The 57671-nt window shown below is 62.1% G+C and carries 39 protein-coding genes and 1 tRNA gene (1 of these 40 running past the window's edge); 15 read left to right on the top strand and 25 right to left on the bottom strand.

Annotated features, from left to right (window positions below):
• A protein-coding gene (dnaX, locus tag KIH75_RS00200; protein ID WP_219054930.1) for a DNA polymerase III subunit gamma/tau crosses the window boundary here: on the bottom strand, nt 1-1433 show its 5' portion. 1408 nt of this gene lie to the left of the window's left edge; only the first 1433 of its 2841 coding nucleotides appear in the window; the start codon lies at nt 1431-1433; its stop codon lies off the left edge, out of view.
• Nucleotides 1434-1644: 211 nt separating this feature from the next.
• Between dnaX and KIH75_RS00195 the strand changes: the two genes are divergently transcribed.
• Nucleotides 1645-2250 carry a TetR/AcrR family transcriptional regulator gene (locus tag KIH75_RS00195; RefSeq protein ID WP_236027930.1) on the top strand — a complete coding sequence of 202 codons (606 nt, stop codon included), beginning with the start codon at nt 1645-1647 and terminating at the stop codon, nt 2248-2250.
• 150 nt (nt 2251-2400) lie between these two features.
• Here the strand turns inward: KIH75_RS00195 and KIH75_RS00190 are convergent, their stop codons facing one another.
• The 4 genes from KIH75_RS00190 to KIH75_RS00175 form a co-directional block, all read right to left on the bottom strand.
• Nucleotides 2401-3546 carry a diacylglycerol/lipid kinase family protein gene (locus KIH75_RS00190; RefSeq protein WP_219054929.1) on the bottom strand — a complete coding sequence of 382 codons (1146 nt, stop codon included), beginning with the start codon at nt 3544-3546 and terminating at the stop codon, nt 2401-2403.
• Between the two features lie 32 nt (nt 3547-3578).
• Nucleotides 3579-4019: an Rv3654c family TadE-like protein gene (locus tag KIH75_RS00185; RefSeq protein ID WP_274608072.1), complete on the bottom strand. Its 441-nt coding sequence runs from the start codon at nt 4017-4019 to the stop codon at nt 3579-3581.
• A gap of 110 nt (nt 4020-4129) precedes the next feature.
• The gene (locus KIH75_RS00180) at nt 4130-4444 is read right to left on the bottom strand and encodes a TadE family type IV pilus minor pilin (RefSeq protein ID WP_338024249.1); all 315 of its coding nucleotides are present in this window, start codon (nt 4442-4444) and stop codon (nt 4130-4132) included.
• 103 nt (nt 4445-4547) lie between these two features.
• Nucleotides 4548-4832, bottom strand: coding sequence for a DUF4244 domain-containing protein (locus KIH75_RS00175; protein WP_219054926.1), 285 nt, complete (start codon nt 4830-4832; stop codon nt 4548-4550).
• A 787-nt stretch (nt 4833-5619) separates the two neighbouring features.
• Here KIH75_RS00175 and KIH75_RS00170 point away from each other — a divergent pair.
• The 7 genes from KIH75_RS00170 (at nt 5620) to KIH75_RS00140 (ending at nt 15209) form a co-directional block, all read left to right on the top strand.
• Entirely contained in the window at nt 5620-6645 is a 1026-nt protein-coding gene (locus KIH75_RS00170) for a CpaE/TadZ family protein (RefSeq protein ID WP_219054925.1), read from the top strand.
• Entirely contained in the window at nt 6632-7747 is a 1116-nt protein-coding gene (locus KIH75_RS00165; RefSeq protein WP_219054924.1) for a TadA family conjugal transfer-associated ATPase, read from the top strand. The genes KIH75_RS00170 and KIH75_RS00165 overlap by 14 nt, the downstream gene beginning before the upstream one ends.
• Nucleotides 7748-7862: 115 nt before the next feature.
• Complete coding sequence (locus tag KIH75_RS10175; RefSeq protein ID WP_219054923.1) at nt 7863-9116, top strand: hypothetical protein; 1254 nt, start codon at nt 7863-7865, stop codon at nt 9114-9116.
• 272 nt (nt 9117-9388) lie between these two features.
• Nucleotides 9389-11626: an RNA degradosome polyphosphate kinase gene (locus KIH75_RS00155; RefSeq protein WP_219054922.1), complete on the top strand. Its 2238-nt coding sequence runs from the start codon at nt 9389-9391 to the stop codon at nt 11624-11626.
• Nucleotides 11627-11776: 150 nt separating this feature from the next.
• Nucleotides 11777-12814 carry an NUDIX hydrolase gene (locus tag KIH75_RS00150; RefSeq protein WP_219054921.1) on the top strand — a complete coding sequence of 346 codons (1038 nt, stop codon included), beginning with the start codon at nt 11777-11779 and terminating at the stop codon, nt 12812-12814.
• A complete protein-coding gene (locus KIH75_RS00145; RefSeq protein WP_219054920.1) occupies nt 12804-13604 on the top strand; it encodes a hypothetical protein in 801 nt (266 codons plus the stop codon). The genes KIH75_RS00150 and KIH75_RS00145 overlap by 11 nt, the downstream gene beginning before the upstream one ends.
• A 183-nt stretch (nt 13605-13787) precedes the next feature.
• The gene (locus KIH75_RS00140; protein ID WP_219054919.1) at nt 13788-15209 is read left to right on the top strand and encodes an ATP-binding protein; all 1422 of its coding nucleotides are present in this window, start codon (nt 13788-13790) and stop codon (nt 15207-15209) included.
• A 264-nt stretch (nt 15210-15473) separates the two neighbouring features.
• Here KIH75_RS00140 and KIH75_RS00135 read toward each other — a convergent pair whose 3' ends face one another.
• The 10 genes from KIH75_RS00135 to ftsY all read right to left on the bottom strand — a co-directional run bounded on the left by KIH75_RS00135 (nt 15474) and on the right by ftsY (nt 33494).
• Nucleotides 15474-22028, bottom strand: coding sequence for a Spy0128 family protein (locus tag KIH75_RS00135; RefSeq protein ID WP_236027929.1), 6555 nt, complete (start codon nt 22026-22028; stop codon nt 15474-15476).
• A 272-nt stretch (nt 22029-22300) separates the two neighbouring features.
• Nucleotides 22301-23980 (bottom strand): ABC1 kinase family protein, encoded by a 1680-nt coding sequence (locus KIH75_RS00130; protein WP_338024253.1) that lies wholly within the window; start codon nt 23978-23980, stop codon nt 22301-22303.
• Between the two features lie 32 nt (nt 23981-24012).
• Nucleotides 24013-24255 carry a phasin family protein gene (locus KIH75_RS00125; RefSeq protein WP_219054917.1) on the bottom strand — a complete coding sequence of 81 codons (243 nt, stop codon included), beginning with the start codon at nt 24253-24255 and terminating at the stop codon, nt 24013-24015.
• 114 nt (nt 24256-24369) lie between these two features.
• On the bottom strand, nt 24370-25119 hold the full coding sequence (locus KIH75_RS00120; RefSeq protein ID WP_219054916.1) for a type 1 glutamine amidotransferase: 750 nt from the start codon (nt 25117-25119) through the stop codon (nt 24370-24372).
• Nucleotides 25116-26513 (bottom strand): Mur ligase family protein, encoded by a 1398-nt coding sequence (locus KIH75_RS00115; RefSeq protein WP_219054915.1) that lies wholly within the window; start codon nt 26511-26513, stop codon nt 25116-25118. Before KIH75_RS00115 ends, KIH75_RS00120 begins: the two co-directional genes overlap by 4 nt.
• A 4-nt stretch (nt 26514-26517) precedes the next feature.
• Complete coding sequence (dnaB, locus tag KIH75_RS00110; RefSeq protein ID WP_236027928.1) at nt 26518-27972, bottom strand: replicative DNA helicase; 1455 nt, start codon at nt 27970-27972, stop codon at nt 26518-26520.
• Nucleotides 27973-28329: 357 nt separating this feature from the next.
• Nucleotides 28330-30156 (bottom strand): [protein-PII] uridylyltransferase family protein, encoded by a 1827-nt coding sequence (locus KIH75_RS00105; protein ID WP_219054914.1) that lies wholly within the window; start codon nt 30154-30156, stop codon nt 28330-28332.
• A 179-nt stretch (nt 30157-30335) separates the two neighbouring features.
• The gene (locus KIH75_RS00100) at nt 30336-30674 is read right to left on the bottom strand and encodes a P-II family nitrogen regulator (protein ID WP_219054913.1); all 339 of its coding nucleotides are present in this window, start codon (nt 30672-30674) and stop codon (nt 30336-30338) included.
• Between the two features lies 1 nt (nt 30675).
• Nucleotides 30676-31962 (bottom strand): ammonium transporter, encoded by a 1287-nt coding sequence (locus tag KIH75_RS00095; RefSeq protein WP_219054912.1) that lies wholly within the window; start codon nt 31960-31962, stop codon nt 30676-30678.
• 215 nt (nt 31963-32177) lie between these two features.
• The gene (gene ftsY / locus KIH75_RS00090; protein WP_219054911.1) at nt 32178-33494 is read right to left on the bottom strand and encodes a signal recognition particle-docking protein FtsY; all 1317 of its coding nucleotides are present in this window, start codon (nt 33492-33494) and stop codon (nt 32178-32180) included.
• A 136-nt stretch (nt 33495-33630) separates the two neighbouring features.
• Here ftsY and KIH75_RS00085 point away from each other — a divergent pair, with 136 nt between their 5' ends.
• Both KIH75_RS00085 and KIH75_RS00080 read left to right on the top strand, forming a co-directional pair.
• Nucleotides 33631-34425, top strand: coding sequence for a TetR/AcrR family transcriptional regulator (locus KIH75_RS00085; protein WP_219054972.1), 795 nt, complete (start codon nt 33631-33633; stop codon nt 34423-34425).
• Nucleotides 34426-34462: 37 nt separating this feature from the next.
• Nucleotides 34463-35497 carry a glycosyltransferase family 2 protein gene (locus KIH75_RS00080; protein ID WP_219054910.1) on the top strand — a complete coding sequence of 345 codons (1035 nt, stop codon included), beginning with the start codon at nt 34463-34465 and terminating at the stop codon, nt 35495-35497.
• Nucleotides 35498-35886: 389 nt separating this feature from the next.
• Here the strand turns inward: KIH75_RS00080 and KIH75_RS00075 are convergent, their stop codons facing one another.
• From KIH75_RS00075 to KIH75_RS00065, 3 genes are all read right to left on the bottom strand, one after another.
• The gene (locus KIH75_RS00075) at nt 35887-36513 is read right to left on the bottom strand and encodes a response regulator transcription factor (protein ID WP_219054909.1); all 627 of its coding nucleotides are present in this window, start codon (nt 36511-36513) and stop codon (nt 35887-35889) included.
• A gap of 15 nt (nt 36514-36528) precedes the next feature.
• Nucleotides 36529-37833 (bottom strand): sensor histidine kinase, encoded by a 1305-nt coding sequence (locus tag KIH75_RS00070; RefSeq protein WP_219054908.1) that lies wholly within the window; start codon nt 37831-37833, stop codon nt 36529-36531.
• A gap of 533 nt (nt 37834-38366) precedes the next feature.
• Nucleotides 38367-39863, bottom strand: coding sequence for a C69 family dipeptidase (locus KIH75_RS00065; protein WP_219054907.1), 1497 nt, complete (start codon nt 39861-39863; stop codon nt 38367-38369).
• 226 nt (nt 39864-40089) lie between these two features.
• Between KIH75_RS00065 and KIH75_RS00060 the strand changes: the two genes are divergently transcribed.
• Both KIH75_RS00060 and KIH75_RS00055 read left to right on the top strand, forming a co-directional pair.
• Nucleotides 40090-40162, top strand: a tRNA-Lys gene (locus KIH75_RS00060).
• 858 nt (nt 40163-41020) lie between these two features.
• Nucleotides 41021-42211, top strand: a complete 1191-nt coding sequence (locus tag KIH75_RS00055) for a pyridoxal phosphate-dependent aminotransferase (protein WP_219054906.1) — start codon at nt 41021-41023, stop codon at nt 42209-42211.
• A 228-nt stretch (nt 42212-42439) separates the two neighbouring features.
• On the opposite strand, the gene KIH75_RS00050 is transcribed toward KIH75_RS00055, so the two are convergent.
• Nucleotides 42440-43675: a putative ABC transporter permease gene (locus tag KIH75_RS00050; RefSeq protein WP_219054905.1), complete on the bottom strand. Its 1236-nt coding sequence runs from the start codon at nt 43673-43675 to the stop codon at nt 42440-42442.
• A gap of 234 nt (nt 43676-43909) precedes the next feature.
• Here KIH75_RS00050 and KIH75_RS00045 point away from each other — a divergent pair, with 234 nt between their 5' ends.
• The 3 genes from KIH75_RS00045 (at nt 43910) to KIH75_RS00035 (ending at nt 49353) form a co-directional block, all read left to right on the top strand.
• Complete coding sequence (locus KIH75_RS00045) at nt 43910-46447, top strand: YhgE/Pip domain-containing protein (protein ID WP_219054904.1); 2538 nt, start codon at nt 43910-43912, stop codon at nt 46445-46447.
• Nucleotides 46444-48630, top strand: a complete 2187-nt coding sequence (locus KIH75_RS00040; protein WP_219054903.1) for a YhgE/Pip domain-containing protein — start codon at nt 46444-46446, stop codon at nt 48628-48630. The genes KIH75_RS00045 and KIH75_RS00040 overlap by 4 nt, the downstream gene beginning before the upstream one ends.
• A gap of 90 nt (nt 48631-48720) precedes the next feature.
• On the top strand, nt 48721-49353 hold the full coding sequence (locus KIH75_RS00035; RefSeq protein ID WP_219054902.1) for a TetR/AcrR family transcriptional regulator: 633 nt from the start codon (nt 48721-48723) through the stop codon (nt 49351-49353).
• A 423-nt stretch (nt 49354-49776) separates the two neighbouring features.
• Here the strand turns inward: KIH75_RS00035 and KIH75_RS00030 are convergent, their stop codons facing one another.
• The 6 genes from KIH75_RS00030 to KIH75_RS00005 form a co-directional block, all read right to left on the bottom strand.
• Complete coding sequence (locus KIH75_RS00030; RefSeq protein WP_219054901.1) at nt 49777-51426, bottom strand: DUF6020 family protein; 1650 nt, start codon at nt 51424-51426, stop codon at nt 49777-49779.
• Nucleotides 51427-51678: 252 nt separating this feature from the next.
• Complete coding sequence (locus KIH75_RS00025) at nt 51679-52224, bottom strand: FMN-binding protein (protein ID WP_219054900.1); 546 nt, start codon at nt 52222-52224, stop codon at nt 51679-51681.
• A 69-nt stretch (nt 52225-52293) separates the two neighbouring features.
• Entirely contained in the window at nt 52294-53094 is an 801-nt protein-coding gene (locus KIH75_RS00020) for an ABC transporter ATP-binding protein (protein WP_219054899.1), read from the bottom strand.
• A 141-nt stretch (nt 53095-53235) separates the two neighbouring features.
• Complete coding sequence (locus tag KIH75_RS00015; RefSeq protein ID WP_219054971.1) at nt 53236-54474, bottom strand: ABC transporter permease; 1239 nt, start codon at nt 54472-54474, stop codon at nt 53236-53238.
• 67 nt (nt 54475-54541) lie between these two features.
• Nucleotides 54542-55873 carry an ABC transporter permease gene (locus KIH75_RS00010; RefSeq protein WP_219054898.1) on the bottom strand — a complete coding sequence of 444 codons (1332 nt, stop codon included), beginning with the start codon at nt 55871-55873 and terminating at the stop codon, nt 54542-54544.
• Between the two features lie 13 nt (nt 55874-55886).
• The gene (locus KIH75_RS00005) at nt 55887-57158 is read right to left on the bottom strand and encodes a DUF2318 domain-containing protein (RefSeq protein WP_219054897.1); all 1272 of its coding nucleotides are present in this window, start codon (nt 57156-57158) and stop codon (nt 55887-55889) included.
• Nucleotides 57159-57671 lie beyond the last annotated feature (513 nt).

The raw sequence follows: 57671 nt of genomic DNA, 5'->3' as shown, positions 1-57671 counted from the left end.
TTCGCCGTATTCGAAGTGACTGCGAAACCGGATGCGTCGAGCTGCGGTGATGCGGGCTTTGCCTGGGCGGCGTTCGCGCTCGAAGCTTGTTCCTGACCGTTCCCCTGACTGTTCCCTTGGTTGTGTTCCTGGTTGCGCGAGGCACCGGCGAAACCGCCGTGCGCGGACGCGGAAGAGGACGTTTTCATGTTGCGCGATGCGCCGGCGAAGCCGGAATGCCCTCCTGCGGGAGTGGCATGTTGCGCGGCGCCGGAGGCACCTGCGGAGGCACCTGCCGGCTGCGCGACGGTAGGCGCACCGGCGGAGGCTGCATGACCGACCCAGCCGTTCTCGCGCTCGGCGAGCAGACGCGCGGCCAGCAGTTCCAGCCTCATACGCGGCGAAATGGCACCCGTCATATTGGCCAACGTGGAGTTCATCGTATCGGCCATCACCGTGAGGGCGTTCAGGCCGAGCGCTTCGGCCTGACGGCGCAGTTCGGAAAGATCCTCGCCTTCGGCGGAATCGGACAGCACGCTTTCCGCACGATCGCCCGCCAAGGTGAGCACCATGAGGTCACGCACACGGGCCAGCAGGTCTTCAACGAAGCGACGCGGGTCGAAACCGCCCACCACGACCTTCTGCACCACGTCGTACAACGCTTCGCCGTTGCCGTCGATCACCGCGTCGATGCCCTGACCGATCAGCGCCTCGGGCGTGAAACCGAGCAGCGCCACGGAAGCGTCATGCGTGATGACGCCGTCGACGGATCCGATCATCAGCTGATCGAGCACGGACAGGGTGTCGCGCATGGAACCGCCGCCCGCGCGCATGGCCAGCCTGAGCACGCCGGGTTCGGGCTTGATGTGCTCCTTCTCGCAGATCTGTTCGAGATACGGTCCCATAACCTCCTGCGGCACGAGACGGAACGGGTAATGGTGGGTACGCGAGCGAATGGTGCCGATCACCTTGTCGGGTTCGGTGGTGGCGAAGATGAACATCACATGTTCCGGCGGTTCCTCGACGATTTTCAGCAGCGCGTTGAAGCCCTGCGGGGTGACCATATGCGCCTCGTCGAGGATGAAGATCTTGTAGCGGTCGCGGGCCGGGGCGAATCCGGCGCGTTCGCGCAGTTCTCGCGCATCGTCCACGCCGTTGTGCGAGGCCGCGTCGATTTCGACCACGTCGATGGAACCGGGGCCGCCGGTCGCGAGATCCTTGCAGGATTCGCATTCGCCGCACGGGTGTGAGGTCGGGCCCTTCGCGCAGTTGACGCAGCGGGCGAGGATTCGCGCGGAGCTGGTCTTGCCGCATCCACGCGGCCCGGAGAACAGGTAGGCATGCGTCAGCTTGCCTTCGTCCAACGCCCGCATCAGCGGCACGGTGACCTGCTCCTGTCCAATAACGCCTTCGAACGTATCCGGGCGATAACGACGATAAAGAGCCAACGCCATATTTCTCAACACCTTCCGGTACTAGCCAGCGCGCATCGCGTGCGCACCGCCACCTTACTGCATTCCCGTCCCGGCACCTTCATGCCCCGGCGAAGCATGCGAACCTCACGCATACCCACCTTACTGATTTCCGCACATCGACACCATCGGCACGGCGGCACGGCGGCACGACCCAGCACCGCCACCGGCGGTATCCCGTACACTGGAACCTATGAGTTCCGGCAAAACCCCGATGCCCAATGGGAAGGGCGACGTGCGACGTGCGACCATCGTGCGCGCGGCGCGTGACATCTGCGCGGAGAAGGGTTTCTCCAAGGTCACCGTCAGCGACATCGCGAACCGGGCGCACATGACGCGATCCTTGTTCTACCACTACTTTGCCGATAAGGACGAAGTGGCCGATGCCGTTCTCGACGATGTGGTCGGGAGCATCCTCTCCCAGATGGAAGAGTGGAACGACAGCCGTGAGGATGGCGATATCGACGGAGCGTTGAACGATTTCGTCGCGCTCACCCGCAGACTCATTGTGGACGAAAGCCCATTCTCGGACCGTCTTGTTCAGGACGGCAACGCCGCACTGTACATCCGGTTCCTCGACCGGGTCACCGATCGTATCGCCGACCTGCTGCAACAGACTACGGCGCGTGATTTCGAGGAACGCCACGATATGCCGATCGTCTGCGTGCACGAAACGTTCGTCATGCTGGTTTCCGGGGTGATTTCGCTTATCCGCTCGCATCCCGACGTGTCCAATGCCACGATCAAACGGCTTATCGCGCAGACCTTGCATCTGAACGACTACGTGCGTTTCGACTGAGCCTGGTTCGTCGTGCCCGGCGTTCTGCCCGGATCATCCGGCTCGGCTCACCTAGCTTGGCTCATCCGACTCGGTTCACCTGACTCGGTTCGCTGTGCCTGCGCAGTATCCTCGCGCCCGCGTCACGCGGAGTTTCCTGCGTTACCGGCGCTACCGCAGGAAGCGCCCGGTAGTCGGGTCGCGTCCGTCACGCTCGATGGCACGTAACAGCTGTTCCTCGCCGCGCTCCCGACGATGCCAGTCGACGACGGCCGGCGGCACCAGCACCCGCAGGGCATGGCCGACCGCTTCGACATGCACCGGCAACCGTCCCATGCATTCGCCGTCCGCCATCAGCACGGGCGGCTCGTCACCTTCCTCCGCACGGGTGATGCTGACGCTTCGCACACGCCGCCAAGCCAGAAAATCACAGGCCAGCACCTTGCCGTCGTAGGCGTGACGCAAGGCCTTCGCGATTTCCCGCAGGTTCGGCACACGTTCCATCCACACCATGTCGAGCAGACCGTCCCCGAACGACGAGTACGGGGACAGTTCGATGCCGCCGCCGATATGCCTGGAATTGGCCACGGTGAGCAGCGGGGTCACGATGTCGCGCTCCTCGACGTCGCCATGCTCGTCGGTGATCACGACGTGGTACCCGTAGCGTTTCATATGCATCAGTTCCGTCAGTACGGCGACGAAGTAGCGGAACGACCCGCCGGGGAGGTTCGAATGGTTGGCACGATCGTTGATGCTCGCGTCGATGCCGCAGGACAGCATGCCGGCGAAACGACGATCGATCTTCTCGGGTTCACTCTGCGCGGCTTCGCCCGTCACAGCGCCTTCCGACGCGGCACCGTCCAACGTTGCGTCTTCCAACGTTGCGTCTCCCAACGTTGCGACATGGCCCATATCGATGTCCATATGCGAACCGCAGACGATGGCTCCGACAATGCCTTCCACCGCGGTTTCGATACGGTTCACCGGCAATTCGAGCCCGCGGGCGAAATCATTGCCCGAGCCGACGCCCACGATGCCCAGCGGAACGCCACTGCCCGCGACGGCGTTGACGCCGAGGCTGACCATGCCGTCGCCGCCGACCACGATCAGGTAATCGTAGGTTCCCTTCGCGCCTTCCAGATTGCCAAGCGATTCCTCAAGGGTGCCACCGGTCAGGTCCACCACTTCGAACCCATGCACCTCGCCTCGGGAGACGAGCAGGTCCATCACCCGCTTGTCCACCTTCGCGCCCTTGCCGTTGTTCGATACGGGATTGCCAATCACCGCGACGACCGCATGATTCCTGTGCTCATTCATATCCACACGATACGCATACCCGGTTGAGACAGTCAATGGCATGCCGTGGGCCCCGCACGCGCGGAAACGGTGATGCGTGGCATGACCGGCAGGCCCGTGCCTACCGCGACGTTGACGAGCACATCGCCCGCGTATTCGCCTTCCGTATGGCAGGAAATCAGGCTTGCACCGTTGGCGTTCGCCACGGCTACCGCAACATCGCACGGTTCCTCCCGCGCGTTCCGCCAGGCGATCGCCGCGGAAAGCGCGGCAAGGTCGGCGGTCGATCTTGCCTGGGCGTGGCGGATGACGCCGTGCCCGGCTCCGGCCGCAACCGTCAGCAGCGCTGAAGCCATCAGGATCAGCGCCGCCCCGGCCACGGTCCCGGAGCCGTTCTCCGCACCTTGCAATCCAACGCGCGGTATCCGGGCGAAATCAAGGAAACACTTAGGGAAACCTTGCCGGGGCCTTCGTTGCGAGCAGCCGTGAAACATACCGTGAAACAGCCGGCGGAAGTGTCGATGCACCAACCGGACCAACCGCATTAAGCACGTTGACCGCAACAGCCCCCATGAGCGCAATGGGCGCAGCAGATCATGCACTCTCATGACAGCACTCCCACGGCTTTACCTTCGACCACGGTCGGCAGCACCCCTTGGGGGTCGGGAATCACCGGACAGCGGGCGACGACCGTCACCCGCCGCTCCGCCATGCTGACGTCCACCGAAACGCCCTTCCCCACCACCGCGCGCGCCGCGGATGCGGGGTCCGTCTCGTCGCCGCTCGCGATGGCTGCGCGCACCGCAGCCGATGCGGCATCCTGGCAACCGATGGACACCCCGACCAACCGAACCAACGACAGCAGCAGCAACGCCACCACCATCACGGCCGGCAGCACGGTGGCGAATTCGGCGGTCACCGCGCCACGTTCGCAACGGCATGCCAGCCGAGCCAGCGAAACCAAGCCGCCAGCCTTGCCTGGCGGGCGGCGAGCGCGGCATATTATGGGCGTCCCAATCATCTCAGCCTCCCATGCTCAACGCCTGTTTGACGATGTCCAGCAGCATTTTCCGCACGGTTTCCGATTTCATGATGGCGACCAGCAGCGCCGCGAAACCGGTGGCCGCAACCAGGACGACCGCGTATTCGGCCGTCGCCGCTCCTTCCTCGGCTTCGATGCCGCGTGTGCGCAGTCTGGCATCCAGCAGGCAGAGGTTCCCGTACGCTTCCTCATACACCCGCACTGCCCGTTCTCGTATTCCGACGAGCCTTCGCCCGCCCGTATCAAGGGGATTCACCGTATGCATGATCCGCTCCTTCCGTGGAGTATGTCGTGGATGTGGTTTTCGCCGGCTACATTGCCGGTCATCCCACTGTGGCGGCGGCCACGGGCATGTTCAAGCCGGAACGACCTTTGTGGTCGGAACCCCCCGTTGTCACCATATCCCCACATGCCATCCATGATTCGCCATGATCCGCCGTGATCCACCCAAGCCGACCGCCGATCCGGTTTGCAGGCGGAAGATGATGAAAACGCCGATTCCCGTACCGGAAGATTGGGCAACATCGGCTCCCCAATTCCTGGAACAACGGGAAATGGGCATGAAAAAAGGGAACCCGCCGAAGCGGGTTCCCTTCCAAGTCCAACTCAGAGCAGAATCTCTGCACAACATCATCGTTGCAACGGTAAGTCTTTCCAATGCCCGTCCAACGTACCAGTCCTTATGACCATTACTTCTTTGTGGGCTCTGCTCTGTTCTGTTGTTCTTGTACCTCATAATTTAGACGCGGCAAGGCGATGATGCAACCCGCGTGACCGGCATGTTCGCTTTCTTGCTCAAATGGTTCGAACACAGTGATGGAACACGCATGGTTGAGCGGGATTGTGCGCTTCCCTCGGCCCATCTGTTCCTTTGTGTGCGCTTCACGGGGTATTGACGGCGTGTCGGCCTGAAGAAAATGAACGCAACGCAACATGACCGCGGACGCCCGGCATGGCGGGCAACACGCCGTGGTACGGACCGTTACGGGGGGTTCCGACCACATCGCCCGTCCACGTTGCGCACGACGCCGGAACCGGTTTTCAATCGGGTCATGACTATGACATCACTGAACACCTCGCCATCGAACATGGCGCGCATGCAAACGGCGCCCAGCAGGAACCGGCTGCCCGTTCCCCCACCGGCCGCCGGTATGCCCGCGCCGGCCAATCACCCGGTGGTGCGCCCGCAAACCTTCGCGCACACCGCATACGCCTCACGTATGCCTTCCGAAGGCCCCGGCAGAGCCCTCGCCGTGCCCAGTTACCCGAATCTGGCGGTATTCAGCTCTCCCAGCGGCGGTATCGGATTAAGCACGCTCACCGCATTAAGCGCGCTCAGCCTCAGCGAACAAGGCATCGGATGCGCACTGCTGGACGCCGACATACCGAACGGCGGACTGGGCATCCTGCTCGGCATAGAGCACGAGCCCGGGCTAAGCCTGCAGGATATCGACGCCCCTTTGGGGCAGATCGACGGCAAGGCGCTTAACCGCGAACTGCCGCACTGGGAGGATATCAACGTGCTCGCCTGCACGTCATGGCGCGGATCACCGCCGGAATGGTGGGAGTTGCAGGCCGCCATACGGGCCTTGTGCGAAGCGAACCGCATGGTACTCGCCGACATCGGCGATGGAGGCGCCTGGGAGAACGTGCCGGAACTGCTGATGGCACGGCAGATCGTGGCCGTCGAACAGACGGTGCTCGGATTGGCCAGAGCCAAAGCGCATCTGGCGAGACTTCGCCACATGCAACGGGAACGCGCGGGAAACGGCAAGCCACCGAACGAACCGATCATCATCCTCGTGGAACCGCGCGGCGTACCGAAACGTCTGGCCGCATCAACGATCGCCACAACCGAAGCGATCGCCTACCTCGGCGACGACGTGCTCGGACCGCTGCGCAACGCTCCCCGACTCTGCGCCGACATCCTGGACGGGCTCGGCATCGCCGCCGTACCGAAAAGCAACCGCGCCGCCATACAGGCGCTGACCGGTCAGCTGCTGGACGAACGGGAACCGGAAAACGTACCCGCACGCGCCCGGCGCAACGGAAAGGAACGTCATCATGGTCTGCCTTGAACTCGGCCCTCTTGAAAACGTCGCCGCCGACCCCACCATCACCGACATGACGATCACCTGCGACGGGCGCGTATGGGTGGATCGCGGCAACGGGATGGAGGAACATCACCCCCACTTCCCTTTGCGGTCGCCGAGCGTCGTCCGCGAATACGCCGTACGCCTCTGCGCCCAACTCGGCCGTAGACTCGACGACGCACGCCCCATCGCCGACGCGTCGGACGAACGGGGCGTGCGCGTGCACGCCGTCATCGCACCGCTCGTCCCGCAAGGAGCCTCGGTGTCAATCCGCTTCCCCTCACGCTCCGCACCCACCCTCGACGGACTGTGCCGCACGGGCATGTTCCCCGAACCCTGGATCGGCCTGCTGCACGGTCTGGTACGCAACCGTGCCACCATACTCATCACCGGCGGCACCGGCAGCGGCAAAACCACACTGATGAAAGCGCTCCTGAACGAGGTCGATGCCCGCGAGCGCATCGTCACCGTGGAGGAGGTGCGCGAGCTTGACGGCATCGCGCCGCCCAACCATGTGGCGCTCGCCACCAGGGAGGCGAACGTGGAGGGTGCCGGAGCGGTCGGTTTGCCGGATCTGGTCAAGGCGACGCTGCGTATGCGCCCGGACAGGATCGTGTTGGGCGAGTGCCGTGGCGAGGAGATCGCCGACCTGCTGCGTGCTTACAATTCCGGGCATCGTGGCGGTATGACGACCCTGCATGCCGATGGCGTGGAGCGTATTCCGGCCCGTCTCGTCTCGTTGGGTATGCTTGCCGGTCTGAATCCGGGCGCAGTCGCCATGCTGACCGAGGGCGCGTTCGACGTGGTGATGCATCTCGACCGTTCCGGAGGGCGACGGCATATCGCGCAGCTGGGTCTGCTGCGTGGACCGGGCGGCAATACTTCGGGAAATGGCCCTCCAATCGGCCCCGGCAATGCAAACGGCTTAAGCGGTATTGCTTCGGGCGGTATTCCCGCAAATGGCATTTCCGGTGTCACGCTGGCCGTTTGGGACGGCTATGGGAGGCCGTTCCTCTCACCGCATTGGCAAGGGTTCGTCGAACGTTGGGCAGCGCCGGGGAATACCGGCAACGCCGGAAACCCATGAACAGCGGAAACACCACGAGCACCGGAACATCGTGGCGCGAATGACGGAGCTGCAACAGACGGAACCACAACGTACGGAACCACAACATACGGAACCACAACGGAAAGGAGCCATCATGCCCGCCCTGTACACCCCGCATATCGCATCGATCATCGCAGTGATATGCGCGATAATGGCATGCCTTCTGCCGCGAGCGCTGCTGGCGCGGATCGAACGCGCCCGGCCATCGCGCATCCCTTCCGCTGCGGCCAATGGAAGCACGCGCACCGCCACGGGCATCGCTTCGGTCATCGCCGCGATCATCGCCCGGACGGCAAGCGGCGGAAGCATCCGTGACGCGTTCCGCGAACAGTACGGCATGGATTTCGCCACACCGGCGATCACACCCGCACGCGCGGCTGCGACCTTGCGTCGCCATGCCGCCGTGGATGAGACCGAGGAGGATATCGTTCGCATTGCGGGGCAGCTGGCATCGGCATGCCGGTTGAGCGAGCGTCTCGGATGCGGCGCTTCACGATGTCTGCAAACCGTGGCCGACTCGTACCGGCGCGAACGCAGGGCACGCGATCTTCGCAAGGAGGCGTTCGCCGCACCCAAGGCGACCATCGCCCTGCTGAGCGCCCTGCCGGTGGCGACGGTGGGACTTGGGGAGTTCATGGGAGCGCACCCTTTGGCGTTCCTGTTCGGCTCCGCGAAAGGAGCCGTCTGCCTGTTCATCGGACTGGCCTGGTATGCGATCGGCATGTTGTGGATACGGCAGCTGTTCGCGCGATTCGCCGCCCACGGTCAGACAGGGCCGCCGTTGCCGTTGCTGCTGGGAATGATCGCGACCGCGCTTTCGCAGGGTGCACCGATACCGATGGCGCTCGATGCCGTGGGTCAGGCCGTGGATGGGCGGCTTGCGATCGTGCTGCGCGAGGCTGGAACCGCGCTGTTGCGACGGTCGACGTGGCGTGAGGCGTGGGTGGGGGCGTGCGGTGCCGTCGATGGGAACGATGACGAGGCCTGCGGCGACGAGGCGATTGGCTGTGCTGGCGATGATGACGGTAAAAACGATAACGGCAGAATCGGCAAAATCAGCAGAATCGACAAGAACTGCGGCAAGAACGTCGAGCGCGGCGACGTCGACGATCTCGAACGCCACGCCATGCTGATCGCCGACTGCCTGGAGGATGCGTGGATTCATGGCTCATCGCCCATGGAACGGTTGAGGCTCGCGGCGGAGGAATGCGAAAGCGCCGAACGCAGCGCCATCGAACAGGCCGCCGCCCGCCTCGCCGTCCAGCTGCTCGCTCCGACCGGACTGTGCTTCCTGCCGTCGTTCATCCTCATCGGCATCATCCCCGCCATCGCATCATTCGCCGCATAAGCACCACATGGCGCACGCCCCGGACGCGATCATGGGGACACCGCCGAAGGCCCCTGCGGAACAACCCGCAGAAATCCCGTAAAGGAGTCCGCCAGCGCCCCGTCCGCCCGCATCGACTTCACATCCGTCACCGCATCATCCAGTCATACCGACCACGCCAACGCCGTTAGACACTCCGCGTCTAGCCGTTGGATATCGAAAATGTAAACCCCTTTTGAATTTTGTGGGACCAAACTGGACGTATAGCCCTTGGAAAGCCTACGATGAAACACATGGCACAGATTTTTGACGCACCCTCAAAGGCGATTCTGCGTAGTCAAATTGCAGAGCACATCGCCGAAACGAACAAAAACGACAGACGAGAGACTCTGGAAGGCGAGGCACCGCTGCCTCCCGACCGTTTCTTCGACCGCGAATTGAGCTGGCTGAAGTTCAACAAGCGAGTCCTGGAGCTTGCCGAGGACGAGGATCAGCCGCTGCTGGAACGCACGAATTTCGCAGCGATCTTCGCCAACAACCTCGATGAGTTCTTCATGGTTCGCGTGGCAGGCCTCAAGCGCCGCATCGATTCCGGCATCGCGGTCCCCTCCGCCTCCGGCCTGAGCCCCCGCCAGCAGCTGCGCGCGATCAGCGATCAGGCGCACGCCCTGCAGGACGAGCACGCGCACTATGTGATCAACCACATCCTGCCCGCGCTTGCCAAAGAGCATGTGGTGCTGCTGAGCTGGGACAAGCTCACCACCGAAGAGCAGGAGCGTCTCTCCCGCTACTACCGCCAGCAGGTGTTCCCCGTACTCACCCCGCTCGCGGTCGACCCCGCCCACCCGTTCCCTTACATTTCCGGCGGTTCGCTGAACCTCGCCGTCCTGGTGGAGAACCCGACCAGCGGCAAGTCCCACTTCGCCCGTGTGAAGATTCCGGACAACCTGAACCGTCTGGTCCCCGTGGACGACATGACCGACGAGGAATCCAGCGAGGAGCGTTACGGCTTCATCACCATGGAGAACCTCATCATCGCCCATCTCGAATCGCTGTTCCCGGGCATGATCATCAAGGAGGCCCGTTCCTTCCGCGTCACCCGTAACGAGGACATCGACGTCGAAGAGGACGATGCCGAGAACCTGCTCAACGCCATGGAGAAGGAGCTGCTGCGTCGTCGTTTCGGACCGCCGATCCGCCTGGAGATCTCCGACGAGACCAGCCCGTTCCTCTCCCAGCTGCTCGCCGATCAGCTGCGCGTGAGCGTCGACGAAGTCTACCGTCTGCCGGCTCCGCTGGATATGACCGTACTGTTCGAACTCGGCGGCATCGACCGCCCCGATCTGAAGAACCGCCCGTTCATCCCCACCACGAACCGTCAGATCGCCGAAGTCGAATCCAGCCGTGCGCAGGACATTTTCGCCGCCATCCGCGAGCGCGACATCCTGCTGCACCACCCGTACGATTCCTTCTCCACCTCCGTGCAGGCGTTCCTGTCGCAGGCCGCCGCCGATCCGAAGGTGCTGGCCATCAAGCAGACGCTGTACCGTACCAGCTCCAATTCGCCGATCATCGACGCCCTGATCGATGCCGCCCATGCCGGCAAGCAGGTGCTGGCGCTGGTGGAAATCAAGGCTCGTTTCGACGAGGACGCCAACATCAACTGGGCTCGCAAGCTCGAACGCGCCGGCGTGCACGTGGTGTACGGCATCGTCGGTCTGAAGACGCACTGCAAGCTCATCGAAGTGGTCCGTCAGGAGCAGGACGGCCTGCGCCGCTACTGCCATGTGGGAACCGGCAACTACAATCCGAAGACCGCACGCCTGTACACCGATCTCGGCCTGCTGACCTGCGATCCGGTCGTCGGCCAGGATATGACCCGCCTATTCAACCAGCTGAGCGGCTACGCGCCGAAGTCCAGCTTCCACCGTCTGCTGGTCGCGCCGCGTACCATCCGCACCGGCCTGATCCAGCGCATCCGCCGCGAGGAGGATGCCGCACGCGCCGGCAAGGAAGCGTGGATCAAGATCAAGGTCAATTCGGTGGTGGATGAGAAGACCATCGACGCCCTGTACCGTGCAAGCCAGGCGGGAGTGAAAATCGACATCGTCGAACGTGGCATCTGCTCGCTCAAGCCGGAGGTTCCGGGATTGAGCGACAATATCCGCGTCCGTTCGATCCTCGGCCGTTTCCTCGAGCACAGCCGCATCTACGCGTTCTGCAACGCCGACGGCCCGCAGATCGGCGAAGGCCCGCTGTCCGGCCCGGAAGTGTGGATTGGTTCCGCCGATCTGATGCACCGCAACCTCGACCGTCGTGTGGAGGCACTGGTCCGCATCACCGCGCCGGAACAGATCAACGAGCTCATCAAGTACATCGACATGCAGATGGCCGATTCGACGATCAGCTGGCATATGCAGGCCGACGGCTCGTACGTGCATCATTCCAAGGATGAGGAAGGACGCCCGTTGATCGACAGCCAGGAGTACCTGATCAAGCAGCATCTGCGCCGCCCGGCCACCCATAACTGACCGGCAGCCGCTGCAATGGTTGTGAAACAGCGCCATGCGTAGGGAAGAGCCCGGGAGACCGGGCTCTTCCCTTGTTACCGAACAGCTGAATCGGACGGCGCTGACGCAGGCCATTCCCGAATCATGGAATCATGAACAGAAGGCAAGATCATGAGACGAATTGTTGAGGCCGCCGGCGGCATCGTATACCGCAGACGCGCAGGCGAAAACGGCGAACCCGGCGAAATCGAGGTGTGCCTGGTGCACCGCCCCAAGTACGACGACTGGAGTTGGCCGAAAGGCAAGCTCGACGCCAACGAATCGCACAGGCATGCCGCAGTGCGCGAGATCGGCGAGGAAACCGGCATGCCGGTGGTGCTCGGACCATATTTGGACGATGTCGCATACCCGTTGAGCGACGAGGGCAAGAAGCACCGCAAGTCGAACAGTTCCGCGTCCGTGCTCAAGCATGTGATGTTCTGGATGGCCACGCCGATCAGCGTGGAGGAGGATCGCGACCGTGCGGCGGCGCTCGGCCCCGTGCATCGCGCCGACGTGGGCGAAATCAATTCGGTGCTGTGGCTCACCCCCTCCGAGGCCCGCAAGAAGCTCACCCATTCCACCGATAAGGATCTGCTCGCGGTGTTCATGAACCGCATCGCCGAAGGTGCCGACCGGGCCGTACCGTTCCTGGTGGTCCGCCATGGCAAGGCCGAAGCCCGCAAGGCGTGGAGGGGCGAGGAGGCGCACCGCCCGATTACGCCGCACGGCGCCGCCTGCGCGTTCGCGCTCAGCTACGAGCTGGCCTGCTTCAATCCCAAGCGTCTCACCTCATCGCCGTGGACGCGCTGCCTGGAAACCATGGACATGTTCTCCTGGCAGACGAAGCAGAAGATCATCCATCTGCCCCAGCTCACCGAGGATGCGTTCGCCGAAAACCCCAAGGCTGCTTGGGATTGCTTCTACGGTGAAATGCTGAACGCCGCCCGCACTGGCACGCCGACCGCCATCTGCATGCACCGCCCGGTCATCGGCGGCATGTTCGATCATATGCGCGGCCTGTGCGCCTCGCGCTCGCTCGCCAAACGGCTTATCGCCAAATCCCCCTACATGCCCACTGGCACGGCATTGGCCGTATTCGCCGTCCCGAACCGCGACGGCACCCTCACCATCATCGATCTGCAAAAGGTGGTACCGCTTGTCTACTAGACCTGCAAACCCTAGCTCCTCGAATTCCTCCGCGGCCGCAGCGGCCGCACGCGCCTCGCGTTACGGCGCGAACGGCGTAGGATTCGCATCCCTGCGCACATCCGGCACAAGCTTCTCCCCCACGCAGCTCGGTGCGTTGCGCCCGGCCCGTCCGGCGCAGTTGAGTCCCGCCGTGGCGGAGAACATCGCCGGCGGCATGGATCCGCAGGATATCAGCGAAATCAGTCACCTGTCCGCAGCAGCCCTGCTCGACCGTGTGCGCCACAGCGAAGACCCCGAAGTGGTGCGTCGCGTGCTCACGCTGGTGGAAACCGTCGGCGTCGACGAGATCGCCGAACTGTGGAGCAAGGCCGAACCGGATTCACTGCCCGGCATCCTGTGGCGACTGTATCTGCTACGCACGTGGATGCGCACGCACCGCGACGGTATCGCACGCCTGTGGCGCGTGGGCGAACCCGTCGCGACCAGCGCTTCCGCCATCGCCGGCGTAGATCAGGCACCGACCGAGGATGCCATCGCACGCACCGCGGATTCGATTCTGTCCGGCGCGTTCACCGGTGACTTCGCCATGGCGTTGGATCGTGCCGCCGCGTTCGTCGAAGTGGTGGTGCTCGGCTTGCGTATCGAATCGAAGTATATGACGGCCAAGGCCGCGCAAATGCACCCGGAATCGGAGAAGCAGATCCGCACGAAGGCGGCCCGTCTGCTGCACACCGCGGGCAATCTGAGCGTGACGGCGAAGGACTTCCAGCATGGCGCCGCGCTGTGGCGCTGCGGCAAGCTCGAATAGCGTACGCACCGCGTAATCCGTTCATCGCGGCTCATCACAACCCATCACAACCCGTCACCGCTCATCGCACCGTAACCGCCGGAAGGCCGCTTCGCATCCAATTTGGCTACCTAAGATACTCTTCGGTAAGATACTCATGAGTATCTTACCGAAGAGTATCTTATTAATAGGGAGGCTCGGGGCATGTTCGTAGGCAGGACCCGTGAACTGCAATCGTTGGAACGCATGTGGAAACGCGATTCGTTCCAGATGATGGTGATGCTGGGACGCCGCCGCGTGGGCAAGACCACACTGATCGACGAATTCGCCGAGGGCAAACGCACACTGTATTTCACGGCGCGCCAGCAGACCTCGGCGAACAACCTCCGCGATTTCTGCCGCACCATGTACGCCTTCTTCGGTTTGCCCGATTCCATGCCGACGCTCGCTTCTTGGCAAGACGCGCTGGACTTCCTCGCCGATCGCGCGGCGCAGGAGCCAAAACGGTTCCTCTTCGTATTCGACGAATTCCCCTACGCCGCCATGAGCGAACGTTCACTCCCTTCCTCGCTGCAGATCGTCATCGATCACAGGCTCAAGAACCTCAACCTCATGATCATTCTGTGCGGCAGCAATGAGGGATTCATGGAAAGCGAGGTTCTGGGGTATAAAAGCCCGTTATATGGGCGCCGTACCGGCCAGATGCGCCTCGCCCCCTTCGATGCCTTCGACGCCCGCGCCATGCTCGGCCAGGTGCCGGCCGAGGACGCGATCCGCTATTACGCCACCTTCGGCGGAACCCCGTACTATCTCGCGCAGATCAGGCCGGAACTCGGCTACGAACGCAATGTCATCGACCTGATGTTCAACACCAGCGGCCTGCTCTATGAGGAGCCCGCCATGCTCATGCGCCAAGAGCTGCGGGATCCTGCCACCTACAACTCGGTCATGGACGCGGTGGGGCAAGGCGAAACCAAGCAGAATGCCATAGCGGACAAGGCAGGCATCGCCCCTTCGTCCATCGGCAAATACCTCGCGGTACTCACCGATCTCGGATTAGTGGAACGTCAGATTCCTTTCGGTGCGGACCCCGCACGCTCGCGCAAGGGTCTGTGGAAGATACGCGATCCGTTCTTCGCCTTCTGGTACCGCTTCGTCAGCCCCAATCTGCTTTCCATAGAGAACGGCGACGGGGAACTCGTAGCCAAGGCGACGGTGTTCGGCCCCGCGCTGGACACTTACGTGGGGCAGCGTTTCGAAGACGTCTGCCTGCAGTGGCTGCATCGCACCAATTCAAAAGCCGAACTCCCCTTCCTGGCCACCAATTTCGGCCACTGGTGGGGCGCCGACCCGGCGGCCAAAGCTCAGGCCGATATCGATGTCATCGCTGCTGATCCGAAAGCGGGGCGCATCCTTTTGGGCGAGTGCAAATGGCGCAATGATGTGAATGTGGCCGAAACCATCGCCACGCTGCATGGCAGGGCGAAGCTCATTCCCGGCTATGAGGAGCACCGGTTCGCCTTGTTCCTCAAAACCGACGAGCTGGCACGCACCGCCCGGGAACGCGGCGAATCCGACCTCATGGTCAAGTCGGCGAACGACCTGTTCCGCGAGCAATACGCGTGACTGCGAAGGACTTCCAGCATGGTGCCGCGCTGTGGCGCTGCGGCAAGCTCGAATAGCGTATACTGTTATCTGCGTCGGGCCGTGCTTAAGCCCCGGGCTCCATTTTTTGCCGCTGCGAGCGGCCTTTGCGCCGACAGGCGCTTTCATGGTTCGGCGCATTACACGTCAAACGGCGGTTCACTCCACATGGAAGGAACCGCCGTTTTGTTTCCGCAAGCCGAGCCGGGCAAGCCGAACCCGCAAGCCGAACCGGGCAAACCGCCTCTACTTTCGGCTTCTGCCCACCTCATACCCGCGCCGACGCGCAGCCTCGGCGTAATGCCGGTACGCGCCGTAGGAGATCAGCGACACCGCCGCCAATGCCAATCCGCCCAGCAGTATGCCGCGCATGGTCGTTCCGCCGGTGAACGGCAGTTCCTGCACGGCCACCCTGTTGACGAACGCCGCACCGTCGAAGGTCTTATACCCCGGCGTGCTGGCACGCACCGACAGCACGCCCTTCTCCTGGTCTTCGGTCACCACGAATCGCACGTACCGCACGCGCGAATCGTAGATGATGTCCGCGATGTCGACGGTCTTCTCCCTCACCTCGTACACGTAGGTGCCGGTTTTCGAGAAGGTGAACGATCCGAACGTCACCACGCCGTAGATGCCGTCCACCAACGTCGATCCGCCGCGCACCGAAACCTCATCCGAGGATGGGACGGGCAGCACCGCGAGCGTCGTGGCGTTCGCGGTGCAGCCGATCGTGCCGCCGTCGATGGTGAAGTTCAGCGTGTTCGCGGAAGTCTCCGTACTGTAGTTGCACCTCCTGGCCGTGAACGTGAACGTCGTGCTTGCATTCCACTGCCGCCCGATGAGCTGCTTGTACAGCGGCGACGAAGCCTTGATGGAGGCCGGGGACAGCACTTCGTAGGTGTTGGCGAAGCCGAACACCCAACCCGTCAGTCGGTCGGTTTTCGTTTCGCCGTCGACGACGCCCGCGGTCGCGGTCGGACTGCCTTGGGTGTAGTCGCGGAACTTCGCGTCATTGCCATCCTTCTTCAACGCCTTCGTCACGGTGTACATGGTGCCGTCACCGTTGTCATACACAGTGACTTCGGCCATGTACTGCGTCTGTTTGAACCAGACGTTGTCGATGCGCACATCGCCCTTATTATCACCGCTGGGGATGGGATTGTCGGACACATCGTCGGGCGTCGTATTCGTCGAACCGTCGATGGTGTGCCGCGGCAGCTCCTTGATGATGAACCGGTATGTTTTGCCTGCGTCGGTCTGGTTGAACACCAGACCATGTTCGGTGCCGTCCGTATCGATGGAACCGGCGAGCTTGCCGACCATGAGATCGGTCGCCTTGCCTTGGTTCTCGGGGCCTTGGCCCTTCGATTCCGTGGCATTGGTGGTGGCCGCATTGCTGAATTCACGGTCCTTGACGAGACTGCCGCCCGAAATACGCTGTTTCGATTCGTCATCGGCGCCTTCGATGGTGAAGGTGAATTCGCCGGCGCGAAGATTGCGTGTGGTGCCTGCGTTCTTGTTCAACAGCATTTTCTGCACGTCGAAACCGGTGTATGCCAGACGCGCCTGATAACCGTTGGTGAACGCCGCCGCATCGGTGGCGTTCCGGTCGCTCTCCGTGGTCGCCCGCGCATTGTCGTACACCGTGGTGACCTGCAGTTCGCCGCAATGCTTGCCGTTCGCATCCAAATCGCTGACCGTGAAGGTGACGGTGGCCCGATGCGTGTCGTAGTCGATGTAGCCCAGATCGCCTTTGGTTTCCGCGATGGTGAACGTATACGTTCCGGCACGGTTGAATCGCAATGTGTCGAAGGCCTTCGTGATCGACGTGCCGGCCGCCGAACCGGTGGTGCCGTCCGTGACCTTCGCCTCCATCGACTTGCCGTCCGCCAGGCAGCCCTCAGCAGTGTCCGTGCAGTCCACGTCGCCGTCCGCAATGGCCTGACGGGTCGCATCATCCGCGGCCGACAGCGTGAAATCGAACGAGAACCTGGACCAGTCGTGGCCGGTCAGCGTCTTGCGCACCTGCGGCTGTGCCGTCACCGAATCCGCCGTATACGAGTTCGTGAAGTTCAACGGCGTGCCGTTATCGGAAGCCGTCACCTTGGTCAGGGTCGCCGTCGGCAACTCGGACAAATCGGCGCAATCGGCCTTGTAATACGTCACGTCGGCGTCCACTACCGTCGTGCCCGTCGTAGCGCCCGCTGTAGCGCCCGTATCGGTTCGCGTGCTCACCGTCACCGCGGCCACGTACACGGTGGAATCGTACTTCACCGGATCGTTGTCGCCCTGACTGGAACTGTCGGCGGCCGTATGCCGTTTCTCGGAAATCGCATAGAAATACGTTTTGTTCGCATTCCCTGCCTCGAAGGCGATGCTCGGGAACGTACCGGCGTAGTTCGCGTCGAATGCGGCGTCCACCGAAGTCAGCGACGTACCGCCGCTCTGCTGGGGCATCGGCGCACAGGACGTGGATGCGGCATCCGAACCGCATGTCACGCTGCCGGTTGCAGCGAGCACACCCGCCATACTCACTGTATCGCCCAACGTCACATTGGCCGTCTGCGCACTCGCCACGGGCTTGAGCGTGGAGGCGAACATGCCAGCCTGGTAGGCGTAGCCGTTCTCCGTGTAGGTTTTATGCGTTTTGAAGCTCACGTACCGCGGATCGGTGCTGAACGTGTTCGTGAATTCCGCAGGATTGCCCTTCGCGTCCACGGCGGTGCCATTCGCGGCGAAACCGGCGTCGTTGCGCGTCTGTTTGACGCTGACCCCGGTGACCACAAGCTTGCCGTCCTGCACTGCGACGGTCACGGCGACCTCGTAGACCGCATTGGAATAGCTGAAATACTGCTGGTACAGGCTCTTGTCCGCGGCGGTCGGCGTGTATTCGGTGAGCCGGTAGGTGTAGGTTCCCGGCTTGCTGTAGGTGATCGTGCCGAAGGTCATGTCACGGCTGGCAGCCGTACCCGTCACGCTCTGCCCGGTGGTCGAGTTCAGCACCTTGTCCATGACGGCGTCGCCGGTCGCGCTATCCGTGCCGGTCGAGCAGACCGCAGTATCGGTGATGCCGTCGCAGCCGGGCATGGGCGCATCGTTGTCGCTTTCCAGATGGAAGCGGAACGCAAAATCGTCGTTCCATGCGGTGCCGCTCACGGTTTTGCGCACGGTGATGAAGTCGCTGGCCTGCAGGTCGGTCGTCATGCCGCCGTACTGGTTGGAGAACACCGCTTTTTGGGTGCCGCCGGCGCGTGTGATCGTGCCGGTGTCGCCGGTCGCGCCGATCTGTTTGAATCCTTCGGGCACGGGCGCATCTCTGGCATCGGTCGGCTCGCTGACCGCATAGGAGACGCCGTCCGTGATGTTGGCGATGCTCAACGTCTCATTGTTCCGCAACGTGATGGTCGCAGTGGTCGCGCAGCGTTCCTCGTCGGTAGCAGTGGATTCGCTGGTGACTGTGGCGGTGCACAGCTTGAGTTCGCCTTGCGCACCGGTGCCGCTGGCCGCGATGCCGTCAAGCTTCATGACCACGCTTCTCGTCGTACCGTCGCTTCCACCGGTGATGGAACCGTGATAGTAGAAGGTTGTGCCGTCCTGCTTCAAGGCGTTCTCATCGGCACCCTTCAGCACGACCTTGAAGGGGAACTGCTGGTCGTCGAGCGCGGACACGGTTTTGCCGTCCACAGTTTTTGTCGGCCCTTCGTACCCTTCCGCGACGCTCGCCTTCTTGGTGATCGTGAGGCTGGGCTTGCGCTTGTCGGTCACGCGCACGATGGTCGCGCCGGTGAACAGGTGCGCCAAATCGGAATCCTTGAGCGAGAATTTCACGCCCATACCGCCCAGATCGTCGTCAAGGTTCTGTTTCACGCCGAGCCATGTCCAACCGGTGGTGTTGGCGAAACCGTTGTCGGTCATGTTGCTTTCGTCGGCCAGCCAGTAGCCGCCGACGCTCTTGCCTTCCTTATCCTGCTTGAGCTTCCAGGTGACCTTGACGGATTTGCTGGTGGTCTCCCACTTGCGATCGGTCACGCACTGCTCGGTTTCGCAGCGTTTCTGCGTCACGATGAGATCCGACAGCGTGCGGTTGACGTCACGGTTCGAGGCGAACTGGTACAGCGACTGGTTCAGCGTGCCGACGTGCGTCACCGTGGATATGCCGTCATCCTCCGTGCCCGCGTCGGCGTAGATGCCGTCGTCGGTGATGAGCACTTTGGCCAGCGTGCCGTTGGTCTCGTAGCCGGCCGGGGCTTTCATCTCCTTGATGTAGTACGTGCCGTTGTCGAACGTCACACCGTTGGCTTTCATGCCGAACATGCACGAACCGTCCATGGGGAACGGGTAGTCCGTGTCCTTCGTCGTGCAGGTCTGCATGGGTTCCGCGTCCGATTTGAGCGTCACGGTACCGTCCTGCGCCTTGTCCGTCTGACTTTCCGCGTAGATGCCGAAGGTCGCGCCTTCAACGGGATTGCCGTCCTCGTCGACTTTCTGCACGATCGGCGCGTTGCGCACGTCGGTGACGGCGATCTGCACACCGTGCTGGCGGATGAACTGGTCGCCGTATTTCGAACCGGCCACCGAGGCGAGACGCACGGTGTTATCGCCGTTCATGTCTTCCGTGCGGTCCGCGGTCGTGTAATACACGGCCACGGTGTGCAGCGCGTTGTACCGTTCATCCGGTTTCACCATGTTGTAGTACGTGAAGATGTCGCCGGGCAGGTTGTCGATCGAAGCGGAGTATTTGCCCTCCGAATTCTTGGTGAAGAAGTGGAAGTAGCTGGTAGTGCCGGCCGCATCCGATTTGGCGAGGTCGGCCACCTGGCTGAGGGTATCCACGCTCTCCTTGGAGAGTTCCCAACCTTTGAGCGCGCTGCCGGACACCGCATACCATGAGTCGGTCGCGGGAGTGCCGTTTTCCGTCTTGTCGCGTTGCAGGATGACCGCGAAGGCGCGACCGCCCTTGTCGAGGTCGATCGGCGTCTCGTCCTGGTATCTGGTCGCCTTGTAGACCGTGCTGCCGCTGTTCACCGTCAGGGTTTCGCGCGGCACCGACCATGCGCCGCTATCCCATTTGCCTTGCTCCTCGTTGCACAGCAGCAGGCCGTTGCCCGTGGCGCCTTCCTGGTAGCGCAATCGCACGTCGGCGGAGACACGGTACCCTGGTGGGGCGCTGACTTCCTTGAGTACGTAATGCGTCACGCCGTCGCCGTCGCGGGCGAGCGAGGAAAAGTTGAGCGGGGTGTCCGTGTCGAGGTCCTTGAACACGTACGAACCGTTCTCGTCGGTCACACCTTCGCTCAGCAGATCGCTGTCGGTGTAACTGTAGTCGCTTTTGGCCGCGTACAGCCTGAATCTGGCTCCGGGCACGCGATTGCCCTGCTGATCCACTTTCACCAGGTTGTTGTCGGGAAGCGTGGCGAGGTTGAATTTGAGTTTCAGGTTCGAGTTGCCGCCGCCGCGTTCCAGGTAGAAGAAGTCCAGGGTGTGCGAGGTGCCGTCTGCGAAGGTGTCACCGGAGAATTCGAATTTCTGGTATTCCTCGGAATCCTCGCCGTAGGCGTCGGCGAAGGCCTGCCTGATGGTCGTGGTGGTCGAGTCGAATACGTAGTCCTTGTACTGTTCAAGGATCCACGAAGGGTAGTTGGCGCCGTTCGACACCGTGACCTTGCCGGATTGGAAGTCGATGCTCAACTGCAGTCGGTCGTGCAGGCCACTGACGTCGCCCACGAGCACGCCGTCGATGAACACCCACACATCGTCGTCGCCGGAGAAATCGAAGGTCATTGGCTCGTCGTTCACCGTGCCGCCGTTCGGCTGGATGAAGTAGGCCTGCGAATGCATGCCGAAATAGTGGTTGAGGCTGCTGACGCCGTCCGAAAGCGTGGATCGCGAATTCACCTTCGAGCTGAGCGTGCCGCTGGTGGTGTTGACTCTGAACACCTGATCGGCGGTGTTGAAGGGGAAGAACTGGCCGCTCTGCTGGTCATGTCCGCCGCTTGTCGTCGTCACCGCAGAGGTGTCGTACAACGTGATCTTGTTGGTCGCGGTGTTGAGCGAGGCGAAGTTCTTCTGGGAATCGTAGACGTAGTAGCCGTTTTCCAGCTGCAGCAGACCGTTGACGTCCCGGTATGCCTTCTTGTAGTCCGCGGATTCGGTGTTTCTCGGGTCGAACAGGTAGGCCAGGGATTCGTCGCCTTTGGTGGTGGGTGTCCCGCCGTTGCTGCGCCATTTGCCGGACTTATTGTTTTTGGCGAGCGTCGGGTATCCGTCCGTCAGTGTCCGGTTGACGATGCCGAGCGTCTTGGTCCAATCGGGATAGTCGCTCTTCCAGTATGTCTTCCAGGAATCGCTCCACGGGCCGCCGTAATTGACTTTGTATGTCTCTTTGCTTGTGTTGGATATGGTTCTGACGTAGGTCGGATCGCCGGTCCATTTGTTGATGTAGCTGCCGTCGCTGTCGCCGAAACCGTTGTAGGTGAATTTGAGCGGATGATCCTTATTGATGCCGGCGTTCTCCTGATCGGAGACGTCGGTGTTGTCGTTGGCGTTCTGCGTGGTTATCCAATAATCGAACAAATCGGTGGACACCGACGACGGATTGACATCGTTTGCAACGATGTGTTGCACGTACGGATCGGAGGTGCCGCTATCCGCGGCGTTCGCGGAGGTCGCCGGTGTAATCAGGGAGCACATCATCGTCGCCAATGCGACAATGACGGCGATCGGGCGTGCGCCCGCCTTACCTACCGTGCCGGTTCCCTTCGCGTGACGATGGTTCCGAACCGGACGCCAGGGGAACATCATGATCCTTTCGACATGCTGCAACGTTCCATCAGACACGGGAATACGCGACGACCCATTTCTCGGAATGGAAATTGACGGGCCGTCGAATCGACAACAGCAGAATAGCACAAGGGAAAACATCCCCCGAACCATGCCATCGTTCTCACGCCGAACATGCGGCAAACCAAGTCATATCAAGGCCTGCCGCGCCCTTCCGCACACCCCCGCGCGACACCGCAATCAGCCGCGAGCGAACAAGGCGATGGCGAAGCCGGGACGGCGTGCCGCCGAAGCTAGCGTTTCTTCTTGCGCCCCTTGATGAGAATGTCGAGCACGATCCAGCAACCCAACGTGAATGCCACGATGTACCCCATGAAACCGACGATCGGAATGCCGAATACCACCGGTTTGATACCCGCGTAGTACACGATGGACGAGCCGATGAACAAGCCGACCACGATAAGCGCCATCGTCAGCCTGTTCACCATATCCGACAGCTGCTGGAACGGCTCCTCCGAGCCGACGAGTTCCATGTTCACCCTCAACTGGCCGCGGGTGAGCATGCGCGTGGCGTGCTTCACCTCGGTCAGCGCCGCCATCGCGTCGTGCAACGCCTGCCGGCTTTCGATGGCCAACGATTTCGCCTCGTTCTTCACCATCGCCTCGGGGCTTTGCGAGGAGGCGATATGCGCGGAGATGATCTGGATCATATTGACGTTGGGGATGAACTCGTCAAGCAACCCTTCCAGCGTGACCAGCGCACGACCGACCGTGGTGATGCTGCTGGGGATCTCGATGCCGTGGCGCGTCGCAAGCTGGGTGAGCGATGCGAGGAACGCCGCGATGTCCAATTCCGCCAAGTCGACCGTGCCGAACTCCTGCACGACCATATCGAGGTCGGCAAGCAGCGACGGGTAATCCTCGCCCTCCGGGCTGGCGACGGCGAAACGCAGCAGACTGTCCGCCAAGGCGGGCGAATCCTGCTTGGCGACGGCGAAGATCATATCCCTGAGCACGTTGCGGGTGCGCTGATCCAAACGCCCGGTCATGCCAAGGTCGATGAGCACGATCTGCCCGCCGCGCACGATGATGTTGCCCGGATGCGGATCCGCGTGGAAGAAGCCCTCATCCAGGATCTGCGTGGCATAGTTGTCGACCAGCTTGGTGCCGATCTCCTTGAGGTCGTACCCGGCGGCGATCAGCTGGCCGGGGTGTGAGACGGAAATGCCGTCGACGTAATCCATCACGACCACATGCTCGGTGCACAGCTCCGGGTAAGGGGCCGGGCAATCCATGTACTTGTAGGGCTTCGAGAATTTCTTGAACGCGGCGAGATTACGCGCCTCGACCAGCGAATCGGTTTCCGCCTCGAAGGTGTCCCACAGCTCCTCGACCACACCCTTGAAATCGATGATCTGCGTGTCGGGGAACAGCTTCGCCGCCACCTTGGCCAGCGAGCGCATGATCGACACGTCCTGCGCCATGGTTTCGCGCACGCCGGGGCGCTGCACTTTGACTGCCACATCCTCGCCGGTGATGAGCGTGGCGCGGTGCACCTGGGCCAGCGACGCCGAACCCAACGGCTTGGGGTCGATGCGCGAGAAGATCTCCTCGATGGGTCTGCCGTATTCCCGCGACAGCGTATCGACCACGGTCTGGTAGGGCATGGGGTCGGCGTCGGCGCGCAGTTTGGACAGTTCGTCGCAGAATGATTGCGGCAGCATTTCGGAACGCATCGACAGGATCTGGCCTACTTTCACGAACGTGGGGCCGAGCGCTTCGAACATGAGGCGCATTTTGACCGGTGTCAGGCCGTGGAAGATGTCGAACTGCTTGGCGATGCGGACGATTTCCTTCAGCCGCTTCGCCTTGCCGCGCCGCGTGAGATGGTAGCGCTCGGAGAAGCTGTCTCGGCGCAAACCGAACAGCGAGAAGGTTTCCCCTTCCCGCTGCACGGCTCGCTCAAGATCCACCGTGGAATCGGTGGGCTGGGATGCGGAATCGCTCACTCGGACTTCTCGTCCTCGTCCTTGGTCGCCGCTTCGGCGGTGGCCTTCGCGTCGTCGACGGCTTCGGTCACCTTGCGCTTGAGCTCGGTGTTCAACGCCTTGCCCTGCTCGACGGTGAGCTCGCCCTTCTTGACGAGTTCGTCCACGATTTCGCTGCTCTTCTCGTACGTGGTGGCCAGGGCGCCGATGCCCGCCAGCACGATCTTGCGCAGGCCGTCGCCCAGATTGAGATCAGCCATGATGCCCTCCTTGTATCGCTTATCGCAGGATGCGGCGGGGTACCGCATCGCTATTCCCTAGACTACCGCACGAGTCGCGCGGAAGCTCTGAACAAACGCCGGGCGCTGTCAGGGTCAGCGCGGCCTGGAGGCGGCGACCTCGCGGGCTTTCGCGCAGTATTCGTCGAGCCGCGCGAGTTCGGCGCGCCCTTCCTCCGACTGTTCCGACAGGTCGAAGGAGCCGTAACGGCGTTCCACTGCGGTGCGGATGAGGAAGTCGCTGATCGCCGGGTTCTTCGGCAGCAGCGAGCCGTGCATGTACGTGCCGATCACGTTGCGCACGCGCGCGCCTTCGGTGCCGTCCTCGCCGTTGTTGCCCAGGCCTTCGCCGACCTTGCCCAACGGTTTCACGCCTTCGCGCAGGAAGGTCTGGCCGGAATGGTTCTCGTAGCCGATGATGTCGCCGAAATCCTCGGAATGTTCGACCAGGTTGCCGATGCGTCGCACGTCGCTGCCCACGGTGTATGCGCCGATTGCGCCGATGCCGTCGAGTTTCGTGCCGTCCACGGTTTCGAAATATTCGCCGAACAGCTGGTACAGGCCGCAGATCATGAGCATCGGCACGCCGTCGTCGACGAGCCCGCGCAGCAGGTCGGCGCGTTCGAACAGGTCGTCGATGATCTTCTTCTGACCGGTGTCCTGACCGCCGCCGCCGAGGATCATGTCGACCTGTTCGGGCCATTCGTCGCCCTGGTTGATGCAATGCACGCGCGGCTCGTAGCCGTACAGGCCGAGCCTTCGCGTGATGGTGAGCACGTTGCCCGTGTCGCCGTAGATGTTCATGTCCTTCGGATAGAGGGACACGACGTCGATTCGTTTGCTCATCTGCCCACCCCCGCATCGGAGACTTCGGTGATTCGTCCGAGCACGGCACGCGCCTTGAGCATGGCGGTGTACGTGCAGTACATGTGCTTCGGTTTGCCGGGGTTCGCGGTCACGAATGCGGTGACGGCCTGGTCGAAATCGGTATCGACCTTCCCCACCGGCACGCCTTCATAGCCCAAACGCAGCGCCATATCCCACGCACGCACGCCGGACACGGTGGCGACGCCGGTTTCGCGCAGCGACGTGAAGTCCACGTCCCACAGCCAGCTCATGTCGCGCCCGTCGGCGTATTCGTCGTTGATGGCGATCATGGTGTCGCAGCCTTGCGGCGCGAAGGAGGCGAGCGAAAGACGGAAGCCCATCGGGTTCTTGACCAGCAGCAGTTCCACCGGGGAGCCGTTGACGTCGATCACCTCGCCGCGGCCGAACGCCGGGGTCACTTCGGATACCGCCTTGATGAGCGAATCCGCATCGCTGCGCATCTTCGATTCCGGCACATCGGCGGCCACCGCGCGCACGAGGGACAGCGCCGCCGCGGCGTTGTACAGGTTGTACACGCCTTCCAATTTGACGTCCGTATCGTGGTTGCGCCCGTCCATAAGGAAGGTGGCGGCGTGGTCGCGCACCTCCACGAGGGTCACGTCGGCGCAGTGTTCGGCGGTTGGCGCCGCCGCGGACGCGGCCGTCGCAGCCGTGCCGGACGCAGTCGCAGCCGTACCGTTCACGCCGTTTTCGGCGTTCCCGGCCCCGCCGTTGCGCACGGCCTCCACGGCCGCCGCGTTCATCTCGTCGTCGGTCGGGAAATAATGCTTGAGCGCCGCCGCCAGGCCGAAATAGCGCACGGACGTGCCATGCGGCACCTTCTCCGCGAGCGCGGCGATGCGCGGATCCTCGCGGTTGAGCACCACGGTTCCGGTGGTGGCTTCGGCCACATGCCCGAGCAGTCTGGCGGTGTTGTCGATTTCGCCGAAACGGTCGAGCTGGTCACGCATCACGTTGAGCAGCAGACTGTACTTGGGGCGCACCTGCTTGACGAAATGGACCGCGTAGGCCTCGTCGAGTTCCAATACCGCGATGTCGGCGTCGAGTTTGCCGGTGAGGCTGACTTCGGTGAGCAGCGCGGAAACCACGCCGCGCGTGAAGTTCGACCCGGTGGGGTTGGTGAAGACGCGCAATCCCAGATCGCTCAGCATGGAGGCGACCATGCGCGTGGTGGTGGTCTTGCCGTTCGTGCCGGAGACCAGCACCACACCGTACGGCAGTTGCGCGAGCGTGCGGGCGAGGAATCCGGGGTCGATGCGTTCGACCACCTTGCCCGGCAGCGCACTGCCGCCGTGTCGTGTCAGACGTGCGAGATGGCGCACGCCTCGTCCTATGGCTACCGTTGCGAACATCGCATCACACTCCCTGCGCGTAATCCTGCGGCATGTCCTTGAACTTCGAAGTCGCACCGAGGAATGCCAGGTGGAAGGTTTCGGTCGGACCGTTACGGTGCTTGGCCATGATGATGTCGGCCTCGCCCGGGCGGTCCTCCTTATCGTAGAAGTCGGGCCTGTGCACCAGGAACACCACGTCGGCGTCCTGTTCGATCGAGCCGGATTCACGCAGATCGGACAGCTGCGGTTTCTTGTCGTTGCGCATTTCCGGGCCACGGTTCAGCTGGCTCAGCGCCACAACCGGCACTTCAAGCTCCTTGGCGAGCAGCTTGAGCGCACGGGAGAAGTCGGAGACCTCCTGCTGGCGGCTTTCCACCTGCTTGCCGGACGACATGAGCTGCAGGTAGTCGATCACGACGAGTTTGAGGTCGTTGGTCTGCTTGAGTCGGCGGCATTTCGCGCGGATTTCCATCAGCGACATGTTCGGCGAATCGTCGATGAACAGCGGGGCGTCGTCGAGTTTCGACCAGAAGTTGTTGAGCGTGGCCCAACGGTCGGAGGTGATCTCGTCGGCGCGGCGCAATGCGCCCAGGGGGATGTCGGTTTCGGCGGAGATGATGCGCTGCGCGAGTTCCACCTTGCTCATTTCCAAGCTGAACACGATGGTGGTCATGTGGTGGTGGAGCGCGGCGGAACGGGCGAAATCGATGCCGAGCGTGGACTTGCCCATGGCGGGTCGGCCGGCGACGACGACCATCTGGCCGGGCTGCAGGCCTTGGGTGAGGTCGTCGATGTCACGGAATCCGGTCGGCACGCCCTTGTTGACCAGGCCCTGCTGCAGCTGGTCGATCTGGTCGAGCGCGTCGTGCACCACCGGTCCGATGGCCGTATAGTCCTGGCGCACCTTGCCCACGGACATTTCGTAGACCTCGGATTGCGCGAGATTGACGACGTCTTCGGCCTGCGAGCCTTCGGCGGAGTAGCCGAGCTGCGCGATCTTGGTGCCCGCGGCGATCACGTTGCGCAGAATGGCGCGCTGGTGCACGATTTCGGCGTAGTACGTGGCGTTGGCCGCGGTGGGCACGGAGGCGACGAGCGAATGCAGGTAGTCGACGCCGCCGACCTTGTCGAGGTCGCCGTGCTTGAGCAGTTCGTTGGCGACGAGCACGGCATCCACCGGCTGCGACGCGGAGAACAGGTTGATGATGGACTCGTAGATGGTCTGGTGCTTGGGCTGGTAGAAGTCGGTGACCTCGATCATCTGGCTGACTTCGCCGATGGCGTCCTTGCTCATCAGCATGCCGCCGAGCACGGCCATCTCCGCATCGTCGTCATGCGGGGGCACGCGGTCGAACAGCGCGTCCCTCACCGGGCTGCCCGTCCTGCCGGGCACGTAATTGCCGCCGCGGTCGTCGAATCTGCGCGTACCGCCGCTTGCGTTGTCGTGAACGTCGTCTTCCCAAGGTTCCTGAGCCATGATTCCCCAGTATAGGAGAGGTGCCCGAGCTGCTTGCGGGGCGTTGGGATGGGTGCACGTTGCGTGTACGGAATCGAACACCGATCGTGTGCGAAAGTGAACGGGGGTTGAACGGGGTTCGACGTGTTCGCAACACGCGCGGGGAGCCAATGTGGATAGAAAAATGAGTTATCCACATTTCGGGGATAACTGTGTGGATAACGTCTTACGTTATCCACATATTGGGGATAACTTTGTGGACAACATGAGGATAACTTTTCCACCGCGGATGACCGGGTTGCGCAACCGGCGGATTCATGGTAGAACGATCGACGCTCGCCTGAAACCGCCATTTTCCAACGGTTTCAGACGTTCCGTTCACATGTGGTAGCGTGCGGCCGCATACATGTTGCGCACCAAGGTCTCCCGCCATCTGCTCCAACCGTACTGTTTGCTTATGGTTTCGCCCGCCGTCGCGCCCAACGAGGAACCGTCGGCGCGTGTGAGGTCGAACAGCATATCCAACAGGATCGGGTCATGGTCGACGCACGTCGCCAGATCGTCGCCCACCGTCGGATCGTTCGGGTTCTTCCCCGTGGCGAAATCGGACAGCGTCAGATGCTCGCGCACCAGCAACGTCACCCACCACACCGTCTCCTCGCTGTACCCCATACGTTTGAGAATCGCATTGGCGTGACGTGCGCCCTCGGCCGCATGGTCGGCGACGCCCGGACGTTTGCCGATATCGTGCAGAATGCCGGCCAGAAGCAGCGCGTGATACCGTTCGTCGCTGTATGGCACGCCGCTCGGCGACATGCGCCCCAGCCGGGAAACCACTTCGACCATATGCCGGTCGATGGTGTACCGGTGCGCCGCCGACGCACTCGGACGGTTGCGCACGCCCAGCCATTCGGGAATCCAACGGCCCGGAATATCCACGAAATCAAGCTCCTCCCAGACGGTGAGCAGCGAATCGGAACAGGCGAGCAGCCGCACGAACAGTTCACGCGATTCGCTATCCCACACGCTGTCGCGGATCGGGCAACGGCGCAGATTATTCAAGGTTCCCGGCGCGATGGGCAGCCCGGACTCCGCCGCCGCGACGGCAACACGCAAGGCGAGGGTCGCGCTGGCTGCAGGGTCCACGCCGGGGGCGAGCACAACCTCGCCCTCATGCTTGGCGATACCGGGGGCGAGCAGTTCGAATTTCGGTGCCTCACGCTTGCCGTGCGAGCGCGGTTTGGCCAACTGGAAGAAAGCGAAACGCGGTTTCTCATGCGTGAGCGAATGGCCCGCACGGGAGGCGGTGGCGTCAAGGGAGAACGCGATGCTGCGGCCAAGCCGGGCCAGCAGCGTCTGCAGATCGTCGATGGATTTCGCCTCGCGCTCCCCCTCCGGCAGGGTCGGGTCGGCCAAGCCGAGCATCGCGGCGACATCGGCCTGGTACGGGGCGAGCAAACGGTTCGCATCCTTGCCCGCGACCAGATGAATGCAATCACGCACGTCGAGCAGACGTTCGACGGCATCGTCGTACCGCCCGTGCGGGCGATCCGCCAGCCATGAGGCCGCGAGCGCCGACACCAGCACCGAATCGCGCAAACCGCCGCGCGCCTCCTTGATGTCGGGCTGATTGAGGTATTCCATGCGGCCGAATTCATCCAACCGGCTTTTCGCGGAGTCAAGCAGTTCGGGCAACCTTCTGCGTGCCGCCTTGCGCCAGCGTTCCAGAATCGACAGGGCCGTGGTGCGGATGAGCTCCGTATCCCCCGCGACCGGCACCACGTCAAGCCAGCCCATCGCGGCGGGCAGATCATGGTCGGTGACCGCCTCGCACTGCGCGCGCGTACGCACCGACTGGTCCAGATCAAGCCCCGAATCCCACAACGGGTACCACAGTTTGTTCGCCAACGCGTTCAATTGCTGGTCGTTCAGCGCCTTGGCATCGTAGATGAGCACCAGGTCGAGATCCGAGCACGGGCCCACCTGGCCACGCGCCAACGATCCCACCGCGCCCAAACCCACGCCCGTCTTCGGCACGTCGAACTCCACCGCCTCGCACGCCTCATCCCACAGGTCACGCAGGCACGCCATCGCCAGATCGGTTCTGGCCTTGCGTTTCGCCGCCCCATCGCGGTATACGCCGTCCCCATCGGCGCGGCTCATCTCCATGAACCGCCGTTTCAACCCGTCAACCGCCGAAGTCATCGCCCATCATCCCTTTCTTTCCACTTCCATGTGCGCGTCGTGCGCGATCGGCGACCCTGCGCAACCCGCAGCCTCGCAATCCGCAGCCTCGCAATCCGCTCCGAGTACACGAATCCCCGCATGGAGACCGGCTCACATGCGGGGATTCATATCATTTCGAAGCGTTCGCGAATCGCGGATCAGATCGCGGCGGAACCGGTTTCACCGGTACGCACGCGGGTCACGGAATCCAGCGGAGCGACCCAGACCTTGCCGTCACCGATCGTGCCGGTGCCCGCGGCCTTGACGATCACGCTGACCAGCGTCTCCGCATCGGCGTCGTCGGACAGCACCTCGACGCGGATCTTCGGAATCAGATCGACGGTGTATTCGGCGCCACGGTAGATCTCGGTGTGGCCGCGCTGACGACCATACCCGTTGGCCTCCGAAACGGTCAGGCCGTGCACGCCCGCCGCCGCAAGGGCTTCCTTGACTTCATCGAGTTTATGCGGCTGGATGATAGCGGTGATGAGCTTCATCTCACCTCACCTCCTTGAGAACGGAGCTGGCAGTACCAGCGAAATCATATGCGCGTTCGCCCTGATCGGCGAGATCGATACCGCCGACCTCCTGGGCTTCGGTGACGCGCCAACCGATGGTCTTCTCCAGTGCGAAGGCGATGATGCCGGTGATCACGGCGGACCAGATGATGGCCACGAGCGCAACGAGCAGCTGCACGACCAGCTGACGCCAATCGCCGCCGGCCAGCAGACCGGTGCCCTCACCGAAGAAGCCGATGAGAATGGTGCCGGTGAAACCGCCCACGCCATGCACGCCGACCACATCAAGGGAATCATCGTAACCAAGCTTGAACTTCAAACCGCAAGCCAGGCAGGTGAGCACACCGGCGATCGCGCCGAGCACCACAGCCCACAGCGGGGAAACCACGTCGGCGGCCGGAGTGATGGCGACCAGACCGGCGACGATACCGGAAGCCGCGCCCATGGCGGTGTAATGGCCGGTACGAATCTTCTCGGTGAAGCCCCAGGAAAGCATTGCGGCAGCAGTGGCGGCGGAAGTGGACACCCAAGCGTAGCCCGCGGTGCCATTGGCGGCGAACGCGGAACCGGCGTTGAAGCCGAACCAGCCGAACCACAGCAGGAAGGCGCCAAGCATGACGAACGGAACATTGTGCGGGCGGAACGGCTGCGTGCCGAAGCCCTTACGCTTGCCGATGATCAGCACGATGATCAAAGCGGCGACAGCGGCGTTGATATGGACGACCGTACCACCTGCGAAATCATGCGCCTGCGCACCGATAGCCTGGGAGATCGCGCCATCCGCGCTCAGCAGACCGCCGTTCCACACCATGTGGGCGAGCGGCGCGTAATCGAACGTAACCCACAGCGCCACGAAAATCATCCAAGTGCTGTACTTCACACGTTCCGCGATGGCACCGCAGATCAGCGCGACGGTGATCATGGCGAACGCGGCCTGGAACGCCACGTCGATGCTCACCGGGTACTTGTTGTCGTTCAAACCGGTGGAGGTGAACACACCGTCCTTGGCGATCATGGAATCCTTCAGCAGGAAACCGCTGGCAGGGTCGCCGAAGATACCTCCGATGGACTTGCCGGCGTACGCGATCGACCAACCCCAGAACACCCAGATCACCATGGTGACGGACAGCGCCGCAGCCTCCATGATCATCATGTTCAGAACGGCCTTCGCGCGAACCATGCCTCCGTAGAAGAACGCCACACCCGGCGTCATGAGGAAAACCAGGGACGCGGAAGTCAATATCCATGCGGCATTTCCGGTATCCATGTCTACCTCCCTCTCTTATCGTCTTGCCCTTGCGAAAAGGGACTTTCTCAATTATTCGGCCCTTGCGGGGCTCACAGTTGAGTAGTGAACGCCGCGCGCGTTTTCTTCAAGTTACGGCAGGTTACACATGTGTTAAACATGTAAAAACCGTGTTATGAACAAACGCGCGAGGCCTTGGAAACACTACGTTTCGTTACGATCGCGACGAGCGGCGATCAGTCGAGAATGCCGTCCACGAACCCTTCCGGATCGAACGGGGCGAGATCGTCGGGGCCTTCGCCCAAACCAACCAGCTTCACCGGCACACCCAGCTCCTTCTGTACGGACACCACGATGCCGCCCTTGGCGGAACCGTCAAGCTTGGACAGCACCACGCCCGTGATGCCGATCGCCTCGGCGAACACCTTCGCCTGAGCCATGCCATTCTGGCCTGTGGTGGCGTCGAGCACGAGCAGCACCTCGTCAACCGGCAGATTCTTCTCGGTGACGCGGCGGATCTTACCCAACTCGTCCATCAGATTCGCCTTGTTCTGCAGGCGGCCCGCAGTGTCGATGATGAGCACATCCGCATTATCGGCCTTCGCCTTGGCGCTGGCCTCGAACGCGACGGATGCCGGATCGGCGCCATCCTTATCGGAACGCACGACCGGCACGTTCACGCGCGCGCCCCACGTCTCCAACTGATCCGCCGCAGCGGCACGGAACGTATCCGCCGCACCCAGCACGACCTTCCGGCCATCCGCCACGAACAGACGCGCGAGCTTGCCCGCGGTCGTGGTCTTGCCGGTGCCGTTCACGCCCACCATGATGATGACGCTCGGCTTGTTCGCGCCCTCCTTGTCGGCGTTCAGACGGCGGTCCGTATCGCGGCCGACCACATCCAGCAGCTTCTCACGCAGCGCGGCACGCACCTCGGCGGCATCGGCCTTGCCGGTCACGCGCGCATCGGTGCGCAGTTCGCCGACCAGGCGCTCGCTGGCCTCGGCGCCCACGTCGGCGAGCAGCAGCGTGTCTTCGACGTCCTGCCAGTCATCCTCGGAAAGATTGTCTTTGGCGAGAATGTTGAACAGCGCCTTGCCGAAGGGGTTGGCGCTGCCGGCGAGTTTGGCCTTCAGGCGGGTCATGCGGGAGCCGACGGATTCGGGGGCGTCCAGCGCCTGGCCGGTTGCGGCGGGGGCGGGCTGTTCGGGTTCGGAGGCGGGCTGTTCGGGTTCGGACGGTTCCGGAGTCTTCGGAGTCTCCGCCGATTCCACGGGTTTCGCAGGTTCGGACGGCTTCGACGATTCGGAACTTCCGGGCTTGGACCCGGCCCCAGATCCAGATTCCGATTCGGATTCGGATTCGGCAGCAGCCTCGGACGCGGATCCGGACTGCCCGCTTCCAGACGCCGAACCGGCAGCCTGCGCACCGGAACGATCCAACGCCTTATCCAAATCCTTCTTGCGGGACTTCTGCATCCACACACTGACGGCGATCAAAGCGACCACCACAATAACAATGCCTACGACGGCAAGAATCATATTCATATCCATAACGTCCCAGTCTACCGATGGCGCACCCGGCACGCCCTCCCCCACGGCAATCCCACACATCGGCGGAACGGAACCGCGCCATGCCGCCCTTTTCCAGTGGCCGTGAAAAACTAGGCATATGGCCAATACTTCACGAATGTCGTCCCTGCAGCGCCGCGAACAACTCATCCAAGTGGCCCGTTCGCTCTTCGCCGCCAAAGGATTCGAAGCCGTGAGCGTCGAGGAGATCGCCGCCCATGCGAAGGTCTCCAAACCGATCGTTTACGAGCATTTCGGCGGCAAAGAAGGCATTTATGCGGTGATCGTGGACCGCGAGATGCGCGCGTTGACATCCGTGCTCATCGAATCGCTTTCCGATCCGACCGCGCACCCGCGCCAGATCGTGGAACGCGCGGCCATGGCCCTGCTCACCTACATCGAACAGAACGCCGAAGGCTTCCAAGTACTGGTCCGCGACTCGCCGACCACCGACCCCTCCGGATCGTTCAGCTCCCTGTTGGGCGACATCTCGCTGCGCGTCGAAGACCTGCTGACCGCGACCTTCAAACGCCAGAAGCTCTCCCCCAAAGGCGTGCCCTACTATGCGCAGATGCTGGTGGGCATGACCGTGTTCACCGGGCAGTATTGGGCCGCGCACCCGAAAGTCAGCAAGGAGCAGATGGCCGCCTACCTCGTCGACCTGGCGTGGCACGGGCTGAGCCGGCTCGACTCCAAGCCGAAACTGCTGTTCGAGGACGCGAAGTCGCGCAGGAAGAACAAGGACGGCAAGGGCGGCGACGGGCATGACGGGCGCGAAAAGCAGGATGACGACCGCAACGAGAACCGAAAAAATGACCGAAAAGGTGATGAGGATGCGCAAGTCCCTTCCACACAGGTAGATACAGTGCTACCGTGTGAATCTGACAATGAGCAGGATGACCGAACGGCCTGACCGAACCTGACCCACGGGGTTGAAGAGGATATACGTTATGACGAAAACGTCGAAAACGCTGAGCTTTGTGATTCCTTCATACAACATGGAGGCCTATCTCGACCGCTGCGTGAACTCGCTGCTGTCCGCGCGCAAAACCGACGACATCGAAATCCTGATCGTCGACGACGGGTCCAAGGACGGCACCCTCGCCTACGCGCAGAAGCTGGAACGCAACAATCCCGGCATCGTACGCGCCATCCATCAGGACAACAAAGGCCACGGCGGCGCGGTGAACACCGGCATCGCCGCGGCAACCGGCATGTATGTGAAGGTCGTGGACGCCGACGACTGGGTGGGGCCCGAATCGCTCGAAGCGGTGATGGCCGCGCTGCGCGAGGAAGCCGAACGCGACGACCCCATCGACATGCTGGTGACGAACTACGTTTACGACAAAATCGAAAAACGCCACAAGCACGTGGTGAACTTCCGCCACGCCATGAAGCCCGGCAAGCGCCTCACTTGGGACGATCTGGGGCATTTCGGCCTCGCCGAATACATCCTCATGCACGCGCTGATCTTCCGCACCGACGTGGTGCGCGCGTCCGGCATGCAGCTGCCCGAGCACACGTTCTACGTCGACTTCATCTACGCCTACCAGCCGTTCCCGTGGGTGAAGACGCTGAAATACCTGGATACGCCGTTCTACCATTACTACATCGGGCGCGAAGGGCAGAGCGTGCAGACCGACGTGATGATCAGGCGCGTGGACCAGTTGCGGCTGGTGAACCAGCGCATGGTGGAGGCGACGCCGGAACGCGGCACGGTGCCGGACGGGCTGTACCGCTACATGATCCACTTCCTCTCCATCGAGAGCTCGGTGGCCAGCGTGTTCATGATCCTGTCGAAGGACCCGGAGAACTACGCCAAGAAGGACCAGATGTGGGCGGATATCAAGGCCCACTCCCCCTCGATTTACGCGGATGTGCGCAAGAAGGCGATGTCGCGCGCGCTGAACCTGCGCGGGTCGGTCGGGCGGTTCATTATCCGCAACGGCTATCTGGTGGCCGAAAAGGTGGTTGGCTTCAACTGATCGGCGGCTTGGGCGGCGTTTGGGCGTTGGTTGGGCGGTTTGGGCGGTTTGGGCGCTCCAAACCAACCCCCGGCCACAGCTTTGTCGTTTTTTGCGGTTCCGGTGGCTTGTACGACTCTCAGGTAGCCCTTTGCTAGCCGTTACTACGGTCGGCGAAGGGCTACTTCGCTTATGTATGGCAGATTTGGCCCCTTCACAGCAACTAGGTGGCTTATCTATGGCACGTCGAGCGCGAAACCCCGAGTACTGGCGTTGGAATTCCAGCGCTCGTACTCGGGGTTTCGGCCTTTCGGTGCCATATATAAGCCACCTAGCAAAAATCAAACCCCTGAATCTGCCATATATAGGCGAAGTAGCGGCATCCCCCTACACAAAAACGGTCCCAGCCGTCACAGCAGGCGTTCGCGCACGCAGATGCGAATCGCCTCGGCCCGACTGTGCACCCCCATTTTCCTGTAGGCGTTGTTCACATGCGTCTTCACCGTTCCCTCCGACATGTGCATCAGTCGCGCGGTCGCGGCGGTGGTGCGTCCACGCAGATACTCCCGCAACACCGCGGTTTCGGTTTCGGTCAGCATCATCCGCGTGAACGTCCACGAATGTTCACGCCACTGTTCCAAATCGGCGCGCCCGGCCACATGCGCCATAACCTGCACATACTCCTGCAGAGAGGCCTCCTTGCGCAAGATGCACGACATGCCGGACGCAGCCCCGCGATTTTCGCCATCATCGATGCGGAAAGCCGTAAGCCCCACAACATGCGTCCCCGGATGAGCGTCGCGCATACGGCGGGACAGTTCGAACCCATCCATTCCGGGCATCATCACATCCGTCAGCAGCACTTCGGGAACCAAATCGGGCGACTCGCACAACGATAGGGCTTCCGGCCCATCGCAAACGCTCCACAGCACATGAACCGGGGAGGGAACGTCCTCGAACATCGCGTGCAGTGCCTTCACCACCAGGGAATCGTTGTCGACTATTCCCGCGGTGATGAATTCCCGATTACCGCCCATGATTCGCTATTCCCCTCACTCCTGCACGCCGTGCTCCGCAATTCGCGGCATTTCCGCGTTTCCCTCGAACGGTATGGTGATGCACACGCTCCACTCTCCGTTCTCCTGAGCGCATTCCAACGATCCGCCCGCAGCCTCGATCTCCTTGCGCAGCAACGCCAGCCCGCATCCCGAAGTGAATGCGGAAGGCACCTCGCCTGTTGCATCAGCCGGATTATCGAACGAGCCATCGACCCGCTTATCGACCGGATTGGAGGAGTACACGTTCACATGGTCGCCGCACACTTCCACCTCCAAAGCGTAGGCGCCGGGAACGCCGTATTTCAGCATGTTCGCGCCCAATTCGCGGACACTCGCCTCGACCAGTCGCACGCATTCCGCACCCGGGCACCGGCAATCCCCGCTGGAATCCCCGATGGAATCCCCGCTGATGTGAACCGCACCATGCCACCCTTGGCTCTCCAATCGCCGGGTCAACTCGTCGAGTGTGGGGGCGAGCGCCGCGGACAGGCTTTCCGCAGGCGTACGCCCGTCATGTTCCACAGTGGCAATACTCCCCGTTTCGACGCCAGCTGCGCCCAACGCCGAACGCTCCGGAATGATGACCTCCCGGCGTACCTGCGCAAGACTGCGCTCCAGAATCCCCTTGACCTCACCAACCTCCGCGCAAACCGCATCGTTACCGGCATTATGCGACATGATCGCCCGGCAGTGCAGGACGGCGTACACCAGATTATTCGCCAAAGAATCATGCAGCACATGCAGAACGCGCAAACGGTGCGCATATTGCTCGGACCGTTCCTTGGCGGCCGCCTTGTCGCTCTCCGTTGCGATCATCGTTCCGACCAAAGCACCGATGCACCACCACATCGCGCAGCCCTGAACCGAAGGGGCAACGGAAAGGACCAACTCGTTACCGGCGATGGCGCCAACGCACCCTGGTATGCAGCCGATGACCAGCACTGCCCCGGCCAGTTTCAGCGACCTCCAGTGGTCACCCAACACCACCATCGCCAACCAGATGGGAGCCGAATTCAGCCAGTTGATATCCGGCCCGGCATAAGGCACCACCACGCATGCCGCGCAGCATACGGCGACGGCGAGGGCGCACCATTGCGGGGCAAAAGGCAATGCGACGAGCAAAATCACGAGCACCGGCAACGGCCAGCCCGCCGGAATGGACGCCAGCAACGCATGCACGCTACCTCCCGACCACACGGCGATCAGCCACACCGCGCATAGCCACGACACCACGCAATACGCCCAACGCCGCCGCAAGAAATTGCGTAGTTCAAAACCCGGTTTGACGCTGTTTTTCATGTTGTTCCCCTGTTCGTTGTTGGGCGGTTTGCTTGACAGGACAGCACTGTAAGGCAGCGCGCGCTATGGGCGGGCGGCGCGGACTCATACGAATGGTCAGCGTTTCATCGTGCTTCACCGTGCTTCACCGTGGCACTGTTTGAGCGTGGCAGGGATGCTACTTCGCTTATATGTGGCAGATTTCGGGGTCTGCATTTTGCTAGGTGGCTTATGTATGGCACCGAAAAGCCGAAACCCCGAGTACAAGCGCTGGAATTCCAACGCCCATACTCGGGGTTTCGCGATTTACGTGCCATACATAAGCCACCTGGTTGTCGCGAAGGGGCCGAATCTGCCACAAATAAGCGAAATAGGGGTTCTCACATGCGAAAACCGGACCGACACAATGGTGTGTGGAGCCGCGTCTGCGGCTTCACACACCCCTCCGCGGGGTTCAACATGCCCCGGTTCGCCCCAGTTCGCCCCGGTTCGCCCCAGTTCGCCCCAGTTCGGCTCAGTTCGCCCCAGTTCGGCTCAGTTCGTCCCAGTTCGGCTCAGTTCCAGCGGTCGGACATGGCGAAACCGTTACGCATCAGGTTGCTGGACGTGTACAGCACATCATTGAGCAGCGTGGTGGCATGCTTACGCAGGTATTCCGCCATCTCGGTATTGGAGGCTTCGAGACGCCGACGCACCGCCGCGGCATCACCGGTCGTCTCCCCTCCGAACGCAGCATCCGTGCGCTCCACCAGACGATGCCCGAACACGCGCGCGTTCTCCGCAAACCCTTCGATCGCATTATTGGTCTCATACCAGTGCGCGTCGGCGAGCGCTGCGATCAGACGGTTCGTCCAATACAGGTTGTCGGTGGAAACCTCGGGCGTGGTATCGCGCAGGTAAGCCGGGGTGTCGTTCACGTTCGCGTAGAACGGCGTGGCCGCGGTGAACGGCCCGGAACCGTAGGAGATCCACATGATCGAGCGGCTTTCGGCCGGCGCATACGGGCGAATCTGCATGGCGACCATGTGGCCGGTGCGGTTGATGCCGATCGGGCGGTAACGGTGGCGGCTTTCCGGGGTGCCGAGCGTGCCGTACGGGTCGTAGGGCGTGCCTTCGAAATGGGCGCTCATGAGGAAGTCGACGTCTTCAATGGTGACGGTGTTCTCCGGCACACGGCACCACGGGATGTCGTCGCTGGACGGCGTGTAGCGGGCGGCTGGCGAATCCCAGTCCTCGCTTGGGTTGAGGTGGCGCTGCATGTACCAGGCGCGGGGCGTGTTGTAGATGTGGTCCTTGGTGGTGGCGGTACCGAACACGGTGCGCGGGTTGAACCGGTCGAGGCTGGCGCCGGAGGGGTTGACCGTGCGGCTGAGATGATGTTCGGCTATGAATTCGCGCAGGTCGCTGGAGCACAAGTATTCGCGCTGCTCGCCGAAGGCGTCGTTGCAGTCGAAGTCGTCGATACCGAGCTGGTTGGGGATGGTCGCGTAGCAGTCGTCCGGCACGCGGCGTGCGATCCAGTGGTGCCCGCCGATCGTTTCGACGTACCAGATCTCGTCCACGTCGGAGATGATGACGCCGTTCGCCTCGTACGTACCGTATCGTTCCAGCATTCGGCCGAGACGGCTGACGCCTTCGCGCGCGGTGGCGACGTACGGCAACACCAGGGTGATGATGTCCTCTTCGCCGATGCCGCCGGGCGTACCGTCCTCCTGCAGTTCGACCATGGGGTCAGCGGCAAGTACACGTTCGTTGACGGCGATGGTTTCGGTGGCGCTCATGGCCACATTGTGTTCGTTGACGCCCGCTTCGGCGAGCACGCCGCGGTTGGGCAGCACGTTCGGCACGATGCTGTACCGGCAGGGGTTGTCGGGAAGGTCGATTTCGACGTGGCTCAGCACGCTGCGGTAGTGGCGCGGCTGGTCTTCCGGCGCGACCGCGATGAAACGCTTGGGATCGTAACGGCCCGAACCGGAATCGTCGTCGCGGGCGATGATGGTGGAGCCGTCGTAACTGGCTTTCTTTCCTACGAGAATCGTTGTGCATGACATGCTGCCTTACTGTAGGAGGGTGCGCGGAAGATGGCGGGGGCGGGCGGCGATGTTTTGTGGGGAGGGGCGCGCGGAATGCGGGGCGCACGGACGGATTGCGCGGGATTGGCGCAGGCGGATTGCGCGGGATTGCGGTACGTAGGATGGACGCAGGATGGGCGCGAAACGGATTGACATGCCTGTTTGTGGCGCATCTTCGAGGAATGCTGTATAATAGCCGACTGTTGCCCCTCTAGCTCAACGGTTAGAGCAGCGTCCTTTTAAGTCGTGGGTTGTGGGTTCGAATCCCACGGGGGGCACCGCGAATCCCTCGGAAACATGGTTTCCGAGGGTTTTCTGTATTTGCGAACTATGCCGCCCCCGCTGGGGGGGGGGGATGGAAGTGAAAGCCGGACGCCCCGAGTATCTTGGGGGCCGGCTTTCGCGCTATTTACGCCGAAATCCCGGCAATCCCTCCCCACCGAAATCGGACAAAATCAGGCGGAATTTGTCTGAAAACGGTTGAGGGGTGGGCAAGAGCAGGGGGTAGGCAAGGGTAGGCAGGGAGCGGGCAGGGAGCGGGCAGGGCAGGAGCGGGCGGCAAGGGGAGGATACGGCAACAGAGCTTTACCGAAATCGGACAGAATAGGGCGAAATTTGTCTGAAAACGGTTGAGGGGTGGGCAGCAGAGGAGAACAGCGGCAATGCACGTTACCGAAATCAGACAAAATCAGGCGGAATTCTGTCTGAAAACGGTAAAGAGCGGGCGGCAAGGGGAGGATACGGCAACGGAGCTTTACCGGAATCGGACAGAATAGGGCGGAATTTGTCTGAAAACGGTTGAGGGGGTGGACAAGGGCAAGAGGCAGGCAGGGGTTGATAAGGGAACCTAGGGAAAGACACACGACAGAGCCGACAAGGGAACCTAGGGAAAGACACACGACAGAGCCGACAAGGGAACCTAGGGAAAGACACACGACAGAGCCGACAAGGGAACCTCAGGAAGGACACGCGACAGAGCAGGCAAGGGCAGGCAAGGGCGGGCAAGGGTTAGCAAGGGGCAGGCCAGGGATGACTGGCGAAGGCTGGCAGGGGCGGAATATGGCGGGCGGGGGCGCGTGTGGCGGGATATACTGAGACGCGAATACGGCGAAGTGAACGAGCACGGAAGGAAGCCGATGATCAACGAACAATACAAGGCGATGCTGGGCGGCAAGTCCGTCATCCGCGAATTGAGCGAATACGCCACCAAGCGCGGTGCGCAGATCGGGTACGAAAACGTCTTCGATTTCTCCCTGGGCAATCCTTCCGTCCCCGCGCCGCGCGACTTCACCGACGCCATGGTCGACCTGTACGAGAACGGCGACCCGGTCGCCATCCACGGCTACTCCCCCTCCCTGGGCATCCCCTCCGTATGCGCCACCATCGCGGACTCCCTGAACCGCCGCTTCGGCATGGACTACGAAGGCCGCCACATCTTCCCCACCACGGGCGCCGCGGGCGCACTCTCCCACGCCATGCGAGCCGTAACCAAGCCGGGCGATGAGATCATCACCTTCGCCCCCTACTTCCCCGAATACCAGCCGTACGTGAATGGTACCGGCGCGCATCTGACCGTCATCCCCGCCGACACCACCAGCTTCCAAATCAACTTCGAAGCGTTCGAAGCCGCACTGAACCCGAACGTGCAGGCCATCCTCATCAACACGCCGAACAATCCTTCGGGCGCAGTGTATTCCGCGCAAACGCTGACCAAGCTGGCCGCGATCCTCGAAGCAAAACAGCAGGAGTACGGTCACGACATCTTCCTCATCAGCGACGAACCGTACCGCGAAATCGTCTTCGACGGCAACACCCAGCCGTACCCGGCCCGCTTCTACGCCAACACGCTGACTTGCTACTCCTTCTCCAAGTCGCTCTCGCTGCCGGGCGAGCGCATCGGCTACGTGGCCGTGAATCCGAAGGCCACCGACGCCGACCTGCTCGTGCCGATGATGGGCCAGATCAGCCGCGGCACCGGCCACAATTGCCCGCCGAGCTCGATCCAGCTGGGCGTCGCGAAGGTCATCGACGAAACCAGCGATCTGAGCGTCTACGAAACGAACATGAACCTGCTGTATGACGCGCTCACTTCGCTCGGCTTCGACGTGGTGCGCCCCGGCGGCACGTTCTACATCTTCCCGAAGGCGCTGGAGGAGGACGCGACCGCGTTCTGCATGAAGGCGAAGGATTACGATCTGATTCTGGTGCCGTCGGAAAGCTTCGGCGTGCCGGGCTACTTCCGTATGGCGTACTGCATCGATACGGAGAAGGTGAAGCGTTCGATCGGCGCGTTGGAGCGTTTCGTGCACGAACAGTACGGCAAGTGATGCCGCGTCGCCGTGACAGGCGATCGCCACATATCACGCATTCGCGCATACCGCGCATTCGCGCATACCGTGATACGACATATACGGCTGTGGGCGGGATGGATTCGATCCGCGATGGATTCGATCCGTCCCGCCCACAGCCGTATGTGATATGTGTTCTACACGGGCGCACCACGCACCACGCGCCAAAGCCCGCAAGCCCGTACGCCCGCGCCCTGCGCCCCCCCCCTACGGACGCCCCGCCAACGTCGGGTCGATATGCATGGTGGGCAGCCGCTGCTCCATCACCTCATTGTTGAAATGCAAATCGATCCATTGCACGACCGGCGAATCGGAGTGGATGCCGGCCAAACGCATGTACCAGCAGTCGATGGCCATCAGCGAGAACAGCGCGTCGCCCAACAGCAGCACGAAACACACCGCGGTCAGCGAGTAGCGGATCTTCCACGGAATCCGGTTGATGCAGTTCAGCAGTGCGGGCAGGATCAGCTTCATCCACACCACGCCCAGCACACCCCAGAAGAACATGAACTGGCCGCAGGTGCGCCCGCCGATCGACAGCCATTTGCCGCTGTAATCCCACGCCTTCATACCGACGGTCACTTCCATGAACCAGCTGCTGAGCCATTCGAACGCGCCGCCCAGCACCGCCGACGACATGAAGATCGTCAGAAGACTCGACTTGTACAGCCGGTTCAAGCATACGGAGACGAGCAGCGTGCCGAAACCGTAGATCGCGGAGAACGGCCCGTACAGGAAGCTGGCGCGGTTCTGATAACCGCCGAACACCACGATGTGGTACACCGTTTCGACGGCGCAGCCGAACACGCAGCCGACGGCGAACAGCCAGAACATGTTGAAGAAGTTCAGCTCCATATAGCCTTTACCGGTGCGATCACGGCCGAGCATGCCCTCGCGTTCGCTCTCCATGAAGACGTCGCGCTCGTCCATGCGCCGCAGCGTGCGCTGCAATCGGCGCTCCTCACGCAGACCCGGGTCGACCGTCACGGACAGCGCCGCCAGCAGCAGGAACTGCACGACCTGCACCAGCAGATTCCACCCGACGCCGTGCAGGCAGAGGGTGAACATGATCTCGAAGAAGGTGAGCGGCATCAGCACGTACGTCCAGGGCGCGGCGCGATGGCGTTCCTTACGGAGGATCAGCAGTACGCCGAAGATGATCATGAGCACGGAGTTCACCGCGAACAGCGCGGTGCCGATCACGGACATGATCACGGTGAGGTTCAGCGGATTGACATGCTGGTAGCCGAGCACCACCGCGCCTATGGACAGGATGATTTCGCGCATGACGAGCGGGAAGGACACGATGCCGTCGAACAGTACCAGGTCGCCGAAGATGGTGACGATGAGCGGCATGTTCCGTTCCAGATCGTGGGTGCGAGCGGTGCGATGAGCGGCTTGGTGAGCGGCGTTGCGAGCATCATTACGAGCGGTATCCGCCATGTTTTCTCCCTATCTCCCCAGTACGCTCCAACCTAACAAAGCGGGCATACTTCGGCTTTGAGGTCAGCTTCCGGCAAAAGCGGGAGCGCCGCCGGGCGCGGCGGAATCGCGTGCCGGCGGAATTGGGGACAGGGTACGCTACGCTACTTGATGCGTAGCGCTACGCAATGCGTAGCATATACCGAGAAGACTTCACAGGAACACACAAGACCTCAAGACTTCATAAGGAGACCGATGGGCAACGTACTCGCGATTCTCAAACGCGATTTCAAACGATTGCTGAAAGTACCGTCCGCATGGGTGGTGGCGATAGGCCTCGTACTGATTCCGCCGATGTACGCATGGTTCAACATCCGCGGATTCTGGAACCCGTACAAGAACACCAGCGGTATCGAAGTGACGGTGGTGAACAACGACGAAGGCACCACCAACAAGCTCGTCGGCAAAACCAATCTGGGCCTCCAGATCGTCAACCAGCTGAAGGACAACACCCAGCTCGGCTGGAACTTCGCCGACGAACAGGAAGGCATGGAACGCGTCCGCTCCGGCGAATCGTACGCGACCATCATCATCCCCAAAACCTTCTCCAAAGACCTGCTCGGCGTCATCACCGGCAGCGGCAAACAGCCGGAACTCAAGTATTACGTCAACGAGAAGGCCAGCGCCATCGCCCCGAAAATCACGGACACCGGCGCCAGCACGGTCGACAACCAGGTCAACAGCACCTTCGTCTCAACCGTGAGCGAAGTGCTCTCCAAAGCGGTGAACACCCTTGACGGCAAAATCACCGACAAAGCCGGCAGTATGCAGACCAGCGCCGTAAGCTCGCTCACCGAAGCGCGCGGCACAATCAGCTCAACGCGCACCAAACTCGCCTCGCTCATCGCCGACATGGACAGTACACCCGCCAAGACGAAAGCCGCGCGGCAATCCATCTCCAGCCTGCAGCAGGCCGCAGTCGACGCGGGCAACAGCCTGAGCGGCACCTCAAACCTGATCTCCACCACGCAAACCAGTCTGAACGATTTCGCCGCCAAAACCTCCACCGGACTCGACAAGGGCTCCACGGCGATCACCCAGACCATGCAGCAGGCGACCACCACCATCAACACCGTCACCACCGGTCTGACCAACGCGAACACCACAGCCGGCAACGCGGTCGCCACCCTGCAAAGCGCCAACGATTCCACGGCCAAAGTGCTGGAATCGTTGAACCAGCTGCCGATCGTGAGCACCCTGCCCGAACTGAAGGATGCCATCGCGCAACTGCAGAACAGCAACGAGAACGCCGCCGAAACGCTGCGCGACATCAAAGCGCTGAACACCAGCACCGGCAAAACCATCACCACCGTCTCCGGCCTGACCACGAACGTCAACAACGCCGCGCAGCAGTCGCTAACAGCCACCAACACGGCCCGATCGACCATCACCTCCGGCGCCATGCCGCAGCTGAACAGCGGCCTGAGCTCGCTGGCCGGCGTCACTGGCACGCTCGGCGGTGGCCTGAGCAGCCAGACGGCCCTGGCCAGCCAGACCGCCACGGTGCTCGACCAGCTCGACAAGGCCAGTGCCGACACCGCCTCCGCGCTACGTACAACCGACAAGGCACTGGCGAAACTCGGCGACAAGCTCGACACCGTCATCACCGACATCAGCGCGCTCAACACCTCGAACATGCTGAGCTCCATGTTTGGCGCGGACGGCGAACTCGACACCGAACGCATCGCCGAATTCATGCTCTCCCCCACCGTGCTCGACACCAAAGTGCTGTACCCCGTGGATTCCTACGGTTCCGGCATGGCGCCACTGTTCACCAACATGGCGCTGTGGGTGGGCGCATTCGCCCTGGTGGTGATCTTCAAAACGGAAGCCGATGAGGAAGGCATTCTGAACATGACCTCCACGCAGGGGTACATGGGCCGATTCCTGTTCCTCGCCGTTTTCGCGGCATTGCAAGGCTTCGCCACCACCGTAGGCAACCTGATGCTCGGCGTGCAGACGGTCAACGCGGCCGCGTTCGTCCTCACCGGCGTGCTCACCTCGCTCGTGGACCTCTCCATCATCTTCTCGCTATCCACCGCGTTCCTGCACGTGGGCAAAGGCATCTGCATCGCGCTCATCATGCTGCAGATCCCCGGCGCTTCAGGCCTCTACCCCATCGAAATGATGCCGAAGTTCTTCCGCACGCTCTACCCGTTCTTCCCATTCAACTATTCGATCAAAGCGTTCCGTGAAACCATCGGCGGATTCTACGACGGGCATTGGGCGCAGAACATCGCCTACCTGCTGCTGTTCAGCATCATCGGCTTCGCCATCGGCCTGATCGTGCGCCCGCTCATGGCCAACACCAACCGCATGTTCGCGCGGCAGATCAAGGAAAGCGACATGATTATCGGCGAGGACGTGCACCTGCCCGGCTCGGAATATCGTATTTCCAACGCGCTGCAGGCGCTGACGAACCATAGCGGTTACAAGGCGTCCATCGAACGCAAGGCCGCGCACTTCGAAGCGCTCTACCCGCGTCTCAAGCGCGGCGCGCTGATCGCCGGACTGGTCGTGCCGATCATCCTAGCCGTCACGTTCTCGCTGACGACCAACACCAAGCTTGAAGCGCTGCTCGCATGGATCATCTGGGTCCTGCTCATCATCGGCTTCCTGCTGGCCATCGAATTCATCCGCGATAACCTGCGCAGGCAACGCCAGCTCGGCAATCTGGACGACGATGAAATCCGCATCGCCCTCGCACGCTACGAAAGGAAGCACGTCAAATGAGAACGATCGGCAAACTGTTCATAGGCGACGTGCGCCGCCTGACCAGCAACATCGTCTCCATCATCATCGTGATCGGTCTGACGGTGATTCCCGGCCTGTTCACCTGGTTCAACATCGCGGCCAGCTGGGATCCGTTCGGCAACATGAAGAACCTGAAATTCGCCGTCGCCAGCGTCGATGAAGGCTACCGTTCCGACCTCATCCCGGTGAAGATCACCATGGGCGACCAGATCCTCAACACGCTGCGCTCCAATTCGGAACTCGATTGGACGTTCACCAGCGAACAGGACGCGATCAAAGGCACGAAATCCGGCAAATACTATGCCGCGATCGTGATTCCGAAAACCTTCAGCAAAAGCATGATGACGTTCTTCTCCTCCGACGCGAAAAACGTCAAGATCCGCTATTACACCAACGAGAAAACGAACGCGCTGACGCCGAACCTCACCAACCAGGGCGCGAACGAGGTGAGCACGCAGATCAACCAGATGTTCGTCAAAACGCTGACAGGCACCGCGCTGTCGATCGCCTCGCAGCTTTCGGACGAGCTCTCGTCGCCCAAGGCGACCGCCGCGCTGAACAACTTCACCGCGAACATCGGCACGCTCGCCACCACACTGCAGGACTCCTCCAGCACCATCGGCGATTTCAGCGCGCTCACCACCTCCGCGTCCACGCTGCTCAACAGCTCCTCCGCGCTGCTGAAGAACATCTCCGCAACCGGAGCCAGCGCCGGCGATCAGCTGAAATCCGCAAAGAAAGGCGCGACCGACCTGACGGGCGCACTCGACACGAGCACCAACGCGCTGGCCGCCGCGCTCAAACAGAGCGCCTCCAGCTACGGCGCGGTCGCGGACTCGGTCGATTCGCTCGTCGCCGATGCCGGCACGCAGATGACGGACACCGCGCAACTGCTGAACACCGAATCCACGCATGTGAGCGAACAGGCCGAACAGTACCGGACGATCCGCAACACGCTCGCCGCGCTGGAACCGCAGATTCCCGAAAGCAGCAAGCCCAAATTCGACGCGATCCTGTCGCAGCTGGAAACGGCGATCACCATGCAGGACAATCTCGCGGCATCCCTGAAGAAAGCCGCCTCCGACGTGACTTCGAAGAAGGGCAGCGTCGACGAGCAAAGCAAGCAGGTCAAGGCGCTGGCGGCCGAAGCGAAGCAGGCCGTGAGCGGCATTTCCACCGACTTCTCCTCGAATATCAAGCCGATGCTTTCCCAGATCTCCACATCCGTGGCCAACGCGGCCGCCGAACTGAACACCGGCGTGGCCACGCTGAAAAGCGCGGTGGGCGACGTGGACGACATCAACACGAAGGCGACCACCAGCCTCGGCGAAGTGAAGGAATCGCTGGACAAACTGGCCAAGAAACTGTCGACTACCGGCACGAATCTCACCGAATTCAACACCAAGCTGGAAGCCGCGCTGAACAGCTCCGACCTGGACGAGATCAAGAAGCTGCTGGGCACCGATTCCGAAACGCTCGCCGCGTCGATCGCCGCACCGGTGAAGCTCAAGCGCGAGGCGGTGTTCCCCGTCGCGCAATTCGGTTCGTCGCTTGCGCCGCTGTACGTGATCATCCCGCTGTGGGTGGGCGCACTGCTCATGGGCGTGACGCTGAAAACCACGGTTTCGCGCCGCACCCGCGAACAGCTGAGGCACCCGCGACCGCATCAGCTGTTCCTTGGCCATTACGGCGTGTTCGCGCTGATCGCGCTGCTGCAGAGCACGTTCTCGGCGGGCGGCTCGCTGCTGTTCATGCACGTGCAGGCCGTGCACCCGTGGCTGTTCATGCTCACCGGCTGGGTGAGTTCGCTGGTGTTCTCGTTCTTCGCCTACACGATGGTCGTGAGCTTCGGCAACGTGGGTAAGGCGATCGGCGTGCTCATGCTCATCATGCAGATCTCCGGTTCGAACGCCGCCTATCCGTTGCAAATGCTGCCGTCGTGGCTCGGTTCGATCAGCCCGTTCCTGCCGGCCACGCATGCGGTGACCGCGTTGCGCGCCTCGATCGCGGGCATTTACAACATGGACTATTGGAAGGCGATTGGGGCGCTGCTGCTGTTCATACCGCCGCTGCTGCTGATCGGCCTGCTGCTGAGGAAGCCGCTGATCAAGTTCAACCAGTGGTATGTTGCGAACATGGAGAGCACCAAGCTGACCGCCTAGGCGATCAGCGGTTGTGGTTGGCGGGGTGCCGTCGGCCGCAACCGGTTCGTGGCGGCACACGCCGCCACGGCGAGGGAAACGAAGAGGACCATGAAGAGGGATACGAAGAAGAGCGAGACCGCCACGGCCATCGCCTCGAAAATGCCGAAACTGCCTACCCCGGTGAAAACGCGTGCGGCACGTATGCGTGAGGCGACGGATCGCAAGATCACGCAGGCGATACTGCAGATCGCCGCATCGCGCGGCATCGGGGCGGTGACCATCGAGGAAGTGGCTCGCTGCTCGGGCGTGGCGAAAACCACGATCTACCGCCGGTACCGTAATACGGAGGACCTGCTGCACAAGGTGCAGATCGAGGCGAGCGACACATTCGAAACAGATGATTTCGCCCCCACACACGACGACCTGCGCCGCCTGTTGGAGCACATCGCAGCCGCCTTCAACGACGAAATCGGGTTCAAGGCCGTAGGGCTGGTGCTGAGTTCCGACAGCGATTATGTGAGAAGCCTTGCGGGCCAGGTGATCACGCCGGCCGAGCAGCGGTTCGGCGACTATATCCGCCGAGGCATGGATGCGGGGGCGTTCCGCCGCAGCCTTGACGTGAAGTTCCTGTTCAGCACGGTGCTGGGCTCCATGCTGGCTTGTAAGGCGTTGTGTCACCCGCAGGATGCGCTGTGGGCGGAGCAGATGGCGGCCATACTGTGGCCGGCGATCGTGGCGTAGGTTTGGCCGGGTTTGGTTGTCTGGTTTGACAGGTTTGGCTGAATCTGGCGAACCAGACAGAGCGCAACGGGAGTTCGATCCCTCTATTCCCGCCTGCGGGACTCCGACTGCACCTAAATCTGCCACTGACGGCCTTTCATCGTCGCTAACTACCTTATATATGGCAGATTCGGGCCATGCGCCGGAACTAGGTGGCTTATATATGGCACTCATTCCCGAATATCGCGGTTTAGGTGCCATATATAAGCCACCTAGTTCATGGAGAATCCTGAAATCTGCCATAAATAAGCAAGATAGCGCCTGTTCCACCCGCATGATGTGCTCCGGGAAGCATTCCGGCCGCCCGGCTGGCACGAGCCAAACCGGAAAACGGGCTGGGGAACGGGTCAGCTGGCCGAAACGAATCAGCAAAGCCGAAAAGGGTCAACAAGCGGGCATGGGGACCGCCGAAGCGCCCTGCCGAGGCACCGCCCGGAAGGGCAGGGCCGTGAACAACGGCAGCAGGAAGAACGCGGGGATCGCATACCAGAACAGTGACGACGGCGAGGCGTACAGCGAAAGATTGTTGAAGAACAACAACCCGAACGCCGCCCAAGCCGGCCCAGACTCACCGGCATGGCGAGTTTCGCCGAAACCAGCGCCTCCGCCGCCGCCAGCACTCGCATTCCAGTGACCCCCGCCGCGCACACCGGAGCGCACACGCCCCCGCACCCTCCGGAACGCCGCCTGCCCCGCCAGCGCCAGCGCGACCAGCAGCGGTATCCACGTCACATACAACGCCATCGAGGTCAGCGGGTTTCCGCCGCGCACCCACCGGCGCACCCCGGCCAGCACATCGGCTTTCCACTGCGGTTTGCGCGACGTACCCATCAGCGGCCGCAGCTCACTGGTAATATCCGCCAGCCGCCGCGCCTCCGCGCTTCCGTCATCACCCGCGTATTTCGACCCGGTGAGGAATGTGGACCATTGCCGCATATACCCGGGCGTGAAAATGTAGTCGGAATCGGTGGGGTAGGCGAAATTCGCGGTGATGTCCCACCAGTGGCGGATCGGCCCGGCATACGCCTCAAGGTAGGTGCCGGGGTGGCTTATCCCAAGCTCGATCCACGCGCGGATCGCGTCGAGTTTGCTGGTGAGGGAAGGTTGCGGGCTGGTTTTCAGGGTGTGGAATGTTTCGTCGGTGCGATAGCCGACGATATCGCGGGCCGCGCGTTGCACGTCCATGATCTCGTTGAGGCGCCGCATCTGACTGGGGGAAATCGCGTGCGGTTCGTCGTGGGCGAGTTTCGCGACCGGCTGCGTGACGTAGCCCCAGAGTTCGCGTGCGACCGAATGGTTCGCATGTGTCGCCGCCGCGGCGAACGACATGAACACGCATTCCGCGATCACGGCCGCGGCCACCAGGCAGATCGCCGCACGCCTGCGCAGCCCCTTGGCGCACACCACCACCAGCAGTGTTCCGGCGCAAAGCACCACTATGAGCGCGGTACGTTTCGACGCGATCACCGCGAAGGCGAGCAGCGTGAAGCATACGGCCACCGGCGTGCGGGCGAGCACGCGCCCGCGGGTCAGGCATGCTTCGACGAAGATCAGGGCGAAGGGCATGAGGAAGATGGTGTGCAGCGAATCCTTGCCCATGGTGGCAACACTGCCGAATATCACATAGCTGGTGGAGCAATAGATCAGCCCGATCAGGGTCAGCCATCGCGGAACGCCGATTTTGCGCGTGTAGCACAGTATGAGCGCGCAGCCTGCGGCGAGCAGCACGGCTTGGACCAGCGTGTAGATGCCCTGCCCGATGAGCGGCGAGCCGAATAGTTCGCCCAAGTGCCAGAACGCACCGAATATCAGGGTGTCGAACAGCGGATGCTGCGTGTAATACTCGTGCAGCCCGGAGGATTGCAGGTATTGGGCGAGGGTGTCGTCGCGCAGGGCACCGGGCCAGGTGAGCGTGAGCCACACCGACCAGCAGGCCAGAATGACGAGCAGGTACGGCAGGAAACGGGAGCGGAGGGAGTCACGCAGGGTGATGCGCGGGGTGATGCCAGGCTCTGAGGTTGACTGGATGACCATCCGCGTACCGGCCGATTCGCTTACCGATTCGCTTACCGATTCGCATACCGGTTCGCCTGGTTGCCCGGCCTTCGATGCCGCCGATGATTCCGTTACTTGTGTCGCGTTGCGTTCAACCACGGTTCCCAGTGTAGAAATACACAACACATGCGCGAGTGTCTAAATAAGACATGCACCGAATCTCCCAACGGCAAACGCCGAAAAACGCCCCGCCCAGCGAAGCCTCCAAGCCTCATGCACCCCGGCAAAAGCCTACTGGATGGACGCCTCCTGACGCGCCACTTCAAGGGCCTTGTTGAACGCCTCGCTGGTCCAGCTGGCGCCCGCGACCTTGTCGATTTTCAGATCCTTGAGCGGCTTGCCGTCCACCACGCCGTTGATCGCATTGGCGAATTCGGTCTGATGCTTCTTGGAGATCGACGTGAACGGGTGCCCGACGATGTCCACCTTCTCGACGTTCCCCTGTTTCACGGTGAGTTTCACATCGATGGTGTCTTCGCCGACCGGCCCATACTGGCCGTTGATCTTGTACGTGCCGTCGGCGTAGCTGCCGGTGTCCTTCTTCTCGGATGTCGTGGAGTTCGGGTCGTCGGCATGGTTCTTGACGGTATCGTCGGACGAACCGGAATCGCCGCTCCCCTGCTGCGACTGCTGTTCCTGCGACTGCTCGCTTTCGCCGGAGTTGCCGGCGTATTCGTCGTTCATCGGCGTGGCCTTGGGCTCGCCGCACGCGGTCAGCAGCGCCAGGCCCGCCGCGGTCATCGCAACGATCTTCACCGCATCCTGTTTGTTGGGCATATTCTTCCTTTCACGCTGTCTGCTCATATCGTTCCATACTCCTACACCGGTCTTCCAGCCGCCAGTCAGTCAGTCTTTGGAACCGCCGGTTTTGGCGGATTTGGTCGGATCGGCGAAATCGATGGCGGTTTCGCCGTTCTGTGCGCCCTCGGCCGTGGAACCGGTGAAGGCCGGCTTGCCGCCCGCAGCCTCATAGGCCTTGCGCGCCTCCTCATCGTTCCACTTCTCCCCCACCAGCACGCCGTGGTTGAGCATGATCTCACGCTGCGCGCAACTGGCGACCAGCGCGTCATGCGTGACCACGATGATCGTCGTGCCCTGCTCGTGCAGCTGACGGAACAGGTCGAGCACGATCTTCTCGTTCTTCTCGTCCAAGTTGCCGGTGGGCTCGTCGGCGAGAATGATCTTCGGGCAGTTGATCAGGGCTCGCGCGATACACACGCGCTGCTGCTCGCCACCGGAAAGCTGGCTCGGCAGGTGGTGCGCACGATCCTTCAAACCCACGCGTTCCAACGCTTCCAGCGCCTGCTTCTCGTCGACCACGGAATGGTAGTACTGCGCCACCATCACGTTCTCCACGGCGGTCAGATGCGGCACGAGGTAGAACTTCTGGAACACCAAGCCGATCATGTTCTTGCGCACGTCGGCCAACTGCTTGGCGTTGAGATCCTCCAGCTTGCGCCCTTCGAGCTTCACGGAACCCTTGGAGGGGCTGTCCATGCAGCCGATCATGTTCATCAGCGTGGTTTTGCCGGAACCGGAGGAGCCGACGATGGCGAGCCACTGGCCTTGCGGCACGGTGAGGTTGAGGTCGTCCACGGCGTGCAGTTCGCCGTAGATCTTGCAGATGTGGTCAAGTTCAAGCAGCATGGGCATTCCTTTACATGTGCAGGTCCGGCTTGCGATTCGGGCGGATTCCCGGATTCCTGCGGATTCCAATGGTCAAAACGGATGGGACGGGCGAAGCGGAGAAGACAAAACGAGCGGAATATGCGGAACGGTCGGCAGCGGTCACTCCTCGCGAAGCACGATGGCCGGGTCGATGCGCGTGGCACGACGGACCGGCGAAACGGAAGCGAGCACGGCGATCAGCACGCTAAGCAGCAGCGACGCCACGCCGAGCAGCCAGTTGAAGCCGATGGCGCGGTCGAACACCGTCTGGCACAGCACACGCGCCAGCAGGTAGCCGAGCGCCGTGCCGAGTAGGCCGCCGACCAGGCCGTAGATCGCGGATTCCACATAAAACTCGGTGCCGATGGCCCGCGCGGACGCGCCGAGCGCCTTACGCAAACCGATCTCGTTGCGCCGCTGCGAAACGATCGAACTGATCGTGGTGCCCACACCAACCAGAGTCAGCACCAGCACCACCAGCGACACAATCCAGAACAGGGTTTGCAGCATGGTGATGATGCGCGTATCGGACGAAGTGATCTTGGTGACGGTCTGCGCTTTCACGCCGGTATTCGGGTTGGCGTTGAGCGATTTCACGATGGCGTCAAGGTCGGAGCCGACCGCGTTGACGGAGTATTCGATAACATCCGCGCCGCGCGTGGAACCGGCGAGTTTGGCGACGTCGCCGTTGACCGCGTACACGATCTCATCCTCGTTACCACCGGTGTCGACGATGCCGGCCACGCGGAATTCGGTGCCGGCGGTATTCATGATGTCGGAGGACACGCGACCGTCGCGCTTGACGTCGCTTTCGCTCTGGCCGAGCGCACCCTCGGAACTTGCGGAACCGCCGTTATCGGAAGCGCGGTAGCCGATGGTGATGCGCGAGCCGATCTTCACGCCGAGCGCGTCGGCCACGTCACGCCCCAGCATCACATTGCCTTTGCGCGGCCAGTCGCCAGTGACATTCCAATGGCGGTTCAACGCCTTCACGTCGGCGGTGGTGATGCCGGCCAGCGTGTAGGGCGCGGAGTTGATGCGCACGCTCTCATAACGGTATGCGGCGGATTTCGCGCCGTGTTCGCCGACCACCAGCGCGTTGATGTTCCGAACGGCGGTGGCGTCGATGCCGTCCGACTTCGAGCCGGATGCGGCGGAATCGCTGGGCGTGACGATGAGGTTCGCGCCGTACGCGCGCATTTCCTCATTCATCTGCTGCGGTACCGCAATACACACCGCGGCAAGGCAGAACAGGGTCGCGGCGCCGACGAGCACGGCGATCACGGCCATGATCGCGCGGGAACGTCGGCGGAACACCGCGCCCCACAGCATGGTGGCGAACATCCTCCGGTTCGTCATCGGCCTGGATGTGGTGGTAGTGGTACCGGCATTGCCGGAAGTACCGGTTGCCTTCTGTGATGTGCTATCAGCGGCCATGGAGCACCTCCGCGGGCTTCAAGTTCAGAATCGAACGAATGGAAGAGAAGGATGCCAGCAGAATGGTAATCGCCAGCAGCACGAACACGAGCACGAACACCATCGGGCGCATCGTGATGCCCGAACCGAACACCACATGCCCCACAATCTGCGCCATACCGGAGCCGAGCAGCGCACCGGCCACGGCACCGATCAGCGAAATCACCGCGGTTTCGGCCAGCATAAGACGCGACACCGCGCCATCGGTCGCGCCGATGGCCTTCAACAAGGCGAGTTCCGCGCCACGCTCGCCAATGGCGGAAGCCATCAGGTTCGCCACGGCGATGGCCGCCGCAATCAGCGACAGCGCGGTCATCAGCACCATCACCGCCTGCGTCTTCTGCAACACGTCGCCCTGCAGCGCAGCCACCTGACGCACCTGCTTGGCGACCGCACCCGGAATCACCTCTTCGATCTGGTAGGCGATCGAACTCGGGTACGCGGTGCAATACCAGGTCTCCCACTCGTCCTGGGTCAGCGCGGCGGGATTCTTGGACGCCTTGCGAGCCAGATCGTTATCGGGCGTGGTGAGCGCCTTGACTTCGATCTTGTCGACGGAATCAGGCAGATTGGCGAGATTCTGCGCCTTGGACGAAGGAATGTACATGGTGTTGTCGTCGGAGTCGCCGGATTCGTAGATGCCGGTAATACGAATCTTCTGCTGGTTACGGCCGGACGCGGTGGTTTTGCCCAGCGTGACCGTGTCGCCGATCTTCACACCCAGCTTGGAGGCGAGAGTCGTGCCGACAAGCCCCTGCGAACTATCATCCTTAGGCCAGGAACCGTCGAGCTTCCACCATGAGCGCATGCCGTTCACACCGGCCACGGCGGATTCGCCGGAATCCATGTGCAGCGTTTTAGCGAACCACGTGCCCACAATCGGCACGTTCGTGGCCTTGCAGCTGCCCGCCGAAGCGCCGGAACAGCCGGCATCGGCATGAATATTGAGTTCCGGAGCGAAATTCGTGATGTTGAACGCCCAGAAAATCGTCTTGATCTTAGGCGCATCCGATTCCTTGAGGAACGTGGTCGGATCGGTGGCATCGGATTGCGTGGAATCGCCGGTGCTATACAGGTCGTTCACCACGGCGTCGGCCTTGGGCTGCACCACGATGTTCGAACCGTAGGTGGAAAGTTCGGCGTTGAGCTTGTCACCCACGTCGAACACCACGCCGAGCATGGCGACACTCACCGCCGCGGACAGGCAGACGGTGACCGCGATCAGCAGTCGGCGTTTGAACTGCCTGCTGAACGAACGCACGATCATTCGTATGAAGAACATGCTGGCTCCTCACTCACTGGAAGTGCGCCGACAAAGCGTCGAGCACGGAGGTTTGGATGATGATTTTGCCGGGCTTGACCTGGTAGTCGAAGGGGATGGGATTGCACCCGCCCTTGAAGCCGATGGTGGCGAGATTGATGGCGACATCGCACTTCTTGCAGATGATCTTGCCGTCCTTCTCGTAGTAGCCCGCGTCGCCGCAGTTCTCGCAGGCGTCAAGGCCGATGCCGTACGCGCCGCCGTTCTTCTTGATGATGATGAAGCGCATGACGGTACCATCCTTGGCCTTGTACTGGAAGCGGTGCAGGTGGCCGTCCGAAACCTGGTCGAAGGTGATGGTGGCCACACCATCCTTCAGCGAATACTGTTCGGGCGGCGATAGCGTGACGACCTTCTGCGTCTGCGCGACACCATAGGTGAGCGCCACGGTCACGCCGATAATGGCGACAAGACTCCACGCGCCGGCCGCTTTTGCACGACGACCGAACGCCACATGCGCACGCACGACGGCCTCATTATCACCGGTCGTGGCGGTGGTGAAGCCCTTGATGATGGAGGCGACGGCGGGAATGACGAAAACCATCGGCATGGCGATGGCCATGGCCCGCTGATGATTAATGCACCAGACGAGCAGGAGGAACATGTTGCTCGGGAAGCTGACGATGCGCTTGGATTGCAGGATCTGCGCGAGATCGGTGAAATGCGTGACGAACAGCAGCACGACCTGCAGGAGCGCGGCGAGCGTGAACGACCAGTGCGGCGTGGTGGAACGCATGGTGCGGAAGATAAGCGCGGCGACGATCGCGGTGGCCGCACCCAGAGTGAAGCCGAGCGCGCGCAGCAGCATGTCCGAAGTGAACACGGGATCGCCCGGTTCCACGAAAATCGTGAGCTTGAGGATCACGTCGGGCAGGGCACGGAACGTGGTGGCCGCGATGGCAAGCGCCGCAACCAGATTGGCGGCGTCGAGGCTGCGCGGATGCTCATGCCGATTGCGGGTGAGCGTGCGTGCGCGCAGCATGATGATGAATGCGGCGACGTCGAGGATGACGCAGCACCACAATGTCGGATAGTTGATGAACGTACGCTGGTTGATCACGGCCGTGGCTCGCAGCGCGGCGAAGACGACGGCCCCCACGAAGCCTACGATGAATCCGATCAGTCGCCAATGCCGGCTTACCGGCTTGTCGCGCCCTTCGCCCACGGCGAGCATCACGTTCAACGCCATGATCAGCAACGCCGGCGCCAGCGTCCCCTGGAGCACCGTCACATACTGTTGCAGCATCTCAGCCCTTTCCTATTGCGCTGTCCGCGCGTTTCCTTTCCTTACGAAGCAACTACCAACCAGACAACACCAACCCACTGCCCCGGTATGGCCGGGAATCGTGCCAGTGTCCGACACGCTCCGGGCCGCTCTGGCCGAGTCTTTACGGTCGGCCACAGGCACGATTCCCTAGTCTCGCCAACGCTTCCAAGAACGCCAGAGACGGATTAGGTTCGGAACGAATCCCTTGCCTGCTCTGGTGTGGCCGGGAATCATGCCAGTGCCCGACACGCTCCGGGCCGCTCAGGCCAAGTCTTTACGGTCGGGCACAGGCATGATTCCCTAGGTCCGCCCGAATCGCCCATAGGCTTGGCCCACGCTCCAAAGACCCCGTACACCAACGCTCCTGCTAAACGCCAGAGGCGGATGGAATGTTCATTGCCGGACCGTAGGCTTGGCCCAGCGCTCCAAAGACCCCTGTATACCAACGCCCAAGAAAAACGCCGCAAGCGGTTTCCGCATACGTTGCCCGAC

Source organism: Bifidobacterium pongonis (assembly GCF_019331805.1).
Lineage (GTDB): Bacteria > Actinomycetota > Actinomycetes > Actinomycetales > Bifidobacteriaceae > Bifidobacterium > Bifidobacterium pongonis.
Note: the sequence above shows the minus strand (reverse complement) of the source record. Positions and strands in the feature narration are given on the sequence as shown.

Excerpts from the sequence above, each read along its gene's own strand:
- KIH75_RS00100 (WP_219054913.1), bottom strand. The coding sequence starts at position 30,674 with ATGAAGCTCATCACCGCTATCATCCAGCCGCATAAACTCGATGAAGTC.
- KIH75_RS00170 (WP_219054925.1), top strand. The coding sequence starts at position 5,620 with ATGACTATGACATCACTGAACACCTCGCCATCGAACATGGCGCGCATG.
- KIH75_RS00075 (WP_219054909.1), bottom strand. The coding sequence starts at position 36,513 with ATGGGCGGTAATCGGGAATTCATCACCGCGGGAATAGTCGACAACGAT.
- KIH75_RS00190 (WP_219054929.1), bottom strand. The coding sequence starts at position 3,546 with ATGAATGAGCACAGGAATCATGCGGTCGTCGCGGTGATTGGCAATCCC.
- KIH75_RS00070 (WP_219054908.1), bottom strand. The coding sequence starts at position 37,833 with ATGAAAAACAGCGTCAAACCGGGTTTTGAACTACGCAATTTCTTGCGG.
- KIH75_RS00150 (WP_219054921.1), top strand. The coding sequence starts at position 11,777 with ATGAGACGAATTGTTGAGGCCGCCGGCGGCATCGTATACCGCAGACGC.
- KIH75_RS00175 (WP_219054926.1), bottom strand. The coding sequence starts at position 4,832 with ATGCATACGGTGAATCCCCTTGATACGGGCGGGCGAAGGCTCGTCGGA.
- ftsY (WP_219054911.1), bottom strand. The coding sequence starts at position 33,494 with ATGGATATGAATATGATTCTTGCCGTCGTAGGCATTGTTATTGTGGTG.
- KIH75_RS00050 (WP_219054905.1), bottom strand. The coding sequence starts at position 43,675 with ATGGCGGATACCGCTCGTAATGATGCTCGCAACGCCGCTCACCAAGCC.
- KIH75_RS00010 (WP_219054898.1), bottom strand. The coding sequence starts at position 55,873 with ATGTTCTTCATACGAATGATCGTGCGTTCGTTCAGCAGGCAGTTCAAA.
- KIH75_RS10175 (WP_219054923.1), top strand. The coding sequence starts at position 7,863 with ATGCCCGCCCTGTACACCCCGCATATCGCATCGATCATCGCAGTGATA.
- KIH75_RS00095 (WP_219054912.1), bottom strand. The coding sequence starts at position 31,962 with ATGGATACCGGAAATGCCGCATGGATATTGACTTCCGCGTCCCTGGTT.
- KIH75_RS00120 (WP_219054916.1), bottom strand. The coding sequence starts at position 25,119 with ATGAGCAAACGAATCGACGTCGTGTCCCTCTATCCGAAGGACATGAAC.
- KIH75_RS00065 (WP_219054907.1), bottom strand. The coding sequence starts at position 39,863 with ATGTCATGCACAACGATTCTCGTAGGAAAGAAAGCCAGTTACGACGGC.
- KIH75_RS00155 (WP_219054922.1), top strand. The coding sequence starts at position 9,389 with ATGGCACAGATTTTTGACGCACCCTCAAAGGCGATTCTGCGTAGTCAA.
- KIH75_RS00185 (WP_274608072.1), bottom strand. The coding sequence starts at position 4,019 with ATGTTTCACGGCTGCTCGCAACGAAGGCCCCGGCAAGGTTTCCCTAAG.
- KIH75_RS00140 (WP_219054919.1), top strand. The coding sequence starts at position 13,788 with ATGTTCGTAGGCAGGACCCGTGAACTGCAATCGTTGGAACGCATGTGG.
- KIH75_RS00040 (WP_219054903.1), top strand. The coding sequence starts at position 46,444 with ATGAGAACGATCGGCAAACTGTTCATAGGCGACGTGCGCCGCCTGACC.
- KIH75_RS00025 (WP_219054900.1), bottom strand. The coding sequence starts at position 52,224 with ATGCCCAACAAACAGGATGCGGTGAAGATCGTTGCGATGACCGCGGCG.
- KIH75_RS00125 (WP_219054917.1), bottom strand. The coding sequence starts at position 24,255 with ATGGCTGATCTCAATCTGGGCGACGGCCTGCGCAAGATCGTGCTGGCG.
- KIH75_RS00165 (WP_219054924.1), top strand. The coding sequence starts at position 6,632 with ATGGTCTGCCTTGAACTCGGCCCTCTTGAAAACGTCGCCGCCGACCCC.
- KIH75_RS00005 (WP_219054897.1), bottom strand. The coding sequence starts at position 57,158 with ATGCTGCAACAGTATGTGACGGTGCTCCAGGGGACGCTGGCGCCGGCG.
- KIH75_RS00055 (WP_219054906.1), top strand. The coding sequence starts at position 41,021 with ATGATCAACGAACAATACAAGGCGATGCTGGGCGGCAAGTCCGTCATC.
- KIH75_RS00105 (WP_219054914.1), bottom strand. The coding sequence starts at position 30,156 with ATGACTTCGGCGGTTGACGGGTTGAAACGGCGGTTCATGGAGATGAGC.
- KIH75_RS00030 (WP_219054901.1), bottom strand. The coding sequence starts at position 51,426 with ATGGTCATCCAGTCAACCTCAGAGCCTGGCATCACCCCGCGCATCACC.
- KIH75_RS00085 (WP_219054972.1), top strand. The coding sequence starts at position 33,631 with ATGTCGTCCCTGCAGCGCCGCGAACAACTCATCCAAGTGGCCCGTTCG.
- KIH75_RS00195 (WP_236027930.1), top strand. The coding sequence starts at position 1,645 with ATGAGTTCCGGCAAAACCCCGATGCCCAATGGGAAGGGCGACGTGCGA.
- KIH75_RS00135 (WP_236027929.1), bottom strand. The coding sequence starts at position 22,028 with ATGATGTTCCCCTGGCGTCCGGTTCGGAACCATCGTCACGCGAAGGGA.
- KIH75_RS00115 (WP_219054915.1), bottom strand. The coding sequence starts at position 26,513 with ATGTTCGCAACGGTAGCCATAGGACGAGGCGTGCGCCATCTCGCACGT.
- KIH75_RS00045 (WP_219054904.1), top strand. The coding sequence starts at position 43,910 with ATGGGCAACGTACTCGCGATTCTCAAACGCGATTTCAAACGATTGCTG.
- KIH75_RS00020 (WP_219054899.1), bottom strand. The coding sequence starts at position 53,094 with ATGCTGCTTGAACTTGACCACATCTGCAAGATCTACGGCGAACTGCAC.
- KIH75_RS00080 (WP_219054910.1), top strand. The coding sequence starts at position 34,463 with ATGACGAAAACGTCGAAAACGCTGAGCTTTGTGATTCCTTCATACAAC.
- dnaB (WP_236027928.1), bottom strand. The coding sequence starts at position 27,972 with ATGGCTCAGGAACCTTGGGAAGACGACGTTCACGACAACGCAAGCGGC.
- KIH75_RS00035 (WP_219054902.1), top strand. The coding sequence starts at position 48,721 with ATGAAGAGGGATACGAAGAAGAGCGAGACCGCCACGGCCATCGCCTCG.
- KIH75_RS00015 (WP_219054971.1), bottom strand. The coding sequence starts at position 54,474 with ATGACGAACCGGAGGATGTTCGCCACCATGCTGTGGGGCGCGGTGTTC.